Origin of the sequence: Atlanticothrix silvestris CENA357 (genome assembly GCF_016056295.1) — a bacterium.
GTDB lineage: Bacteria > Cyanobacteriota > Cyanobacteriia > Cyanobacteriales > Nostocaceae > Atlanticothrix > Atlanticothrix silvestris.
The window spans coordinates 1-57,671 of record NZ_JAECZB010000102.1 but is presented as its reverse complement, the minus strand read 5'-3'; the positions used below and the strand labels follow the sequence as shown (position 1 = coordinate 57,671).

48 protein-coding genes and 6 pseudogenes are annotated in these 57,671 nt (G+C 39.6%); 23 read left to right on the top strand and 31 right to left on the bottom strand.

Annotated elements, in window-relative coordinates:
* Positions 1 to 119 precede the first annotated feature (119 nt).
* The 23 genes and pseudogenes from I8751_RS26970 to I8751_RS26860 all read right to left on the bottom strand — a co-directional run bounded on the left by I8751_RS26970 (position 120) and on the right by I8751_RS26860 (position 28,366).
* Positions 120 to 1,553 (bottom strand): O-antigen ligase domain-containing protein, encoded by a 1,434-nt coding sequence (locus I8751_RS26970; protein ID WP_214442159.1) that lies wholly within the window; start codon positions 1,551 to 1,553, stop codon positions 120 to 122.
* 1 nt (position 1,554) lies between these two features.
* A complete protein-coding gene (locus tag I8751_RS26965; RefSeq protein WP_214442158.1) occupies positions 1,555 to 2,511 on the bottom strand; it encodes a glycosyltransferase in 957 nt (318 codons plus the stop codon).
* Complete coding sequence (locus I8751_RS26960; RefSeq protein ID WP_214442157.1) at positions 2,429 to 3,658, bottom strand: glycosyltransferase family 4 protein; 1,230 nt, start codon at positions 3,656 to 3,658, stop codon at positions 2,429 to 2,431. The genes I8751_RS26965 and I8751_RS26960 overlap by 83 nt, the downstream gene beginning before the upstream one ends.
* A 270-nt stretch (positions 3,659 to 3,928) precedes the next feature.
* Positions 3,929 to 4,927: a glycosyltransferase family 2 protein gene (locus I8751_RS26955; protein WP_214442156.1), complete on the bottom strand. Its 999-nt coding sequence runs from the start codon at positions 4,925 to 4,927 to the stop codon at positions 3,929 to 3,931.
* Positions 4,928 to 4,982: 55 nt separating this feature from the next.
* On the bottom strand, positions 4,983 to 6,137 hold the full coding sequence (locus I8751_RS26950; RefSeq protein WP_214442155.1) for a glycosyltransferase family 1 protein: 1,155 nt from the start codon (positions 6,135 to 6,137) through the stop codon (positions 4,983 to 4,985).
* 89 nt (positions 6,138 to 6,226) lie between these two features.
* Positions 6,227 to 7,390, bottom strand: coding sequence for a glycosyltransferase family 4 protein (locus tag I8751_RS26945; RefSeq protein ID WP_214442154.1), 1,164 nt, complete (start codon positions 7,388 to 7,390; stop codon positions 6,227 to 6,229).
* 30 nt (positions 7,391 to 7,420) lie between these two features.
* Positions 7,421 to 8,260, bottom strand: coding sequence for a hypothetical protein (locus I8751_RS26940; RefSeq protein ID WP_214442153.1), 840 nt, complete (start codon positions 8,258 to 8,260; stop codon positions 7,421 to 7,423).
* Between the two features lie 311 nt (positions 8,261 to 8,571).
* Entirely contained in the window at positions 8,572 to 10,422 is a 1,851-nt protein-coding gene (gene hepA / locus I8751_RS26935; RefSeq protein WP_214442152.1) for a heterocyst formation ABC transporter subunit HepA, read from the bottom strand.
* A gap of 180 nt (positions 10,423 to 10,602) precedes the next feature.
* A complete protein-coding gene (gene hepC / locus I8751_RS26930) occupies positions 10,603 to 11,367 on the bottom strand; it encodes a heterocyst development glycosyltransferase HepC (RefSeq protein ID WP_214442151.1) in 765 nt (254 codons plus the stop codon).
* Between the two features lie 817 nt (positions 11,368 to 12,184).
* Positions 12,185 to 14,416: a GumC family protein gene (locus tag I8751_RS26925; protein WP_214442150.1), complete on the bottom strand. Its 2,232-nt coding sequence runs from the start codon at positions 14,414 to 14,416 to the stop codon at positions 12,185 to 12,187.
* 20 nt (positions 14,417 to 14,436) lie between these two features.
* Positions 14,437 to 15,525: a glycosyltransferase gene (locus I8751_RS26920; protein WP_214442149.1), complete on the bottom strand. Its 1,089-nt coding sequence runs from the start codon at positions 15,523 to 15,525 to the stop codon at positions 14,437 to 14,439.
* Positions 15,526 to 15,968: 443 nt separating this feature from the next.
* Complete coding sequence (locus I8751_RS26915; RefSeq protein WP_214442148.1) at positions 15,969 to 17,282, bottom strand: NAD(P)H-dependent oxidoreductase; 1,314 nt, start codon at positions 17,280 to 17,282, stop codon at positions 15,969 to 15,971.
* A 102-nt stretch (positions 17,283 to 17,384) separates the two neighbouring features.
* Positions 17,385 to 17,954 carry a dTDP-4-dehydrorhamnose 3,5-epimerase gene (gene rfbC, locus I8751_RS26910; RefSeq protein ID WP_214442147.1) on the bottom strand — a complete coding sequence of 190 codons (570 nt, stop codon included), beginning with the start codon at positions 17,952 to 17,954 and terminating at the stop codon, positions 17,385 to 17,387.
* Positions 17,955 to 18,025: 71 nt separating this feature from the next.
* Positions 18,026 to 18,877 (bottom strand): phytanoyl-CoA dioxygenase family protein, encoded by an 852-nt coding sequence (locus I8751_RS26905; protein WP_214442146.1) that lies wholly within the window; start codon positions 18,875 to 18,877, stop codon positions 18,026 to 18,028.
* A gap of 7 nt (positions 18,878 to 18,884) precedes the next feature.
* Positions 18,885 to 19,928: a glycosyltransferase family 2 protein gene (locus I8751_RS26900; protein ID WP_214442145.1), complete on the bottom strand. Its 1,044-nt coding sequence runs from the start codon at positions 19,926 to 19,928 to the stop codon at positions 18,885 to 18,887.
* Between the two features lie 149 nt (positions 19,929 to 20,077).
* The gene (locus I8751_RS26895) at positions 20,078 to 21,106 is read right to left on the bottom strand and encodes an NAD-dependent epimerase/dehydratase family protein (protein ID WP_214442144.1); all 1,029 of its coding nucleotides are present in this window, start codon (positions 21,104 to 21,106) and stop codon (positions 20,078 to 20,080) included.
* A gap of 97 nt (positions 21,107 to 21,203) precedes the next feature.
* Positions 21,204 to 21,374 (bottom strand): annotated as a pseudogene (locus I8751_RS26890) (acyltransferase); the annotation flags it as partial.
* Positions 21,375 to 21,634: 260 nt separating this feature from the next.
* Entirely contained in the window at positions 21,635 to 21,814 is a 180-nt protein-coding gene (locus I8751_RS26885; protein WP_214442143.1) for a hypothetical protein, read from the bottom strand.
* Between the two features lie 294 nt (positions 21,815 to 22,108).
* Positions 22,109 to 23,326: an L-2-hydroxyglutarate oxidase gene (gene lhgO / locus I8751_RS26880; protein WP_214442142.1), complete on the bottom strand. Its 1,218-nt coding sequence runs from the start codon at positions 23,324 to 23,326 to the stop codon at positions 22,109 to 22,111.
* 92 nt (positions 23,327 to 23,418) lie between these two features.
* Entirely contained in the window at positions 23,419 to 24,192 is a 774-nt protein-coding gene (rfbF, locus tag I8751_RS26875) for a glucose-1-phosphate cytidylyltransferase (protein ID WP_214442141.1), read from the bottom strand.
* A gap of 393 nt (positions 24,193 to 24,585) precedes the next feature.
* On the bottom strand, positions 24,586 to 26,793 hold the full coding sequence (locus I8751_RS26870; RefSeq protein WP_214442140.1) for a tetratricopeptide repeat protein: 2,208 nt from the start codon (positions 26,791 to 26,793) through the stop codon (positions 24,586 to 24,588).
* Between the two features lie 56 nt (positions 26,794 to 26,849).
* A complete protein-coding gene (locus I8751_RS26865; RefSeq protein ID WP_214442139.1) occupies positions 26,850 to 27,632 on the bottom strand; it encodes a PP2C family serine/threonine-protein phosphatase in 783 nt (260 codons plus the stop codon).
* Positions 27,633 to 27,691: 59 nt separating this feature from the next.
* Complete coding sequence (locus I8751_RS26860) at positions 27,692 to 28,366, bottom strand: vWA domain-containing protein (protein WP_214442138.1); 675 nt, start codon at positions 28,364 to 28,366, stop codon at positions 27,692 to 27,694.
* 585 nt (positions 28,367 to 28,951) lie between these two features.
* On the opposite strand from I8751_RS26860, the gene I8751_RS26855 reads away from it, so the two are divergent.
* From I8751_RS26855 to vapC, 3 genes are all read left to right on the top strand, one after another.
* Entirely contained in the window at positions 28,952 to 30,358 is a 1,407-nt protein-coding gene (locus tag I8751_RS26855; RefSeq protein ID WP_214442137.1) for a response regulator, read from the top strand.
* Positions 30,359 to 30,683: 325 nt separating this feature from the next.
* Positions 30,684 to 30,884 carry a type II toxin-antitoxin system VapB family antitoxin gene (locus I8751_RS26850; protein WP_214442136.1) on the top strand — a complete coding sequence of 67 codons (201 nt, stop codon included), beginning with the start codon at positions 30,684 to 30,686 and terminating at the stop codon, positions 30,882 to 30,884.
* Positions 30,881 to 31,309 (top strand): type II toxin-antitoxin system VapC family toxin, encoded by a 429-nt coding sequence (gene vapC, locus I8751_RS26845; protein ID WP_214442135.1) that lies wholly within the window; start codon positions 30,881 to 30,883, stop codon positions 31,307 to 31,309. Before I8751_RS26850 ends, vapC begins: the two co-directional genes overlap by 4 nt.
* A 31-nt stretch (positions 31,310 to 31,340) precedes the next feature.
* Here the strand turns inward: vapC and I8751_RS26840 are convergent, their stop codons facing one another.
* On the bottom strand, positions 31,341 to 32,327 hold the full coding sequence (locus I8751_RS26840) for a glycerophosphodiester phosphodiesterase (protein WP_214442134.1): 987 nt from the start codon (positions 32,325 to 32,327) through the stop codon (positions 31,341 to 31,343).
* 249 nt (positions 32,328 to 32,576) lie between these two features.
* Between I8751_RS26840 and I8751_RS26835 the strand changes: the two genes are divergently transcribed.
* The 5 genes and pseudogenes from I8751_RS26835 to I8751_RS26815 all read left to right on the top strand — a co-directional run bounded on the left by I8751_RS26835 (position 32,577) and on the right by I8751_RS26815 (position 37,667).
* Positions 32,577 to 33,641: a vWA domain-containing protein gene (locus I8751_RS26835; protein WP_214442133.1), complete on the top strand. Its 1,065-nt coding sequence runs from the start codon at positions 32,577 to 32,579 to the stop codon at positions 33,639 to 33,641.
* Positions 33,642 to 33,926: 285 nt separating this feature from the next.
* Complete coding sequence (locus I8751_RS26830; RefSeq protein ID WP_214442132.1) at positions 33,927 to 34,070, top strand: DUF2281 domain-containing protein; 144 nt, start codon at positions 33,927 to 33,929, stop codon at positions 34,068 to 34,070.
* Positions 34,071 to 34,114: 44 nt separating this feature from the next.
* Positions 34,115 to 34,300 (top strand): annotated as a pseudogene (locus I8751_RS26825) (Uma2 family endonuclease); the annotation flags it as partial.
* 59 nt (positions 34,301 to 34,359) lie between these two features.
* Positions 34,360 to 36,402: an NAD-dependent DNA ligase LigA gene (gene ligA / locus I8751_RS26820; protein ID WP_214442131.1), complete on the top strand. Its 2,043-nt coding sequence runs from the start codon at positions 34,360 to 34,362 to the stop codon at positions 36,400 to 36,402.
* Between the two features lie 86 nt (positions 36,403 to 36,488).
* Entirely contained in the window at positions 36,489 to 37,667 is a 1,179-nt protein-coding gene (locus I8751_RS26815; protein ID WP_214442130.1) for a GNAT family N-acetyltransferase, read from the top strand.
* Between the two features lie 40 nt (positions 37,668 to 37,707).
* Here the strand turns inward: I8751_RS26815 and I8751_RS26810 are convergent, their stop codons facing one another.
* Both I8751_RS26810 and I8751_RS26805 read right to left on the bottom strand, forming a co-directional pair.
* Positions 37,708 to 37,998 carry a HigA family addiction module antitoxin gene (locus I8751_RS26810; protein ID WP_225894441.1) on the bottom strand — a complete coding sequence of 97 codons (291 nt, stop codon included), beginning with the start codon at positions 37,996 to 37,998 and terminating at the stop codon, positions 37,708 to 37,710.
* Positions 37,991 to 38,320, bottom strand: a complete 330-nt coding sequence (locus I8751_RS26805; RefSeq protein ID WP_214442129.1) for a type II toxin-antitoxin system RelE/ParE family toxin — start codon at positions 38,318 to 38,320, stop codon at positions 37,991 to 37,993. The genes I8751_RS26810 and I8751_RS26805 overlap by 8 nt, the downstream gene beginning before the upstream one ends.
* A gap of 223 nt (positions 38,321 to 38,543) precedes the next feature.
* Between I8751_RS26805 and I8751_RS26800 the strand changes: the two genes are divergently transcribed.
* The 8 genes and pseudogenes from I8751_RS26800 to I8751_RS26765 all read left to right on the top strand — a co-directional run bounded on the left by I8751_RS26800 (position 38,544) and on the right by I8751_RS26765 (position 48,824).
* Complete coding sequence (locus I8751_RS26800; RefSeq protein ID WP_214442128.1) at positions 38,544 to 39,467, top strand: DMT family transporter; 924 nt, start codon at positions 38,544 to 38,546, stop codon at positions 39,465 to 39,467.
* Between the two features lie 316 nt (positions 39,468 to 39,783).
* Positions 39,784 to 41,556: an alpha/beta hydrolase gene (locus tag I8751_RS26795; protein ID WP_214442127.1), complete on the top strand. Its 1,773-nt coding sequence runs from the start codon at positions 39,784 to 39,786 to the stop codon at positions 41,554 to 41,556.
* A 550-nt stretch (positions 41,557 to 42,106) separates the two neighbouring features.
* Positions 42,107 to 44,374, top strand: a complete 2,268-nt coding sequence (locus I8751_RS26790; RefSeq protein ID WP_214442126.1) for an ATP-binding protein — start codon at positions 42,107 to 42,109, stop codon at positions 44,372 to 44,374.
* 52 nt (positions 44,375 to 44,426) lie between these two features.
* Entirely contained in the window at positions 44,427 to 44,882 is a 456-nt protein-coding gene (locus tag I8751_RS26785) for a response regulator (RefSeq protein ID WP_214442125.1), read from the top strand.
* 287 nt (positions 44,883 to 45,169) lie between these two features.
* The gene (locus I8751_RS26780; RefSeq protein WP_214442124.1) at positions 45,170 to 46,867 is read left to right on the top strand and encodes a hybrid sensor histidine kinase/response regulator; all 1,698 of its coding nucleotides are present in this window, start codon (positions 45,170 to 45,172) and stop codon (positions 46,865 to 46,867) included.
* 190 nt (positions 46,868 to 47,057) lie between these two features.
* Positions 47,058 to 47,180: pseudogene (locus tag I8751_RS26775) on the top strand (IS4/Tn5 family transposase DNA-binding protein); the annotation flags it as partial.
* 378 nt (positions 47,181 to 47,558) lie between these two features.
* On the top strand, positions 47,559 to 48,317 hold the full coding sequence (locus I8751_RS26770) for a hypothetical protein (RefSeq protein ID WP_214442215.1): 759 nt from the start codon (positions 47,559 to 47,561) through the stop codon (positions 48,315 to 48,317).
* A gap of 15 nt (positions 48,318 to 48,332) precedes the next feature.
* Positions 48,333 to 48,824, top strand: coding sequence for a molybdenum cofactor biosynthesis protein MoaE (locus I8751_RS26765; RefSeq protein WP_214442123.1), 492 nt, complete (start codon positions 48,333 to 48,335; stop codon positions 48,822 to 48,824).
* Between the two features lie 177 nt (positions 48,825 to 49,001).
* Here I8751_RS26765 and I8751_RS30530 read toward each other — a convergent pair.
* The 3 genes and pseudogenes from I8751_RS30530 to I8751_RS30525 form a co-directional block, all read right to left on the bottom strand.
* Positions 49,002 to 49,475, bottom strand: a pseudogene (locus I8751_RS30530) (sensor histidine kinase); the annotation flags it as partial.
* Between the two features lie 219 nt (positions 49,476 to 49,694).
* Positions 49,695 to 50,057: a hypothetical protein gene (locus I8751_RS30615; RefSeq protein ID WP_449658082.1), complete on the bottom strand. Its 363-nt coding sequence runs from the start codon at positions 50,055 to 50,057 to the stop codon at positions 49,695 to 49,697.
* 20 nt (positions 50,058 to 50,077) lie between these two features.
* A pseudogene (locus I8751_RS30525) lies at positions 50,078 to 51,109 on the bottom strand (protein kinase domain-containing protein); the annotation flags it as partial.
* Between the two features lie 149 nt (positions 51,110 to 51,258).
* Here I8751_RS30525 and I8751_RS26750 point away from each other — a divergent pair.
* The 5 genes from I8751_RS26750 to I8751_RS26730 all read left to right on the top strand — a co-directional run bounded on the left by I8751_RS26750 (position 51,259) and on the right by I8751_RS26730 (position 54,132).
* On the top strand, positions 51,259 to 52,032 hold the full coding sequence (locus I8751_RS26750; RefSeq protein ID WP_214442121.1) for a nucleoside phosphorylase: 774 nt from the start codon (positions 51,259 to 51,261) through the stop codon (positions 52,030 to 52,032).
* Between the two features lie 103 nt (positions 52,033 to 52,135).
* Positions 52,136 to 52,510: an S-layer homology domain-containing protein gene (locus tag I8751_RS26745; RefSeq protein ID WP_214442120.1), complete on the top strand. Its 375-nt coding sequence runs from the start codon at positions 52,136 to 52,138 to the stop codon at positions 52,508 to 52,510.
* Between the two features lie 14 nt (positions 52,511 to 52,524).
* Positions 52,525 to 52,701 carry a hypothetical protein gene (locus tag I8751_RS26740; RefSeq protein ID WP_214442119.1) on the top strand — a complete coding sequence of 59 codons (177 nt, stop codon included), beginning with the start codon at positions 52,525 to 52,527 and terminating at the stop codon, positions 52,699 to 52,701.
* A 213-nt stretch (positions 52,702 to 52,914) separates the two neighbouring features.
* A complete protein-coding gene (locus I8751_RS26735) occupies positions 52,915 to 53,106 on the top strand; it encodes an RNA-binding S4 domain-containing protein (RefSeq protein WP_214442118.1) in 192 nt (63 codons plus the stop codon).
* A gap of 450 nt (positions 53,107 to 53,556) precedes the next feature.
* Positions 53,557 to 54,132 carry a retropepsin-like aspartic protease family protein gene (locus I8751_RS26730; RefSeq protein ID WP_214442117.1) on the top strand — a complete coding sequence of 192 codons (576 nt, stop codon included), beginning with the start codon at positions 53,557 to 53,559 and terminating at the stop codon, positions 54,130 to 54,132.
* 137 nt (positions 54,133 to 54,269) lie between these two features.
* Here I8751_RS26730 and I8751_RS26725 read toward each other — a convergent pair whose 3' ends face one another.
* The gene (locus I8751_RS26725) at positions 54,270 to 55,526 is read right to left on the bottom strand and encodes a bifunctional sterol desaturase/short chain dehydrogenase (RefSeq protein WP_214442116.1); all 1,257 of its coding nucleotides are present in this window, start codon (positions 55,524 to 55,526) and stop codon (positions 54,270 to 54,272) included.
* 420 nt (positions 55,527 to 55,946) lie between these two features.
* Between I8751_RS26725 and I8751_RS26720 the strand changes: the two genes are divergently transcribed.
* Positions 55,947 to 56,849, top strand: a complete 903-nt coding sequence (locus tag I8751_RS26720; protein WP_214442115.1) for a cation diffusion facilitator family transporter — start codon at positions 55,947 to 55,949, stop codon at positions 56,847 to 56,849.
* A 227-nt stretch (positions 56,850 to 57,076) separates the two neighbouring features.
* Here the strand turns inward: I8751_RS26720 and tnpA are convergent, their stop codons facing one another.
* On the bottom strand, positions 57,077 to 57,478 hold the full coding sequence (tnpA, locus tag I8751_RS26715) for an IS200/IS605 family transposase (RefSeq protein ID WP_214442114.1): 402 nt from the start codon (positions 57,476 to 57,478) through the stop codon (positions 57,077 to 57,079).
* A gap of 68 nt (positions 57,479 to 57,546) precedes the next feature.
* Between tnpA and I8751_RS29910 the strand changes: the two are divergent.
* Positions 57,547 to 57,671, top strand: a pseudogene (locus tag I8751_RS29910) (zinc ribbon domain-containing protein); the annotation flags it as partial.

Here is a 57,671-nt window from a genome sequence, read left to right as displayed (position 1 = left end):
TTGCTCAAGTTGGAGAAGCAAAGTTTAAAGCCGTTACTTCGTCTCGCTACGCTTATCCCCTGTTGCCCGTTCCCTGTTCCCTGTTCCCTACCCACACCAAAGGACTTTTTCAGCAAGCCCTATCTAGTCATTTCTTGATGTTGATAATATTTATGAGCTGCCATCGCCATCGCCAAAAATCCCCAAAGAATCATGCCAGAGATACTAAGCATTCCACTACTAATGATTAATTGGGCACAAGAACTAATACCAATAGCACGGGCAGCACTGACAAAACTATCAAAACGAGCTTCAGTATGCTTACTCACGCTGACAAGCAACAAAATTAATCCACCCATATATGGAATGGCTCCAAACCAGCCGAGGGTGAAAAACATATCTAAAATTCCACTGTCAACCACAAATACTTCGATTTGACCAGTTTTTTCGTTGACTTTCCAAGTATTTCCTAAACCGCTACCAAGACCACTAGTTAAGGCCAAACTGAGATTTCGGTCATAGTTACCCGATCTATCTTTAAAGCTAGTATCTTCTTGCAGATTAGAAAAACTTTCCAAACGTTCTGTAACAACCGTAGAAATAGGCTCGATGTTCACCAATGGCACGACACACATTGCCATGACTACAATTATGGTAATTAAACGCATTTGAATACGGGGCTTTACCGAGCCAAAAATCATAATTATTCCTAATAACCAGCCGCCCCAACTACTACGTACTTGTGCCAATAAAAATGACAGATAACCAACTGCTGAAGCCGGAAAAATTAAAGTTCCGGAACTGGTAAATAGTAACAGGAGACCCGTTTGCATGACAGAACCAAAGGGGCCAGCTGAATGCAGAGTACTCCACACGCGCATCCCAAAAGGTTCAGGATCTCCAGAACTAGTGAACATTTTTGATTCTGTCAGCCAGTACCTATCCCACTCAGGTGCCACCACAAATTGATATATTCCGTAAGCCCCCATGAGCAACACACCCCACAGGAATATGCGCTGAAGGTTTTGGCGATAGCTGGGATAATCTCGCCAATTCACAAATAAGTGAAAAGCAAAGATGATGGGACTGAGCCAGTCTAAAAAGCCGCGTGCTACGGGTATCGGTGTGTTATAAACTAAACCCACTAGAAAGCCATAGAACACTCCGAAAAACGCCAAAATGAATGGCAGCCCACCCTGATGCACAGTGCGAGGAAAGTGTTTTAAGAAAGTTACTATAGTCACAAACACCACTAAATAAGGTGTTATGAGCATCTGACGGGTAGGATCCCAACCAACTCGATAATCAACTAGGCGGGTGGCAAAAGGCGTGAGAAACCATACCCACCAAGTAAAGCCGATATAGAGAATGGGATGGCGCAAGTATAAAAACACAGCTACAACCAAAGCTGTTACTGGATAAACTAATCGCAGTATGGCAGCCGCCCCTGCAAAATAGAAAACCATAGTCAGCAGCAGAAAGCCTAGAATAGCTATCCAACCCTGTAGCGATCGCTCTTTAGGAGAAAAATGTGTTTGCGAAAAACTATTAAAAAGTATCTGATTAGAAATCATACTAATTTTGAATTTTTAATTGTTTATATGTCTGCCATCCTTGCCAACGCCCACGCCAAGATGCTAGACATTTTTTAGTTGCTAGTTGGCCTTGGCTGGGTAAAAGTCTCAGCCATTGTACTAAGCCAAAACTATCTCTTGTTCCTACTAATATGGCCCAGAGCAAAAATACAAACCGACGTAAAGGTGGCAGATACTCTAGTAAAGCTAGAGTTTCATTATGAACTAAATTAATAAAGGCAATTTCATTAAAATTATGACGCTGATCTTCATCGAAACGTTGTGCTGGATAGTGATCGACAGCAACGCTGGGATCATAAATCATCTTCCAGCCAGATCGTTTCAAAAGCAAAGTAAATGCCATTTCAAAGTGTACTTGCGCTCCTGTACCCCGCATTCGCTCATCAAAGCGTAATTGTCCGATGTTTTGGGCAGGTTTTGCCAACGCCTGGGTACGAAAACTCATGTTCACGCCTTTAAGAACATCGACTTCGCGAGGTTCTCCTATTCCTAGGTGATGGTTGCCAATCACGCGGCCAAACCACTGCAACTTACCTACTACCTGACAGGAGCCGTTTTCTAATTTATTGCTTTGGTATATCCAATCGCGTCCACCCACTCCACCAATGCAACTATCAGAATGAAAGTGAGCAGTAATTTTTTCTAACCAATCAGGATGGGGTGCAGCATCATCATCGGTAATCGAAACGATATCTCCTTTTACTGCTGATAGTCCAGCGTTAAGGGCGGCGACAACTCCCGGTTGTGTCACCTTGACAGTATGCAGTGGCAGATTGTGTGATTTGAATTGGTCAAGGAATTGCCAAGTTTCAATATCTGTATCGCGGACAACCACTATCACCTGATCAACAGGTTTAGTTTGTACCTGTAGCGCCAAAAGGCAGCGTGATAGATCTAGAGGACGGCGATAAGTTGGTATTAGCACAGTGTTTCTCATGCTTGATTAACTCCTCAAATAGATCCATATAAGTTTGTGCCATAGTTTTCCAGCTATACTGTTCTGCAACTAAGCGCGCTGCTTTACCCATTTGTTGCATTAGTGAGCGATCGCTGTTTAATAATTTGAGCGCCTGTGCCAAAGTATCAACATTGTTACAGTCAGGTAAAACAATGCCACACGCTGGAGTCACAATATCAGCAGCACCCGTCGTTGTAGCAGTAATAACTGGTAAACCTGAAGCCATCGCTTCTATCACCACTAGTCCAAAAGGTTCATAACGCGATGGAAAGACAAATAAATCGCTTGCTCGCATAATCTCGGCAATATCACGACGATATCCTAAAAAATGCACGCGATCGCTTAACCCCAGAGAGGCTGCTAATTGGGGAAAGGTGCTGTCTTCAGTACTCCCGACTACTGCTAAATGTAAATGGGGAACTTTCGCCAAGGCGTGTAACACCGTATCTAAGTTCTTCCTCGGTGTACGGATATCTCCGGCAAATAAAGCTAAAGTTACATCTTCCGGTAGACCTAACTTTTGGCGATCGGCTAAACCAGGGGTAAATTCTTGTAAATCAACACCATTGACAATCACGCGAATGCCAGAACGAGGCACACCAATGTTGACTAATTCTTCGGCAACTTTTTCAGATACCGCCACAACGATTTTTGCTTTTTGGAAAGCTCGTTTTTCCCAATGAGCATTTAAAACTGTATATATCCACTGGTAAAAACCGTAAACCTCGCGGTGGAGGTGGGAAATATGAGCAGGCGTAGACGTAAAGCGGCTTGTCGTCAGACATCGCAGCCAAGAACTATGAACAAAATGTACAGCGTTGACATCGGCAGCCACTGTAGTAATTGCTCCGTTGACTTTTACTAAATCAAACTCAGAGCAATGTTGATGTAACCAATTGGTACTTTTTTGAGCAAATACAAAGTTACGAATAAATTCAGTAGGATAACCTTGAACTGGAATTTTAATCCAGTTCATCTGACTATTTTGTTCTAACTCTGGTGCTACATTACTTGCTATTAATGTGAGATGATGACCGCGACGAATTGCTTCTTGAGCAACTTCATAGTTAACTCTACCTTGACCATCGCCTTTTTGAACTTTATGGGTAACAATACAAAGTTTCACACATCACCTACCTTAAATATCTTAGGGTTGAACGCTACGCGGGTTAGTTGTCAGTTGTTAGTTGTCAGTTGTTAGTTGTCAGTTGTTTTAAGAGACTTCCAAATTAAAAACCTTCAAAAATTTCATAATTTTTTATGTGTAATCTTAAAAAATTTTTGCTACTGACCACTAACCACTAACCACTGACCACTAACCACTAACCACTAACCACTAACCACTAACCACTAACCACTGACCACTAACCACTAACCACTAACCACTGACAAAACTCTATATATTTTTTGATACTCCCAGAAATTGATTGGCTAATAGTTGCGGTGTAAAACTAATAGTCAGAGCCACTAAAGTTCGTAAATTAAATTTTTGTTGACTTAATGCTTGCCAAAGATAAGGGCGTGCTGCTGCTATTTGTTTATTGCGTAGTAAACCAATTCCTAAAGTTGTATGAGCTTCCAAATACTTTTGCTGAAAATATGGTCTAAATTTTCTTAAACGTAGATCCTCAGCAAATATTTGGTAGCAAAACATTTCACTTTTAGCTTTGCGAATTTTTGCTTGAACATTACGGCTACCACTGAGCATGGTATCAGTTTGTTCATGATTGCGATAACGCGTTAATCTTTCGGGATAATAGTAAGCGCCGCGGCCAGATACACAACATAGGTAGGTTAAATATAAATCCCACATGCCACCAACTTCTGAAGGAATACTATCCCAATCAATAAAATCATTACGAATCACACAAGCTGCTGCGGCTGGTATGCTTTTATCAACTAAACCTATTTGGCAAAAATTTTGATAAATTCCTTGTGCAAGTGTATCTCGCTTGTAAGATCGTGTATTTTCTTCAGTTGCGGCATAATTAATTTTGCTCTTTGCATCAATGATGTACTGGTCACAAAAAGCTAAAATTAATCTAGAATCTGCTTCTAAATGTGGTACAAGCTTAGCTAAAAAATCCTCGTTCCACATATCATCATCATGGAGACTGGCAAGGTATTTACCCTGTGCCATATTAAAAGCGGACATTTGATTAGCAAGCATCCCAATATTTTGCTGTTGTCGCCAAAATTTGATGCGTGGATCTTGGAAAGATTCGACAATTGCTTGAGGATTTTCCAGACTACAGTTATCAGAAACAATAATTTCAATATTTTGATAAGTTTGTTTAACAGCGCTAGCGATCGCCTGCTTGAGATACTCTGGTCGATTATAAGTAGGTATAACAACACTGACTAGTGGCTCTGATAATTGTACGTTGTTTGACATAGATACCATTAATTATATTTTGAGATTGATTGGTAGAGAATTTGGCAGATGTTTTTTACACTTTACTCACAGTTTCTACTTTGGAAGCATCAGTAATTTTCGCTTGAGAAATCGTCTCTAAAAAGCGTAATGCTGTAGGTACAGGACTGTAGTGTTCTAGTGCCCAAAGTCTACCTTGAATAGCAACTCTTTCTAAAATTTCTGGGTCATCAGCTATTTTATCTATGGCTGCTTGGACATTATCTAAATCTATGCCGATATAATGCTGCCAATTCTGTGGCATTACAGGTAGAGAGATACCATATTTCTCAAAATCTACATGAAAGGTAGCGCATCCAGCTGCTAATGACTCCCAAAATCGCCAACTATCCCATTGCACAATTGTTTTGGTCTTTAATCTCAGACGACTCAAAAGATGTTTGCCACTCCGATTAATTAAATTACCTGGGTTATTAGGCCAAGAAGGAACAAAAAATCCTCCAAAGCAAGCACATGCCATTGAATCTTGGAGACGTTTATAATAGGTCGGGTAGTGGCGACCGCCTGTTTGCAACCATTGTAGATAATGATAAGAATCTGTTGAAAGGTTATGAGGATTATCTACACTATTATCGATTTGTAGTATTTTACTAATGTGAGGCATAAATGAGCTACAACTAATATTTCTGACTGGATGACCAGATTTCCAATGTCGGAAATTAATCAATATTTGTCTTTTTCTCTGTTGAAAATTTGGTGCAGCATTAACTTCTTGCAATATACGATTGCTCAGACCAAAAGACCAAGGGTAGAAGTTATTACCATAATTTAATTTTTTATTAAAATGATTTCTAAAAATGAAATCAAATTGTCTAAATTCTGGTTTTTCAATGTATGTTTTATCACTGTCATCTCCATCTAGGTATACAGTTTTATATTGACGTTGGGGATGAAATAAGGTAGGTGGTAAAGGGTATTTTATATTAAACCAATTATTAGTTAATACTACGATAGAACAATCATCAGCAGTGATATCAGGATGGTGATTAAAAAGATATTCTGTTTTTTCAGGTGACTCCTGCCAGTAATTGACATTTGAAAAAAATGGTATTCCAAGTTCCCGGAAACCTTCTACTAAACAAATTAATAAATGTTGAAATTTATCTCCTTGGGGTATTCCTATTCTGGGGTCACAATAAAAATATATTGTGTCATTCCAATCAGTAATCATATTTTTGAATTTAGTATTTTTCTGGAATATACGAACTATTAATTAAACCAATAAAATCAGGTATGAATTTCATGGATGCATTGAAATTGCTATCTAAAGCAAGAATTTAAATAACTAGCATCAGAAGTTTTACCATGAAAATCTGCGATAGTTTTAGCGTAAATTTTTTCCAGCCGTTGGACGTGAACATCAATAGTAAACTCTTGCTGGAACCAAGCTTGAGCTTGTTCACCCATCAGTCGGCTTTTTTGATAATTTTTTGCTAATTCGTTGATGGCAGCAGCTAGCTTTTGAATACTATTAAGGGGGACTAAAATGCCTGTTTCACCATCTCGCACATGTTCAGGAATACCGCCGACTGCGCTAGCAATTATTGGTCGATAGTGAGCATAGGCTTCTAGAGTTACAAGACCTGCGGGTTCAGGCCAAAGGCTAGGAAACACTACCGCCAAGCACTGTTGATAAAGTGCAGCTAATTTGTCACCATCGCACCAACCATGCCAAGTAATGCGATCGCTTAACCCCATCTGATGTGCTAATTTTTCCATGTTGGGTTTACCCCAACCATCGCCAGCAATATCGAGATGGATTCGTGGGTCGGTTTTTGCTAAGGCTTTGATTAGCCATTCAATGCCTTTGTAAGGAACAATGCGACCAGCAAACAAAATTCGCTGATTTTGATGAATTTCCCGATTTAAAGGTGCAGTAGCGCTTTTTGGTGGTTGAACGCCACAGCGGAGTGTTACCACCCGTTCAGGTGATAGACCACTACTAATAATTTGCTGACGCACATAATCACTATTAGCAATCACCGGAATTTGCAGTTTTTTGAGTGTCTCTAGAGGATGGGAAGCATTCTCCCAATTTTGAAGAATATTTTGTGGACGGCGACTACCACAGCCGTCTATTAAATGTCCCCAAGCACATCCTAGAAGATTCATTGAGCGATCGCAAAGTTTACCGCGATCTGCTAAATATTTTGTGCCACTAGGGCAGTAAATAGAGTGATTGTGCAGAGTAAATATTGCCGGACACTCTGAACGCAAATCCATTAACATTTCTAAATCGTGGAGGTGAAGCAACTGAAACTGACTTTGATCGACACTTTTCAAATCAGTAATGATGCGATTGCTCACGCCAGGAATATGCGAAAGCACTAAAGAAGCTACATAAGTTTCAATGCCGCCACCTCCTGTAATGTCAGCTTGAGAACAGTGATAGATCATTTTTGTATCAACTACTGAATTATTCATATTTAACTTAATTTTTTGCTTCTTTATGATTTATTTACCTACACTCAACCAAAATTTATGCCTAACGTCACTGACATAATGTCTTAAACTGATTTCTTTTTTGGCAAGTTTATCTAGATAAATAAACTGATCTTCTACACTAAGAACATATTTATGAGAACACAGAGGTACACCATGATTGTGGTGAATTGTTAAATGTACAATTGTTTGCTCTGTAAAATAAATCGGAGGTTCTTGAAGATTAGCCAAACGTTCTATCGCAAAACTCCAATCTAGTTCTTGCTTAAATAAAATAAATCCTCCGTTGACTGGATTCAACTTTTCAGAGTCGTTGTAAATCAGACGTTGATCAAGGGAAATAGAACAATCAGGTAGATAACGAGAGTATTTATCATCTGAACTACTTACACCAACTAAGTCAAGTCCTCCGGGAAAAAATAAAATATCTGAGTCTGTGTAGATAGTTGCACCATTCACAGGAATTGACATTAATGCAGATAATTTTTTACCCATTGGATGTAGCTGGGCATAATCCCAAACGCATTGAGGCAAATCCGCCCTCAGCATTTTTGTTAAAGGTATCACTTCAACACAAGGATGAATACGGCGCAATAAATTACAGCTGGATTCGGTGTAGCTACCATCAGAGATGACAGTAAATGTTTTGGGAATGCCAACGTGACGAATAAATGAACGAATACTTGCTACTTGTTCTGGTAAGTCACGCTCACAAGATAAAGCATAGACGCTTATTGGAATTTTTTGAGTTGCTTTGATAGGAAAACTAACTATTTGGTTCAGCGCTGCTTTGTATATATGACGATTAGCTTTTCCTTGGATTTTGGCGGTATGGTAGCCTACATTTACCATTGATTTTTCCTCAAAAATTATAAATTTGTTAGTTGTTAGTTGTTAGTTGTCAGTTGTCAGTTGTCAGTTGTCAGTTGTTAGTTGTCAGTTGTCAGTTGTTAGTATCAGCGATGCACTGAGCTTGTCGTTCGCGGAGCGTCTCGTAAAGCCTGCGGCATAGCTACGCTTAGGGCGTAGCCTCTCGTAGAGAAGAGAAGTGTTCTTTTTGATCTGGTTTAATACCCCAATGCCATAAGCACCGCGCTTTCTCACTACTAACCACTAACTACTGACCACTAACCACTAACAAAACTCACTTGTGGATAGAGTTTTTATCCTGCTTGACCCATTTCGTATTGCATTTGGTGATATTTCCAAAGCTTCCCTTGCAATTCCAATAGTTCTTGATAGTTACCTTGTTCTACTATCCGTCCCTGTTCTAGAACTACAACTTTATCTGCTTTGGCAATGGTAGAAAGACGGTGAGCGATCGCAATTACTGTCCGACCTACAGCTAGTTTTTCTAAAGACTCTTGAATTAAACGCTCAGTTACAGAATCTAAGGCGCTGGTGGCTTCATCCAAAATCAGAATTTCTGGATCACGTAGCAAAGCACGAGCGATCGCAATCCGCTGGCGTTGTCCTCCAGATAACCGCATACCCCGATCTCCGAGTTGTGTATTAAAGCCTTCGGGCATTTCTTGAATAAATTCTAGGGCATTTGCTAATCGAGCAGCTTCTCGAATTGCCGATCCATGTGCCCCTGGTGTACCGTAAGCAATATTATTCCAAACGGAAGTGTTGAAAATAAATGTATCTTGACTAACAACAGCAATTTTGCTTCGTAGTGAGCTGATTTCAAATTCCCGCACATCAAATCCATCAATTAAAACATTACCTTCTATAGGATCGTAAAAGCGGGGAATTAAATCTATGAGTGTACTTTTACCTGCACCAGTTGCTCCGACTAGCGCTGTTGTCTTACCATTTTCAATGCTCAGGGTAATGTTATTTAAGACTAAATTACTGGCATTGTAACCAAAATCTACAGATACTATATCAATTGAATGTTTGAATCCTGTAAATTGAAGTCTACCGTTTGGTAAATAATATTTGTTATCAGTTCTCACCAATTCCTTAATATTATCGGCTGCTCCTTGTAGTGTACTCAAGTGCGCCCTAGTACCATTAATATCTTGGACGATTGGGACGACCCGAAATAGTACAAAGAAGAATGTCAATAAAGAAGCTACTTGTAATGTTCCATTGACTACAAAAACAGTAAACGCAAAAACAATCATACCAATCAAAATCGTACTAGCTATAGCTTCAGCTAGAGGTCTGACCAGTGCCCATGTTAATACAACCTTAGTAGAAGTGCTAACTACTTTATCACTAGCATTATAAAAACGCTGCCGTTCAAAGTCTTGAGTACCGAATGCTTGTACTGTTCTGATGCTATTAATAAATTCTATTGCTGTTGAGGTAAAGTGACCATTAGCAATGGAAGTACTAAAACTTGTTTCTCTAGCTCTAGAATTTAGTGTTGATAATCCTACTCCTACAAGGGTAAATAGTAATAAAGAAGCAATTGAAAGCTGCCATGATAGCAAGAACATTGAGATAAAATAGACAGTAGCTGTCATGGCTCTAGTCATTAAAAAGGCTGTGCCGCTAAACCACTGCTTAATTCTTTCAATTTCTGTAGTAATCGTATTAATCAGTTCGCCAGAACGAGTTTGAATAAAGTAGCTGAGTGGTAGTGATTGCAACTGTTCAAAAATTTGTTTACGCAGGCGATCGGCTAAATGTAATTGAGTTATTTCTGTGTATACCTGGGCTAAATAGTTGAAACCAGCACGCATCCAGGTACTCAATAAAATTAAAAAAGATATACGGTATAATCGATTAATTGCTGAAGTATTAGCGGCTAAAATCAAAACATCAAACCACTCTAATCCTGTCCGAACGGGTGCAGCATCAGGATTAGTTAAGCTTTGTAAAAATGACAGTAAAAAACCGATACTAAAACCTTCAAAAGTTGCTGCTAAAAATGAAAATATTAATGCTAAAATAGTAACTTTTCGGAAATGCTTAAATTCTCGCAATATCAAATAGTTTTTTTGCCAAAAATTAGTAGCTCTAAATTGATTACGGAGTGGTTGAGAAATTTGAAAATTCATGGGTATTCTTTAACAAGCTTAGGTAATTCAGGTAAGTGGCTACAGATAATTAGCTGACTACAAATAAAGTTAGCTAGTTAGGATGATCATTTGTATTTATGAAATACAAATGATTTTATCCTTTATCCTTCGAAATTTAGATGACATCCCTCACAAAAAATGCAATATCTCGGCGGTAGATTATAGTGTTTGGCTATCCAAATGCAACAGATTAGCATCTGTTTGTACATCCCATGAACTTGTAATTACTGGTAGTTTATTGAGTTGTCTTTGTCCGACTAAGCCAAGATGTATTGCATCTTCTAAAGTCCAACAACAAGAACTGATCAAACTCATTTCACCCCGTAGCACATTGAATAGCTGTGGTAAATTGTCCAAGCCATATTTACGCATCCAACGCCCTAGGGGTGTGATATTGTGCTTCGCTTTTGTATTAAACTTGATTGCTCGAAAGAGTCTACCTCGTTCGCCTACATGCCAGTCACGGGAGAACATTGATCCTGATGATTTAATTTGCATCAGCATCATTAATCCCAGGATTATTGGACTCATTAACAGCAACAACACGAAAGCTAAAATCAAATCAATTAATCTTTGCAACCACCTCAAAGATTGGCTACCTTGTTTGGGCAATTTTTTACCTGAAGGTATGCGGAGGAACATTGGTTTATGAGCTTGTTCACATGCGTCAGCCCAAAACCGCAACCAAGCCTCACCAAGTTTTGGATCTATACTTACTAAAGTTACAGGTGAATGTTTCAAACATTCTATTAACAATTGCTCGTTATCTACAGAAGGTAAATATGGCTGTTTTGCTTGAGTTGTAGACTTCACCAACAACTGACCCCGCCGCCACTGGAGTGTGCAATATGGAGAACGATGATCTTGGGGTTGTTGGGGCGCTGTATAGTAATTCTGTAGAGTGCGAATTATTGAAATTGTCATATTCCTTGAGATTTACACAATAGGAAATTGCTGGTTGATATCAAAGCCTATTAATGCCAAAGACTCCGTTTTGAATCCTGTTTGGTTTCCAAAAACTGTAGATAATTGCGTGCCCAAATATACCTTTTTAACCTGCCTAAATGGCAAGTACACATCTTTGGAGTTTCTGTTGTTTCAAGATGTAGCAACGACAAAAATAATGAGTAGATGGGTAGCAATTAACATTTATGGAAAACTTGTGGGGAAACAGGGGGTTTCTCTGAAGGAGTCAGTAATAGTGGGGAGATGCAGAGTCAAGTCGCCCCATTACTCTATTACTTGGTAACTCCATGTCTATGTTTAATTGCGCCTGCCTACTTCTTGTTTAGATAAAACTAATAGAACCAGTCCACTCTTGTTGTTTAACTGTTTGGGAGGAGTTTCAATATCTAGGATATAAGACTCTGTAGAAGTGACTATATGCTGAAATAGATTCTTTATTTACTCTTTAAAGAGCCGTGGCTTTTACTAGCTAATTATAAAGGTCTCGTGAACATACTTAATTATAAAGGGTGATTGCACAATTAATTTTAACCATAAAAAAGTTTAATTATTACAAACATTTTTGCCAACTCAATTAACTAATTTTTTTCTCAAAAGCACATGATTTAAATCAAACGCAACTATGTATTTTATCTAACTAAAATTCATAATTTTTGAGGCAATTCTATCTCTATAGATTGTTACTGGAAAATTCCTCTATAAAATATATGTGCGATCGCACTCGTTAAAATGCGATCGCACAATCCAAATTGAGAGTCTGATGGTAAAAATCTACTTACTTTTCCACTGCTTGTTGTAGAGCTAATTGGTATTGCTTCTTAGGGTATGGTACATAAGTACTACTAGAGTTTGAAACTCCGTTAGCCACAACCCCAATTAAATTTAACTTGCTGAGCATGGCTGTAGCTTGGGAAAGCTGGGTGCGAGTCACTATACCAATGCTGGCGACCATAACCACACTCCGGCAAGAGGAGGCAGTGAGCATCGCATCTACCAAACCGAGAACTGGAGAAGCATCGATGAGTACCAAATCATAGTTCTCTTCAAATGCTGCCATCAATTGCATCATGCGTGGGGAACTCAAAAGATTTGCTGGGTCAGCAGGCTTAGGCCCAGCGGTCAAAATATCGATGTAGGCTGAGCCGGAAGATTGAACCCCGATTTGATTGGGGAGGGTAATATCACTTGCCAAAAGAGTTGAAAGCCCCTGCTCATTAGGCAAATTGAGCTGTTCATGGAGACTGGGATCGCGTAAATTGGCATCAATCAATAGTACCTTTTTGTGTAAACGCGCCGCACTCATGGCTAAACCCAATGCCAAAGCTGACTTACCATCATCGGTTAAAGCCGAGGTAATCATCAAAGATTTTAAGCTAGCAACAGAATTTAGCAACTCAATATTTTTGTAAATCAGATCCAGTGATTCCCAACGCGGTGGAGATTGCAATACTTCAATTGTCCAGGGAGCCAGCACTTCTGGCTTACCAAAAGGCAACTGGATAACTGATTCTCTGGTTTTAGCAGGTGGCAGTTTAGGAGTTGTTCCCAACAAAGGTAAAGCAAACTGCTTCTCTAATTCAGCAGTGGTATGAACAGAATCATCAGACGCTTCTCGAATGAAGGCAGCAACGCCTCCCAACATTAACCCGACTACTGCGCCTAATAAGAGGTTCTGTTGAAGATTAGGCCCCAACTGTTCGCCTTTTTGAGGTTCTTCTACAACTTCCCAATTAAATCCACCTTTGGCTAGTTCTTGGCGCAATTGCTGTTCTGCTCTCAACAATTGCTCTAACCGTTCACGGCTAAATTGTAACTGTGGCATGATGCGGTTGTAGTAAGCCAACAGGGGTGGAAAGCGTTTGATTTCAAAACGTAGCTGATTTTCTTTCTGAGCTAAAGTTTGATCACGTGCACCTAAAGCAACTATGGTTGTCTGGGTTTCTACTAACTGACCAGCAAGGTTAAGGTCGATTTCACCGAACTGTCCTTGTTCTAAAAGAGGTATTTTAGAAGCGAATACACCAGCAGATTGGATACCTAAAGTCCTACCTACCTCTTGTTGCAATAATTCTTTTTGACTTTGGAGTTGTTCTCCGAGCTTTTGTACGCTCGGAGTTGCATCTGTGAAGCGTAGACGTTCTTGAGCTAGTAACAACTCTGTTTTTTGAATTTCGTTTAGTAAGCCTTGATAGCGAGTCGATTGACTCAAACGAGAAGCAACCAGAGCATTTTTTGGAGAACGGTTAAGTTGTTCTTGCAAAGACTTCTGACGCGCTAAAGCTTCTTCATATAGAGAACGAGTTGTACGGCGCTCCTGCTCAATATTGTTCAAAGCATCCTCAAGCGCTTTTGCTTGTGACACCGGATCGATTAAATTTTGGTTTCTGCGGAACCGTTGTAAGTTAGTCTCAGAAGCGTTAACTTCTTCACTAGCCTTACTTAATTGTTCTCTAATTACTTGCAGACCTTTTTGTAAACGCGAATCTTGCTGCTGCTTGTTGTAGTCTACATAAACTTGGCGAATGGCAGTCAGAACTTTTTGCGTCTTTTCTGGATCTCTATCGGTATAGTCTACTTGGAAAATTTTTGTGGCTACATCATCTTGTTTTGTTCTTAATTGATTTAAGACCAAAGTATTTTTAATATCAGCCACAGTCATGTCGGGATAGTCAGACTTAAGTAAATCAACAGCTTTTTGAATGAGTCCCGAACTCTGCATCAGATTAAGTTGAGTTGCAGTGTCTATTTGAATATCAGGCTCTGTAAACTGATTTTCTAAAGCAGCTCCTTCTTGTTTGCCTTGATAGTTAGGTTCTACTAACAACTGCATTGAGCTTCTGTAAGTAGGTTTGGTTCTAGCAGTGACAAAAGCTGCGATCGCAATTGAAAAAATAAATGCTGCTACAAACCAAGGAAATCTCCGAACCAACACCGAAAGCATTTGCCCATAGCTCGGCTCTGAATCAGAAACGGAATTTATATGAGGATTTAGACTAGTTTGAACCACGTTTATTATCCTTTAGCCGATTAATTGACATTACAAGGTTGATTAATAACTCGCTCAACCTTATTAAAAAAAACTGGTTCCGAAAAATTGTTTACTGCATGATTACGAATATTTTCATAATTCCAATCGATTTGTCCGGACTGTAGTAATGCAGCTTGCAAAGATTCGGGTGTTTGTCTCTTAAAAAAGACACCTGTTTTTCCGTGTATTTGAGTATCTAATACTCCACCTGCTCCGTAGGCGATGACTGGTGTACCACTAGCATTTGCTTCAACTGGTACTAATCCATAGTCTTCTAAAGCTGCGACTATGATAGATTTTGCTTTAGAAAACAAGTCTTTGCGTTGGCGATCGCTCACATGTCCTAAAAATTCAACATTCTTTAGTGCTTTGGATTTTAACCGTTCTTTTTCTGGCCCATCGCCTGAGATTAATAATCGCCAACCCAACCAATTAAAAGCCTCAACTATAATATCAAGACGTTTATAGCTAATCATTCTGGCTGAGGCCAGATAATATTCGTCTTTTTGATCGGAAAAAACAAAGTTACTGGTATCAATTGGATAATTAACTACAATTGCTTGTTTACCATAAACACTTTGAATACGACGGGCAACAACACTGGAATTGGCAATATAAAGGTCAGGTTCCTGAGCATATTTCAGATCTACATTTCTCATCAACTGGAAAATGTGTTCGATTAAAGGAGCAAAATATCTATAGTCTCCATATTCCCTTAAATAAGTTTCTGTATCCCACAAGAAACGAGTCACATTATGGCAAAAGCAAATATGCCGTGCATCTGGGCGTTTTCGTACTGCTTTGGCGAAGCTAGTGCTACTACTAATAATCAAATCGTAGTCTTGCAAATCTAGCGCCCGAAAAGCAGGAAAATAAAAGGGAGCCATCAATCGAAAATACTTGACTGCACCAGGAATTTTTTGCAAATAAGTTGTTTTGACTATGCGCTCACCCATCTCAATAGTTTTTTGCGGATTATATAAAGAAGTGAAAACATCCGCTTGGGGGTAACGCTTACAAAGCAATTCAAATACGCGCTCAGCTCCACCGCGCTGGGTTAAGTAATCATGGACTAGAGCAATTTTCATAAGCTTGAACCACAGTTTATCTGAATTTTGTGTGAACACTTCCCAGCAAGCTGCTATCAACAACTTTAGTGTTCATTTAAGAACCACTTATATTAATTCGTAATTCGTAATTAATAAATAAAAAGATTCTTGTTTCTGGTATTTAAACTTGAGAGTTTTTCTAATTTATATGCTATTTACTATCAGTATTTGTATTTATTATGTTCATGCCGCAATGATGAAATGTCATACCAATTTCTCTAAAATTCGGCAACAGATTCAAACCAGTAAAGCTAAATTAAGTCTGGCTTTTTCAATTACGAATTACGTTAGCGCAGCGTTAGCGAGTCCGCGGTAGCGAAGCGGTAGCGACGCAGGAGCGTCGCGTCATAGCGAATTACGAATTAGTATCAGATTTGTGGTGCGTTAGGACTAATGTCCATAACGCACCCTATTATTTGCTACTAACCAACTGTTGCTAAAATTTTGGCTGGGACAAAATAAGCGTTTTGCTCAGCTCGTAGTTGGTCGCAAAGTCTACCTTCAGGCAACTCTACATCATCGTAAGTTAAGACTTGATCTTGAGAAATATCTCGTTTCAAGCGACATCCTTCAGCTAAACCCATTGGTAAAAGTTGTTGCTCTTGAGCGATGGGGGAATTTTCACATTGACCATAAGTCATGTAATAGCCGATTCCATCAAGGGTTTCTCCGGCTTTAAGGTCAATTTTGGCTGTGGTGACTACATCTACTAGCGGGCCAGCTAGGGGAGATAGAACAGCATCACTAAATAAGACAGCACGAGCAACAGAGAGTGGGACTTCAAAATGACAAAGATGATAAGGAGTATAGAAGCTGTAAAGAGGGCCTTCACCTAATTTGTACAAGTTGAGATAATGGCGTTGCTTGGGGTCATCGTGAGTAGCATATACAAATACACCGGGGCCTGGTTTTGCTCCTACTACATAATCGACGATGCCACCTAGTTGCTGGAGTTGTTCTACATCATACATTTGGGTCATCTCATCGACATGACCGTTAAAGTCGTATCCCAACATTCCTCGCTTGGCAACTTGCATTCCTGTGGCATTAGCAACGATCGCCTGCTCGAAGGAAATTTTTGTCCCGTCGGCAAAGCTTGTCACCATGTGGGCTTTTTGACCCCAACGCTTGGCAAATCCTTCTTGGGTTGTAGGATTACGATAAGGGTCTTGGAGTCCTTTAATGTTACCGCACAACAGCGGAGTCAGACCAATGCTTTTCACAAATCGGTAAAGATTCATTTCTACCCCTGGCTGGTCGCCATCACAGGCGCTGAGAATCACGCCGGCTTTATCGGCATAGACTTTGAGGATGGGGCCAATTGTGCCATCAAGTTCGGCGTTCATCATAATTACATGTTTGCGATGGGCGATCGCTTCCATGACAACATGAGCGCCAAATTCTATTGCGCCTGTAACTTCAATGATTGCTTCGATGCCTGCGGCTTGGCACAATAACATTGCATCTTCGGTGACTGCATATTTGTCATTGGCGATCGCGTCTTCTAATTCGCTGCGAGTGGATACGATTTGTATATCTTCGATTCCCGCCTCTGCATAAGCTCGTTTAGCTGCATCTATCTGACGGTTGAAGATTGCCACTAATTCCATCCCCGGAACGGAATTGATAATTTGATTGGCAATACCTCTACCCATAAAACCAGCACCAATCATTCCCACTTTGATGGGATTACCTGCTGCGGCGCGTGCTTGTAAGGCGCGATCAATAATAATCATTGTTTAAATTCCTTTATTTACGCTATGTGGGTTAGTTGTCAGTTGTCAGTTGTTAGTTGCTACTGACTATTAACTACTGGCCACTGACCACTGACCATTTTATTAAACAGTTACTTCTAAGGGGTCAGAACTACCAACAGGCATCATTTCTAACAGTGGCCAATTCAAATCTTTCTCGGAAATAACCGTTACTTCTAAAGGCCATTCAATATTAAAAAATGGGTCGTCATAACGTAGACCCCGTTCATATCCTGGGGTGTAAAATTCACCCACTTGATAGACAACTTCAGTTTCATCTGTGAGTGCTTGATACCCATGAGCGAACATTTCTGGAACATACAAAGCGCGGCGGTTGTCTGCGGTTAGTTCTACGCCAATATGTGATAAAAAGGTAGGCGACTCTGGACGCATATCAATAATTACGTCATAGATAGCGCCTTTAGTACAGCGAATCAATTTTGTTTCTGCGGCTGGGGTAAGTTGATAGTGCATTCCTCGCAGTGTGCCTTTTTTGTAGTTAAAAGACAAATTACATTGGGCAACTATTGGTTTTAGCCCGTGTGCTTCAAATTCTTGAGCGCAGAACGCACGGGCAAAAAAACCACGGTGGTCTGGTTTTTCTTCTAAGTCAATGATGAATGCGTCTTGGAGTTCTGTTGCGGTGAAAATCATGGATTTCCTAGATTATAAATGGGCAAAAAGTCTGATTATAGATTAGGAGAAAGAGGTTTTATGAACTGATATTAAACCGAAACTTTCTCTATATCAGATGAAGAAATTAATTCTGCTCTGGGATAAGTATCATCCCAATATTGGGTGCAAAGTTCTGGTCTTTCGGGAGGGTTAGCAGTATAACAAAAGAATAGTGATGGCCGTTCTTCGGTGCGTACTGTACCGTGATGCAAAGTATTTTTTGTATCTACAAAAATGACTGTACCTGCTGGGCCTGGACAGGATTTCCAAGCTGATTTGGGAATAACTCTTTTTACCTCTTCATCGTTGATACCCAGATACCTCGATTGCCAAAGTTTGTAGTAAAGCTGATAATAATTCCAACTCAATAAGGGAGTTAAAGAACGTGGAATATATTCAAAAGGGCCAGTTTGCTCGGTTACATCATTCAAGTAAACAAAGATTTTAATAATGCGGCGGTCTTCTGCATCGCTATGCCATAGCAGTGTACCGAACTGATTGTTACTAGGAAAATCTTTGCGTAAATGTACACCATGAAAAGTAATAGGAAGACCAATATAATTTTCGATGATGTTAAATAGTCTTTGCTCTTTTCCCCAGGTAGAAAATTCTGGTAAGCCCATAACCGTGTGAATTTGCGGCCACTTTTCCTCTAGATGTTGGTTATTAGCCTTTTCCATCCGGGACAATTGATAGTAAGAAGCCTTGAGCAGTTCTGAAGTAGAGCTTAATCCCAAATCTGTAAGTGTTGTCACATAAACGCCATCTTTTTTAAGAGTATCAAGAATTAGGCGATCGCGTTCTTCCAGCACAGGTAAATTTTTTCTATGTTTTAAGCGTGCTAGCTCAGAATTAAAATCAGAAGATAGGGCAGATATTTTATTCTTAATAGTATTCAGCATGGCATAACTACCTTGTTTTGATGATCGATTTAGTATGAGGCGATCGCCTATGATTAATTTGCATTTCTTGGGGTGATGGCTCAGTATTTTCAGAAATTTGAAATTCTTTAAAAGCCACAATTTCAAAAACCGAAAGACTGACTAAAGCTAAAAAAGGAACTAATGTCTTGATCGCAGAAACAGGCCATCTTCTCAAAGCGCCTAAAAATACCTTTAGACTAACTTCTCTAGAATTATGTAAAAGCATCCGCCTACAAAATTGCTTAGAATATCCAGCCTCTTCGAGTTTCAAAATAACTTCAGGGATGTGTTGGTATTGCATTAACAGTGCAGATTTTGGCTCTTTTTGCCAATAACTCACACCAACAATACATTCTAAATAAGTCTCTTTTGTGACAATTACTTTACCATTAGCAGCACAATAACCAGCTAAATATGCTAAAGATATCCAATTATTTGCAGCGTCTGGCCAAAATTGTAGAGCGCGTTTTACTAAGTCAGTACGATAGATAGTAGCAGTTAGAAAAATGACAGCACCGACACTTTTAGCAAAACAGTGTTCAAATATAGTTTTACCATCACTAGAAGCATTTTCAATATCAGCATCAAACCAGCGATTACCGATTATTTTTGGTGGATGTACTGCTTCACCAGTAATTTTATTTCTACCAGAAAAATTGAGGAACAATAATGATAAATCCTCATTTTCTTGGAGTTTATTGATCACATAAGCAACGGCTCTATCCTGAATAGGGTCATCATCACCAATTGTCCAAACGTATTTTGTAGTTGCGGAATTTAGGCAGTACATAATATTTCTCATTACACCTAAATTTTCCGGATTTTTATTGACTTTAAAGGTGATTTTGTTAAGATGTTGTTCCCACTTGTTAATAATGTCTTGAGTGTGATCAGTAGAACAATTATCAGAAACTAAAATTTCACAATTAGATTCAAAGCCTTTGATAGCTTGAGCTAGCCATGCCAACTGTTTATCAAGTAAGTCGGCACGATTATAAGTAGGTATAGCAATAGTCAGTAATTTGTTCATTTTTAAACTAATATCTTATTAAGTAACTAAACAGAATTAATTACACACCTTGTCTTATCTGTCCTCTATTACCTGCTATATAACGGTTTTCAATTGTATAAAATACAGACCCTTCGTAGGGGCACAGCACTGCTGTGCCCTATTGTGTATTACTTTTTATTCCAGAAAAAATCTTGGTCAATTTGCTGAGTCCGAATCAGATACTCTAGCTGCTTTAATCGTGTGAAACCTCTAAATAAGAAAGTATCCTCAGTCATATCAATTTGATTGAACAACTCAAATAGTTGTTGGGCACCAAGCTGAGCATTCCAATCACACTTGAATCCAGGTAGGATAGTGTTGATTTTCTCGAAGGATACCCGATAACTGCGATTGTCTGCACCGTTATCTCCAAAAGACAATTTACAACCAGGGAAACTATTGGCAATAATTTCGGCAATTTCTTTCACGCGATAGTTGTTCGCCGTATCTCCCACATTGAAGATTTGGTTGTGTACGATGTCACGAGGAGCTTCAACCGCACAGACGATTGCCTTGCAAATATCTAGTGCATGGACTAAAGGCCGCCAAGGTGTACCATCACTGGTCATTGCGATTTCTTTAGTAGTCCATGCCAACCCTGCCAAGTTGTTTAAAACAATATCAAACCGCATCCTGGGGGAAGCACCAAAGGCAGTTGCATTCCGCATAAAGGTAGGAGAGAAGTCATCATCAGCTAAAAGTTTGACATCTCGTTCTACTAGAGTTTTACAGTCTGCGTAAGCTGTTTGAGGGTTAATCGGGGATGCTTCTGTGACATCACCTGCGGTAGCAACACCGTAGACACTGCACGAAGACATATATATGAAGCGACGCACACCCATTGTTTTAGCTAGGTTTGCCAGACGCACTGAACCTAGATGATTAATTTCGTATGTGATATTAGGTGCTAATTGTCCGGTGGGGTCGTTGGAAAGTTCGGCCATGTGTACTACTGCTTCTACACCTGCCAACTCTTCAGGAGCAATGTGGCGGATATCTTTGTTGAGAGTTTTAGCTGTCACTTCAGTGCCGTTGTACAGCCAACCAACTTTGTAGAAACCAGTATCCACACCAATAACTTCATGTCCTCGTGCGATTAACAGAGGAGGTAATAAGGAACCTAAATAGCCTTCTGTGCCAGTGACTAAAATTTTCATGCTTGTGACTTTTTGTATGGTGATAAGTATCAGTCATCAGTTATCAGTCATCAATCAAAAAACACTTGATAACTGTTGACTGTTGACTGTTTACTGTTTACTGATTTCGTTGACCAATTACTTTAGCAGGCACACCAACTGCTATGGAGTAAGGAGGAATATTTTTATTGACAACTGCTCCGACACCAATGACACTACCGCGACCAATAGTGACACCATCTATGACTGTGACTTCATGACCCAGCCAACAAACATCCTCGATAACAATTCTTTATGTGGTAGATATCCTAATAGTTTAGTTACAAAGACTTCTTTTAGGAGTGCCAATTTGGCAGGAATCATCAATAAATCACGATTCTATTTTCCTGCTACGCTATTCATAATATGTACCCCTAGCAGTGATGCTATCTATGTAGTTAACGTGATTTCGATGAACCTCACCCCAACCCCTCTCCGACGCGGAGAGGGGCTTAAATAGCTTAAACCACGAAGGAAAAATTAAGGTTTTAAAGCTTCTGATGCCACATGCTACCCTACGGGTTCCGCTTTAGCGGTACAAGTCGGGCATTGCTCGCCCAACGTAGTGATTCCTCCTTGCAGGCTACGGTGTACACACAAGTCTTCATATTTTCCTCTCTGTGCCTTCTGCGTCGCGCCAGTTGCTCCTAAGGAGCCACTGCGTTGGGCGGCTATGCCGACTTGTAGCAAGTGGCGTGGAAACCCCCTTGGCGCTAGCCTCTCCCTTTGGAAGAAGACCGCGCTGCCTTACCGTACTGGCTCCTCCGTAGGAAACTTTTCAAGACAGAGAACGCAGAGTAAAGAGTTTCCAGAGTTATACCATTTCACGCAAAATCTGATACAGATGTAAAGCCTGAAAGCTTTGCTATATCTAAGTTATTTAATTGCGAATTGGTATTATTCCTTCTCATTTTTAGAGATGTGTGTACACCGTAGTCCTTGCAGGGGAGAGGAATGGAAGCGGGGTTTTTTCAACCATCAGACTCACATTGTAGTTACTACAGTCTCAAGATGTGACTGTTGAGGAATTTGAGCAACAATTGCTGTGCCAATTTCTAGAGAAGAGGTAGCAGCTGGAGAAGGAGCATTGCAAACATGGATAGAATTGTGGCCGGGAACGATCAAAAAGTCGTCTACCAAAGAGCCATCATTCATTAAAGCTTGAGCGCGAACTCCCGCATGAGTGGGTACTAAATCTTGCGCTTGGACTTCGGGAATTAGTTTTTGCAAGCTTCTGGTGAAGGCTGCTTTACTAAAAGAACGAATGATTTCTTGAATACCTTCGTCAGCGTGCTTTGCAGCTAGTTTCCAAAAACCTGGGTAAGTGATAACTTCGGCAAAATCTCCTAAATTAAAGTCGGTTTTTTTATAACCTTCGCGTTTGAGGCTGAGAACCGCGTTTGGCCCTGCATGAACGCTGTTGTCAATCATCCGGGTAAAGTGGACACCCAAAAAAGGAAAATCTGGGTTAGGAACCGGATAAATTAGAGTTTTGACCAAATAGCGTTTTTCTGGGGTGAGTTCGTAGTATTCTCCGCGGAAGGGAACGATTTTTGCCTGTGGTTCTACCCTACCTAATTTAGCAATGCGATCGCTATGCAATCCGGCACAATTGATCACAAAGCGGGTTTCAAAGCTGCCGTTGTTGGTTTCTAATACCTGATTTTGACCACTAGGAGAAATTTTTAGCACCTTTGTATTTAGGCGTAATTCTCCTCCTTGTTGTTGAATTAATTCAGCGTATTTGAGACAAACTTGCTTGTAATTAACAATGCCAGTTGAAAAAACCCGAATCCCACCTACACACTTGACATGAGGCTCAATTTCTTTAACTGCTTCTGGGCTAATTTTTTGAACTTTAATACCATTCTCTAAACCGCGTTTATAAAGGTTTTCTAAACGTGGTAATTCTTGTTCTTCAGTTGCCACAATTACTTTGCCGCAAACTTCATGGTCAATACCATGTTCTTGGCAAAACTCTACCATTGAGCGACTACCGTCACGGCAGAATTTAGCTTTAAAACTCCCTGGTTTGTAGTAAATACCAGAGTGAATTACTCCGCTATTGTTGCCGGTTTGGTGAAATGCCCATTGGCTTTCTTTTTCAAGTACTAAAATGCGTGCATGAGGATAGCGTTTACCCAAAGCTAGTCCTGTAGATAGTCCAACAATTCCCCCACCGACAATAGCAAAATCAAACATTGGTATTATTGAACTTATAAATTACAAAAAAGTTAGGAGTTAGAAAAGAGAAGTTATAAATTAAATATAATATTTAATTCATAACTTTCTTTCTACCATACTTTCCAAGGAGCCTGTTCGTTTTTCCAGAGATCTTCTAAATAATTTTTATCTCTTAAAGTATCCATTGGTTGCCAGAAACCTTGATGTTTGAATGCGGCTAGCTGCTCCATATCAGCGAGCTTTTCTAATGGTTCTTTTTCCCAAATTGTGGAGTCATCAGCAATTAAATTAATGACTTCCGGTTCTAGGACAAAATAACCACCATTAATCCAAGCTCCATCACCTTCAGGTTTTTCTCGAAAGCTGTGGATTTTTGTTTGTTCTTCTCCTAAAGAAATCGCACCAAATCTGCCTGCTGGTTGAACTGCTGTGAGTGTTGCTAAAGACTTTTGTTCTTTATGGAAGTTGATTAGCTCTGTAATGTTGACATCACTCACACCATCACCGTAGGTAAAGCAAAAGGTGTCGTTGCCAACATGCTCCAAGACACGCTTTAAACGCCCACCTGTCATAGTATTATCACCTGTATTTACTAAGGTGACACGCCAGGGTTCGGCATATCCAGAATGCACATTCATTTGGTTAAACCGCATATCAAATGTGACATCTGACATGTGTAAAAAATAATTAGCAAAGTACTCTTTAATAATGTAACCTTTGTAACCGCAACAGATAATGAAGTCATTAATGCCGTGGGCAGAATAAATTTTCATTATGTGCCATAAAACTGGCTTACCGCCAATTTCCACCATCGGCTTTGGTCTGATACTAGTTTCTTCACTGAGGCGTGTACCAAGACCTCCAGCCAAAATCACCGCTTTCATGCAAGTACCTCGGAGATTTGCAGGTAAATTATTACTTTGAATTAATCGGGATGAAGAGGATGCACATGGATTAGCGAAAACTAGATATTTAATTTAGTTTTCTTCGTACATAAATCTAACGGAAATTATTAGTAGTTTTATGAAGCACGGATAAATATAAGTCTTTTATGTGTAAAAGATTTATGAATATCTATCAATCTAAAATTTTCTAAATTAAATCAATCTAAATATTACCTAAAAAAATAAAAACTCTATCCCCTTATGGATAGAGTTTGGTCAGTGGTCAGTTGTTAGTAGTAAAGTCAAGCCAGTTTTGAAGATGTTTTAAGATCAGCAAGAAGAATATGGGGTATTAAACCAAATCAAAAACAACTGACAACTGACAACTGAACATTAATTAGTTCCTGTATTGTTCCAGATACTAGAGTTGGGGAATAAAGCACTACATCTAGTTTCTACCATTACACACATACTACTAAGTGCTTGTTGGTAATTGTCTGTATCTTCTTGTTCTAGAGAAAGCTTGGCAGCTAACTGTAAATCTTCGATGGCTTTGCGACTATTTTGGTCTGATTCATTACCACCATATTGTGCAAGTTCATAGCGAAGCATTCCACGTTTGAGATAAACTTTGGCCAGTTTATTATTGAGCATTAATGCTTGGTCAAAGTCAGCGATCGCTCTTTGGTATTCTTGAGTGTATTCGCTACTATATTGAGCCATTTGATGGCGTACAGAACCGCGTTGAAAATAAGCTTCGGTTTTAGCTGAATTGAGTTGAATCGCCTTCGTAAAATCAGCAACTGCTAATTTGTAATCTTCCAGAGATTCGCTGCTGTATTTAGCCATTTGCGAACGCACAACACCCCTTCTGATATAGGCTTCTGCTTCTTGATTGTTCAGGCGCAGAGCATTATTAAAATCAGCGATCGCTTGTTTGTATTCTCGATCAGGATCGTTGCTATATTCAGCAAGCATGTAGCGAGAATTACCTCGATTCACAAAAGCTTTGATCTCTTGAGGATTGATTTGCAGGGCTTGGTTATAATCTGCAAGTGCGCCTTCATAGTCTTTGAGGTTGTAACGGGAATTACCTCGATTTACAAAAGCTTTGGAATTGGTCGGCTGCTGTTTGATGGCTTGGCTAAAACTTTCTACTGCTTGCTCATAGTCGCGTATTTGATAAGCAGCATGACCCTGCTTATAATAATCTGCGAAGGTGAGAGTAGGAGTCTTAATTTTAGGACGAGCCATCAAGGTCTGCTGCGTGTATGCATTTTGGGAAACAAATGGACGAGTAAATTTAACCATTACGTCTAAATAGCCCAACATCCCAAAACCTAGCAAGCAAAAAATAGCCGGATAAAACTTTGCTCTGCGAGAACGCTTAGAAGGAGCATAGTTAGCATTATTTGCTGTTTGCCAATAATTCCAGTGTTGCAATGGCATGACTGGCTGTGGTAAACGCGCAGGCTGGTTAGCATAGCGCCTTTTTGGTATTCTTCGCGGCCGCAGGTGTTCTCTATTGGCGATCGCTTGAGGCGATGGGAATGGATCACGTCCACCCAATCGTAAAGTACGCTCACACCAAGGGCAATCGTGCAGGTGGTTGTTATAACGATGCTGAGGATTGGTGGTACAAGTGATTAGACTATCTTCTGCTTCTGCTAATACCGACAACCAATTTTGGGCACTGGGACGCAGCTGTGTGTCGCTGTGGCCATCTTCAAAACAACGCAAAAACAGTTCTTGCAACTTAGGATGCAGAATTTCCCAAGCTGGGGCAATGGGGGTAGGCAGGTAAGGAACTTGCCGCTTACGACTGTAAGTAAAATGTCCCGCTGCAATCCTGGCTTCGTAAGGGGGTGGTTCAGGAATACCTTGAAATATTCCCGAAAATGGGTGCGTACCTTCCATTAAAAGTTGAAAGATTAGCACCCCTAAGCCAAATAAGTCGTGGGCAATTTCGCGATCGTGTTGAGCGAAGATTTTGTTCTGAAGTTCCGGCGGGGTAAATTCTGGTTTCCCCACTGGGCAACGGTAAACAACATTATTGTCTAAATCGCGCACTTGGAAGGAGTCTGTATCTACCAAGGTAACAAGTGCTGTGTCACTGACCAAGATATTAGACTCATTCACATCACCTACACAATATCCACTACTGTGCAAAGCTGCAAAAGCGGCTGCTAGATTACGAGCAGTGCGGAGTAGGTATTGATAGTTAAATAAAGGACAATGTTGACGGCGAGTTCTGGGGTTATAAAAGTCGATTACAGGACGCATCCCGCGAATCCGCGGCATGAGAAAGCCAATAATGCGATCGCCACTACCACTGGCAAAGTCATCACTGACATCTGCCGCCCGGAGTAAATCAAGAGGCCAAGCAATAGAAATATGCCCTAAGCTAGCCGTAGGATTTTCTGGCGGGTTAGTCAACATCGCCTGGAGTTTGTAGGCGTGAGCGACGGTGGGCTTGTGATATATCTTTGCTACTAACTCACTATCAGATGGCAGAGCATAGATACAAGCTTCACCACCACGGCCTAAACTGACGCTGAGGTTGATGATTTCTGGGTTGGGAAGACAACGTAGTACCTGCATGATGGAATCACGGTTAACGGGGGTTATTCAAAATACCAAACTTGCAAAATCCTGGCTTATATGTTGTTGAAGGCAGCGATAATTAGCGTTAAATCATCATCAGTACGTTGCGTAATTCGCTCAGAACCTAGAAATCTGACTAATTGTTCTTTGGCAGCTGTCTTATCCTCAGCATTCTTTACAAAGTCGAATAAAGGAAAAAAGAACGGTTTGTGAGGTTCCCCAACAACCATATTCAAAGCCAACATTTGTAGCCCATCGGTGAGGAGTGCAACATTAACTATTGTTTCACGCCACAATCTCATCTGGGCTGTATCTAAAGCACCGGGTGAAGTCAAAAAAGTTGTTTCGTTGATGTATTCACCGTTGTCAGGCAAGGTTAGTGCTAGTAAGTTGCCTTGATGATCTTTTGCCACTGCCAAACCATCACCTACCTGAACTGCTGCCGCCATTTCTGGTGTGGCGATCGTTAAAATTAAGGTAGTTGCTAAATCTTGGGGCTGTTTTTTAGTGGCTGCGGCTTCATCTTCCACAGCCTTTTTAGCAGCTAATAAAGCCTCATTTAACAGCCCTTGGACAATTTCATCATCGGCAAGGGAGTCTCTGGTGATTTCTTTGATTGAGAGGCTTTCTACCGCTGCTTCTACAGCCACCATCGCTCCCACTTTTCCCTGACTGGCAGAACCCGCACCATCCGCAGCCGCCGCCACTAACACATTGCCAGGCAATAGCTGCCAGTGGTGGGCATCCTGACACAGCTGCTTATTTTTGATGTGGCTAGTACCACATATAGATGCGGCGACTACCCGCCAATGAGTGATCAGTTTTGATGTTTTCATAGAATAGGTGTTTTCTATCAGCTAGCTGTGTGCATATTAAGCTGCGATTGGAAGCGCAATTAGATCGTCCCCCAGCCAATCGGCGGTAGTGCTACTTGTTCGTCTACTTGCGAATGCGAAACAGCTGACATACTAGCTGAGAGCCAAACAAACATCTCAATAAAGTTAAGTCCTTTGAGTTTTAGCGGAGTACGCACAGCTATTTGATTTAAGCGCACCATATTAGCGTTTTCTACACCCACTGAGAAGAAAGCTACACGTTTATTTGTTTCATCTCCTTGTAGGCGCTGCGCTGCTTGCTCTACTACTTGGTCTAGTTCACCTTGTGGCTCTCCATCAGTAATCATGAATACCCAAGGTCGATAATAAGCAATACCATTAGCACGATACAGAGATTTGCGCTCTTGAACCATGTCCAACGCTTTATGAATTCCCGAACCCATAGTCGTTAATCCCTGCGCTGTCAAGATTGGCGGATTGAATTGATCCGCAGTCACGAAGTCTTGCACCACGTTGACATGACTATCAAACGTCACGATCGCCACTTCTACCCGCCTGGCTGCTAAGGAATTTCTTACCAGTTCATCCTTCAAACTCAGCAAGCCTTGATTTAAAGCTTCTATCGCCTCTCCTTGCATGGAACCAGATGTATCTAGTAACAACACACAAGGACAACGTGGTTCTGGGTTTTCAGCAAACTCCACTACTTCATCAAGACTTAAGGTATCGTGCATAACTTTTTGTGTTATGTTATAGTCCAAAGCTTTATTTTCCTTTGTTCAAAGTATATAGTTTAATTTCCGGAGTCTACGAGACTAAAGGTAGATGTTTAATGGTATTTAGTTCAATCTTTATTAAATAGAAGATTGTTCTTACCAAATTCTTTACAAGATTTAAGAGAATCTTCATCATGGTCTAGTTAAGTAAAAGGTAATTCACCAGGGATCAACATTGCTTGCATTAGTAAATCTACTAATATTTATTATAGACAAAACACGAATTATAATAAATAATACGCAGATTTACTGACCGAAAACTTTAAAGATTCTGTGTAGGAAGTTTATTTTTTCTATAAAAAACTAATTATAATTAACTTTGTCAGCATGAAAACTCTACCTGTGTAACTGAAACTTAAAGTTGCAGGAAAAATGTTAGTCATAAGGAGATTGTGCAAAAAAACGTAACGAACTAGTCAGACTTTTAATATATGTACATATTCTCCAAATAATAATATTTTTTTTAAAAAGAAATATTAAAACTAATAAAATGTCCCATGGACATACTTATCTTTCGGATAATTTTTCCAGAAACTCCTAAATATGAAGAATTTCGGTACATTTACAGTACTACGTCCCCAGAGTTTGTTACGACAGCTATCTAATTGTTCTGAAACTGCTTGTTTGCAAGTCTTTAGCAACTCAGTCACCTGGACGATTTATTTAGAGCAGGGGACAATAACTTATGCTACTCATTCAGTAGAACCTTTTGATCGATTAGAACGTCATCTGCGTCGCTTCAGTCAACAAATTCCACAGTTGGATAGTGAAACTCGTGTGCAATTGCGCTTGATATTTGAAACTGATTCCCAAAGCCAGTTCATAGAAGATCACAGTGATCATGAAAACCAACCTCCTGATTATCAAGCTATTCACTGGTTGATCAATCAAGGATATCTGGATGCTGCACAAGCCACAATGCTCATTCAAGAATTGATTAAAGAAGTGATGGAATCATTTTTATTAATCAAAACAGGTACTTATAAGTTAAGCGATTCCCAACAGAAAGTACTAAAAATTTGTAGGCTGGATGTAGAAAAAATTATCGAACGCTGCCAAATGCAATTACAGCGCTGGCAGTCTTTATTTCCCCAAATTTCTTCTCCCTATCAGCGTCCATATCTGTTACTTAATAGTGAACTCCACAGCAAAATTTCTCTAGACATTCAGCCAAATTTAACTACTTGGATGAAGGGTTTTAGTCTGCGTCATCTTGCTGTAATTATGAATCAAGATGAAATTCAACTGGCTAAAAATTTATATCCTTACATCCTTCAAGGAGGGATTATCTTGCATGAACCAGACCCACCATTTGATAAATTGCCTAAGACTGTGGCAGAATTGTCATCATCATCTAGATATATAACAGCATTAATTAACAGAGAATTTGTTGATACAGCAGTAGTAGAGGTAAGTAGCGAGATCACCCAAATTCACGCTGAGCTTCCTGTAGAAAACATAGCCTCTGTAGAGGAATTATCACAAGTATCTGCCCCTCTCAAAGAACATTTTCAGGAATTACCAATACCAAATAACATAAATTCTCCAGTTGAAAGAGTAACGGCTGCTACTGTAACCGCCAAAAAGACTTATAAAATCGTTTCTGTAGATGATAGTCCTACAATTCTTCAAGAAATTAGCCGTTTTTTAGAAAGCGAAAATTTTACTGTAGTCGCCATTGACGATCCACTAAAAGCTGTGATGTCAATAATTAGGCACAAACCTGACTTAATTTTATTGGATCTCAATATGGCAGGAATTGATGGATATGAATTGTGTCGGGTGATACGTAATAACTCAATGTTCAAACATACTCCGATTATTTTTGTCACAGGATATAAAGGAATAGTTGATAAAGTAAAGGCTAGATTAGTTGGTGCATCTGGATATTTAACTAAACCTTTTACTCGTGCAGAATTGCTTAAAATTGTCTTTATGCATTTGACATAATTACGTATAATTCAAATTAAAATGGTAATTTTAATACCTCTCAATAATTTTGCTTATCTAAAAGTTATGAAGCTTTATTTTAGGGGCGTAGAAGTCTTGTATTTTGTAGCTTGCAGACCTTATTGAAAGAAAGAGTAACCTAAATTGACAAAGGTCAGCTAATGAGTATTTAATTTGCATAGAGTTAGTGCTGGAGCCGCTTACTACAAGCGAATTATCCTGTAAAAATCCATAACGATTAGTTTATTTGCTGGGTTTCGCTGTTGTTCTACCCAGCCTATAATTATTCTTTTATCTGCACATGGTTTTGTGCAACAATATCCACATGGATACTAATATAGAGTTGGTCAACAATTTAATTCAAGAAGCCCTCGAACTTGGCGGTCATATCAGTAAGCGTGCCGTTATTGAAGAGGCTTTAAGAGAGTATGTACAGCGTAGAAAGCAACTAAAAGTTTTAGACCTATTCGGTACAATTGAATACGAAGATAATTATGACTATCAACAACAGCGCCAGAAAGAATGAAAGTTATTGTTGATACCTCCGTCTGGTCTTTGGCTCTGAGACGCGATGAAAAGATGAATAACTCACACCATGTTGCATTGTTTCGAGAACTAATTACAGATGGTCGAGTTGTTTTGCTAGGTGCTGTTCGCCAAGAGATACTTTCGGGAATTCGTCAGCCTAACCAATACAATCAACTAAAAAATTATCTCAGCGGGTTTCCTAATCTGGAGTTAGATATTAAAGACTACGAGCTTGCTGCTGAGTTTTATAATACTTGCTTACATCAGGGTATTAAAGGTACAAACACGGATTTTCTTATTTGTGCCGTAGCTGTTCGGAGAAATTATAGTATCCTGACTACAAACAAAGATTTTGATAATTTTAATCAACATATTCCCATAAAGTTGGTTAAATGCATAGAAGATTTCACCCAGAGTGACTGAGACGCAGAGAGAAAAATGAATTGTCATGGTTTTAACGGAGTTTGGTTTTAGCGGTATCTGGATAATCACTAAATACGCCATCAATGCCTAAACTGAAAAACAGTTCATATTCACCTTGAGGATTTCCCTGAAAGTCTAGTGGTAAAAAGCAGTCTTCATTACGAAAAGTCCACACATGAAATAGCAAAGCAGCTGCATGAGCATTTTTAACTATAGATGTAGGCGATCGCAACTTCCCTGTACTATCTTTAGGAATAAGCAAATTTTTATGAATGCCAACTGCTTGTGCATATTTGGCAATTTCTCTTAAACCTAATGCTGTGGCTAAATCTGCATAGGTGCGAACATCACCACTGGCTACAAAATCGTAAGGTTTGCCAGTGGCGTTGAGCAACTGCACCAAAGGTAAATCGGTTTTGGTAGACAAATATTGTAAATTACTCACTTCAAAAGACTGGATAAAAACAGGTGCATTGGCATCTTGATAATTATTGGCTGCTAAATTTGCTAGCAGAGGATCTTCTAGTGATAAACCTATAGATTGAAAGTAAGTCGGGTGTTTAGTTTCAGGATAAATACCGATCGCACGATTAATTTCGGCGCTTTTAGCTTTGGCTAAATCAACGATTTCTTGCAGTGTGGGAATTGTAAATAATTCATCATAGATAGTATTTTGGGGTCGGATTTGGGGGATTCGCTCTTTAGCTCGTAGAGTTTTTATTTCTGCAAGGGTAAAGTCTTCAGTAAACCAGCCAACTTTGAGTTCTCCGTCAATGAGTTTAGTAGTTTTACGATTAGCAAATTCTATGTGGTTAGCAACGTTGGTGGTTTCCGAAATTTCGTTTTCGTGACGAGCAATTAAAACACCATCTTTGGTTGAAACTAAATCTGGTTCAATATAGTCAGCGCCGAGAGCGATCGCTAATTCATAAGCAGCCAAAGTATGCTCTGGACGGTAGCCACTAGCGCCTCGATGAGCAATTATAATTGGGAGTTTATCTGTGAAAGTTTTAGTCATGAGCGCGTGCCATTTTTGATTTTATAAGTTAAAAATTCAATGAACATTTGTTTTTAGTTGGATGTATGGCTTACATCCATATTTATGGTTTTTTAGCAATCATATAACTCTTCGTGATGTTCATTAAAAATGGATTTTTTTATGTTTCATCACTAAAATTTAAAGCTATATAAGCAATTATTAAATAATGTATATTTGCTTACTTTCATTTCAGGAGTTAAAATAAAGACATCGTATTTAAATAAGCCCATGACAAGTAATAACATTGAGATTGCTTTTAGTTTTGATACGACCGGAAGTATGTACCCATGCCTTACCCAGGTACGGCGGAAAATTAAAAATACTGTTACTAGACTAATAGATGAGATTCCTTTAATTCGTATTGGTATTATCGCGCACGGAGACTATTGTGATGCAGGCTCAACTTATGTCACCAAAATCTTCAACCTATCCGGTGATGTTGATGCTATTTGTGATTTTGTACAAAATGTAGAACCTACTGGTGGCGGAGATGCACCAGAATGTTACGAATTAGTGTTACATGAATCCCAATCATTATCTTGGTCAAAGTCAGCATCAAAATCACTGGTTTTGATTGGTGATGATATTCCCCATCCCCCGGCACACAACCCTCAAAAACTGAATTGGCGCAAAGAGTTAGATAAATTAACCGAGGCAGAAATTACAGTTTATGGAGTTCAAGCACTCAATCGCTCCCATGCGATTCCTTTTTATCAAGAACTAGCTGAAAAATCTGGCGGTTTTCATATTAATTTAGACCAATTTTCGTATATTACTGATTTATTTTTAGCAGTTTGTTATCAACAATCTTCTAATGAACAGTTACAAGCTTATGAACAAGAAGTAATTGATCAAGGACGGATGAGCCGTGGGCTAAATAAAATATTTAACACCATGATGAACCGAGCAGAAACATCTTATTACGAATCGGCTGATTTACGGGCAGTTTCTCCGGGACGTTTTCAGGTTTTAGAGGTTGAGCAAGACATTTCTATTAAAGCTCTGGTTTTGGAAAATGGTTTAAGTTTCAAAGTTGGGCGAGGTTTTTACGAATTTACGAAAACGGAAACCATCCAAGCTCATAAAGAAATTATTTTAATGGATCGGGTAACTGGTGATTTATTTGCCGGAGGTGCAGCACGGGAAATGTTAGGTCTACCGATGGATGCCACGATTCGGATTAAACCGAGTAACCTAGAAAAGTATGTTGTGTTTGTCCAAAGTACCTCTGCTAATCGTAAACTGATTGGTAAAACCCGATTTTTATATGAAGTTGAAGATTGGGATCGTTAAGCAACTGCTTTTAATATTAGCAATGCTGCTGTCTAGAGATTTGCTTTTTTAGTAGTTGCATTGCTTGTTTTGGAAAATTACGTTGCCACTTTTGCTCAAAACCATGGCTAGTTTCGACATCACATAATTTGTGAGGTGCGATGGAGAAACACCGCCTTCAGGCGGATCGCAAACTTATACTTTGCGCTAGGCTTATGGATAACTTCATAAATTGATATTTCTCAAGCAACAAATCAACCAGAAAGCTTATTCCAAGCGGCGCTAGAAGAAGATGAAATAATCATCATGCAGAATAATCAACCTATTTTCAAAATACTGCGTATTAATCAACCTAAAAAACGTCGCCAGAGTGGGAGCGCTCAAGGTTTAATTTTTATGTCACCTGATTTTGATGAGCCTCTAGAAGGTTTTCGTGAGTACATGGAATGAAATTTATAATCGATACCCATACATTTCTTTGGTTCATCAATAATGAAACCCAAACCAAAATGCAAGAATATGTGAATGCAGGCGTAAAATTGGGTTGGCTAATTGATAAAAAAGCTCGCCGTGTGGAAATTTATCGACAAGGGCAACCAAAAGAAATATTAGATTCCCCCACAAGCTTGTCTAGAGAGGATATATTACCAGAGTTTGTTTTGGACTTACAGATAATATAGAATTAATTGCCTAGTTTTTATAAAAGTATCAATCACTACCAAGTATTTTTATAAGTCTCATGACACAGATTAAGTCCGAAGTAAAACAAATAGAAGAACTACGCCAGTTGTTACAACAAGCCAGCTATGCATATTACGTTCTAGATACGCCAATCATGGAAGATACAGTCTACGATCGCCTGTATCGGGAATTGCAACAGATGGAAATTGAGCATCCAGAATTAGTTAGACTCGATAGTCCTACTCAGCGCGTGGGTGAGAAACCAGCAATACATTTTACTTCGGTACGGCATAACATCCCACTCTACAGCCTGGAGAATGCCTTTAATATTGATGAACTGCAAAGTTGGGAGCAACGCTGGCGGCGACAGCTACCCACAACAGACGCTGTAGAATATGTGTCTGAATTGAAAATTGATGGTTCTGCGATCGCTCTTACCTACGAAAATGGCATTCTAGTTAGAGGCGCAACTAGGGGTGATGGAGTTATGGGTGAAGACATTACCCAAAATGTGCGGACAATTCGCTCAATTCCTTTGCGCTTGAATTTAACAGATTTAGAAAACTTGGAAAAGGTAGAAGTGCGGGGCGAGGCGTTTTTACCGTTGGATGTATTTAAACAAATCAACGAGGAAAGGCAAAAAGCAGGTGAACAGTTGTTTGCTAATCCTCGCAATGCCGCAGCCGGTACACTCAGACAATTAGATTCACGCATTGTAGCCAAGCGGCGATTAGATTTTTTTGCCTACACGCTACACATTTCCGGTAGAGATGATGCCAGTATTGCTAATACCCAGTGGGAAGCGTTGGAGTTGTTAGAAAAAATGGGTTTTCGAGTCAACCCAAACCATAAACTGTGTGCTTCACTAGCTGAAGTCGCAGAATATTATCAATACTGGGATACGGAACGGCTGAATCTACCCTACATGACCGATGGGGTAGTAGTGAAGCTAAATTCTTTTAAATTACAAGAACAGTTAGGATTTACCCAAAAATTCCCTCGCTGGGCGGTGGCCTTAAAATACCCAGCCGAAGAAGCGCCTACCCGCGTCGAAAATATTGCTGTCAATGTTGGTAGAACAGGGGCGTTGACACCTTTAGCCCAAATGCGTCCAGTGCAACTAGCAGGAACAACAGTTTCCCGCGCTACTTTACATAATAGCGATCGCGTCGCCCAGTTAGATATCCGCATTGGTGATACTGTAATCGTCCGCAAAGCTGGGGAAATTATCCCAGAAGTAACCAGGGTATTAATAGAACTGCGTCCCCCTGATACTCAACCCTTTGTGATGCCTACCCATTGCCCAGTCTGTAGTCAACCAGTGGTGCGGGAGTTAGATGAAGCAGTAACTCGCTGTGTTAATGCTTCTTGTCCAGCTATTCTCAAAGGAGAAATTGAACATTGGGTAAGCCGTGATGCTTTGGATATTAAAGGCGTAGGCGAAAAGCTGGTACATCAACTTGTTGAGAAAAGCTTAGTGCATTCTGTCGCTGATTTGTATGACTTGACAGTAGAGAAATTATGTAATTTGGAAAGGATGGGGAAAAAGTCAGCAGAGAAATTAATAGATGCGATCGCTCAATCGAAAAACCAGCCCTGGTCAAGAGTGTTGTATGGTTTAGGCATCCGTCATGTTGGTAGTGTAAATGCCCAACTATTGACCCAGAAGTATCCCACAGTAGACCAATTGGCGACAGCAAAACAATCAGATATTGCAGGTATTTATGGTATTGGTGCAGAAATTGCTCAGTCTGTATACCAATGGTTTCGCATTAATGCGAATCAAACTTTAGTTCAGCGCTTGCAAGTAACAGGGTTACAATTTGTTGCTACTGAAGAAACAACAGTTAATAATGGTAATCAAAAGTTTGCGGGTAAGACTTTTGTAATTACAGGTACATTGCCAACCTTAAAACGAGATGAGGCTAAGGCATTAATTCAGAAAGCTGGTGGTAAAGTAACTGATTCAGTCAGCAAAAAAACCGATTATGTAGTGGTAGGAGAAGATGCAGGTTCTAAGTTGGAAAAAGCGCAGACTTTAGGAATTAATCAGTTAAATGAAACCCAGTTATTGGAAATATTAGAAGACTCACAAAATTGAAATTTTATCTCAGCCTCAGCATGAAAGGCAAAAGACCAGTGAAGTAAGACTTCATCTCATGCCCCATGCCCCATGCCCCATGCCCCATGCTCCCTCAATTTAAATACACGACTCTTACCCATACAGAAGATGTTCAGCAACTAGGGTATATCCTAGAGCAGTGTTATGTGATGTCATCTGGTGACAGCGAAATTTTCTTGAACCGCATTGGCTTAGAAAACTTTCGCATTATTCATCAAAATCAACAAATTGTAGGTGGACTGGCAACTTTACCGATGGGTCAGTGGTGGGGTGGACAGCGTGTACCAATGATTGGAATTGCGGGAGTAGGCATTGCTCCAGAATATCGTGGAGATGGAGTTGCGATCGCACTGATGCAGCATACCCTGAAGGAACTTCATACCCAGGAAGTACCTATTTCTGTACTCTATCCAGCAACTCAGCGCTTATATCGCAAAGCCGGGTATGAACAAGGTGGTAACTTTTGTATTTGGGAAGTTCCCACTGAGAGTATTCAGATACGAGAACAACTGCTACCAATACAACCTGTAATTCCACTCAATCATGAAGTCTTTCATGACCTATATCAACAGCAGGCCAAAATTACTCATGGATATTTAGATCGCAATCAAGCAATTTGGAAAGGATTAATCCGACCGAATGGTCAAGAAACTGTTTATGGCTACTTTATAGGTTCCCCAGAACAACCCCAAGGCTACATCATCTTTAGCCAACATTCCACAGAAGATAACACAATTCTACGAGTGAAAGATTGGGTAATTCTTACAAATGCTGCTGCACAAACTTTTTGGTCTTTTCTAGCCAATCATCGCTCCCAAATCAAACAAGTGCAATGGAAGAGTTCGGTAACTGATCATTTAACGTTGCTGCTACCAGAACAAACTGCTAAAATCCGCAGTCACGAGCGCTGGATGTTGCGCGTGATTAATGTCTGCAAAGCCCTAGAGATGCGCGGTTATCCACCAAGAGTGCAATCTGAACTACATTTGTCAGTTCAAGATGACTTATTGACTGGCAACAATGGTAAATTTGTTTTGTCTGTCGCTAATGGACAAGGTGAAGTTACAAGAGGTGGCAAAGGTGAGTTGCAGTTAAACATTAGACACTTAGCACCTTTGTACACAAGTTTGTTTACCCCCTACCATTTACAGTTAACAGGCAAACTGGAAGCTACGGAAACAGCGCTAGTAGCAGCTACACAAATATTTGCAGGTGACTCCCCTTGGATGGCTAATTTCTTTTAAGGCATGATAAACCATATTTCTGGTCTTTTGCATTTATGGCTTACTTTTTTAAGCGGTTTTCTTCTTCTATCCGTGCTAAACCAGCACGATATTTGGCTTCACGATTTAACCAAAATGCTGTTGTACTGCCTAAAACTTGTTCTAACTTCAGAGCTGTTTCTTCATTGATAGGTGCTTTGCCGTTGATGAGTAGGCTGATATGTTTGGTAGTGTAGCCTAATCGCTCTGCTAACTGTACTTGTGTCCAATCACGCTCTTCTAAGATATCAGCGATGGTATCACCGGGAGGAGATACCCAATCTGGAGTGAATGTTCGGGTTGTCTCAATCATGGTAATCTCCAATGAAAACAATACAAACAGCAGTAACTTTTGACCAATCAATGCTTCCATCCTCGGCAAGGGGGATGGGGTCGTTGTCTGGCTTAAATACAAGTCGTTTACCACCTTCTAGGTCTACTGCAAATTCACCTGCCCGATCTCCTTTTAAGGGATGGGGACGACCTGCAAATAATTCCTTAACACAGCTAACAGCTGCAAGGTCAGCCAATCGGGTTATCAATTTCTTTGCACATTTTGCACCCAATTTTCTTTGCCCTAGGTTTTTTTGCTCGCACAGGTTTTGCAGTTTGTCGTTAGCAAAGGTGATTTCCATGTGTTATTTGGACTAATAATAAGTTTACCATTTTGGTAAATAGATGTGTTATTTATTTAGGCTAGACAAGTGGCAAAATAAATAAAGCCCTGCATTTCTACAGGAGTTGCACAAGTATATTGCTAAAACTCAGTACTGAAGTAGTAGTCTGTTAAACCTAACTATTTTGGCTTCAAATAAAGTAGAGAGGTCTTACTAGTCAAACTTTTGGTACGATCGCTAAATGTCACTACATCAAAGCTCTGGTCGCTGGCGTTTAGGTCTAGCATTATCGCTATTAACGGTCTTCTTGTGGGGAATTTTACCTGTTGCGCTCAAGGTAACGCTGCAAGCACTTGATGTCTATACCGTCATTTGGTTTCGCTTTTTGGCATCATTTGTGTTGCTGGCGGTGTATTTAGGGGTACGCGGTCAATTACCAAAGTTAGAACAATTACGTTCTGTCTCTGGGAAATTGTTGGCGATCGCTACTTTATTTTTGGCAGCTAACTACTTCCTTTTCATGCAAGGTTTAGCTTTAACATCTCCTGCTAATGCGGAAGTACTCATTCAATTAGCTGTGCTTTTATTAGGTTTAGGTGGCTTAGTTATTTTTCAAGAACGTTATACACTCTATCAATGGCTGGGTGTCAGTGTTCTTACTTGTGGTTATTTGGTATTTTTTCATGACCAACTTACTAACTTAATTACAGCACAAAATACATATCTTTTAGGTAGTGGTTTTGTTGTGTTAGGAGCAGTTGCATGGGCTGTTTATGCTTTGGCCCAAAAGCAATTGCTACAATCTTTATCTTCCGCTAATATTATGCTAATTATTTACGGAGGATGTGCTTTATTATTCACCCCATTAGCCAAAACAGAAGCTATTTTTACACTGAATAGGTTACATTTAGGTACGTTAGTTTTTTGTGCTTTTAATACTTTAATTGCTTATGGTGCTTTTGCAGAATCATTAGAGCATTGGGAAGCATCAAAAGTGAGCGCAGTATTAGCTTTGGCTCCTATTTTTACTTTAATTTCCGTTGAATTAATATCAGTGGTTATACCTTCTTTAATCCCCACTGAAGATATAACATTAATTGGCATAACAGGAGCATTATTAGTTGTCTGTGGTTCAGTAGCGATCGCCTTAGGAAAGTCTAATTAATTAAATTTAGCCAGCGGTTTCAATCGATACAAAAACGAGGCTATTGATTGTACATTTAAAGCTACATAAAAAATACTGAGGCAGGGTAATTTTTCATTTGTTATGATTTCACAGTGAGTGCAAGCTAATCTCTTGCTAGGTGAATACTTTGCTTATTTATGTGTCTCTACCTGATTGAAATTTTCACCTGGTAATCAAGAGAAAAAACTCAAACCATCTACAAGTATTGAGGCGAACAATATTAAGTTAACTAGGGTGTCTGAATAACTACCAAAGCCAACGCCTCGTGAAACAACATCACCGAAACAGTTGAGCGATGAATAGTTTGTTTAGTAATTGGACTAGCACCCTGAGAAAAAATTCGCTCTTGCTGGTTCTTTCAATGCTGCTGCCAACATTTGGAATTAGTAACTCTGTAATGGCAGCAGAACGAATTTATGCATCTTATTCAGCCTTAGATTTGTCAATTTCAGTCACTGCTTTAGAAAACTACGCTAACAATGGTGTAATTGATGACGAATTGGCAATTTATCAGCAATATTTGCCACCGAAACAGTTTCAAGAATTACAACAAATTTTACTTACTCCTGTAAAAGTTAGTCCGGTAGTCGCTGCTCAATTTCTCTATACACCCCAAGGAGAATCGCTGCTGAATCGTTTGGCAACAGCGATTAAAACTAAATCTCATCAACCACAATCAGGATTTCATGCTTTACGGTCAGCGCTGATTGCTGCTGCTGCTGAACCAGGAGGTTTAACACTATTAAATCTGTTGCGTAAATATCCTAATAAAAGTATTCACATTGATTTAGCACGTAGCTTTGCTATTGCTGGGGAACTAGAGAAAGTAGTCAACCAAACCCAACAAGCGATCGCCACAGTTACTCAAAAGTCTAATATAGAAGCTGCTACCCTTCCAAAATCTCTCGCTCAGTTACCAGATTTACGGGGTCAGGGAAAGTTTAAGCCGCAAAAATATACATTAAAATTTTTCGATTCCACACGCCAGCGGCTATTGTTAACTGATATTTATATTCCCAATGTTCAGAGTCCTGCACCCGTAATTGTGGTTTCTCATGGTTTAGGTTCAGATAGCAGTAACTTTCAATATTTAGCCACCCATCTAGCATCATACGGGTTAGTTGTGGTTGTTCCCAATCACCCTGGTAGTGATGCGAAACAACTACGATTGTCACTGAATGGACAAGCTAATGAAGTATTAGAACCAGGCGAATTCAAAGACCGACCTTTAGATATCAAATATGTATTAAATCAACTCCAAGAGAGTAACCAGTCTGATTCAAGATTTCAAAGTCGATTAAATCTCCAACAAGTCGGAGTTTTTGGTCAATCATTAGGTGGCTACACTGCTTTAGCTTTAGCTGGTGCGAAGATTAACTTTGAGCAACTAGAAAAAGACTGTAAACCAAAGACACTGGATACAACTTGGAATATGTCTTTACTATTTCAATGTAGTGCTTTGGCATTAAAGAGTAAGTCTGGTCAACAGTATAACTTGCAGGATGAGAGAGTAAAAGCTGCGATCGCAGTTAACCCTGTTACTAGTTCAATTTTTGGCAAAACTGGTTTAAGTCAAATTAAAACTCCTGTGATGATTGTTGGCAGTAGTGATGATACCGTTGCACCAGCTTTATACGAGCAAATTCGACCTTTCTCTTGGTTTGCGAATTCCCCAAAATATCTCGTCATGCTTTTAGGTGGAACTCACTTCTCCACGATTGGTAATAGTAACCCTGGAAGCCAGCAAGTCTCATTACCTGCGGATGTTGTTGGCGATGCTTCCCAAGCGCGTTACTACATGAACGTTTTGAGTTTACCTTTCTTTCAAACTTACACAGCAGGAAACTCACAATATACTCCTTATCTCAACGCCGCTTATGCCAAAACCATTTCTAGTCAATCTCTTGGTTTGAGTCTGATTCAGTCGTTGAGTAAAACCGAATTGGCACAAACCGACCTCAATCAAGTTCAAACTTTAGTGAAAAAGACTCCAAATTCCATAGTCAATTTTGGTTTTTGGATGTTGGATGTTAGTGTTGCACTACTAAATGTGATGATTTTTATCTGACTCACATTTTACCTATCTGTAAAAAATTCTCGCTAATTTCTCAAATCTTATATGGCAAAGCTTTCAGGCGATAGTTCAGACTTTTTGCAAGAAGTCCAAAGTCATGAATAATTAACCGCCGATAAACGCTGATAAACGCCGATTAGAGGATGTTTGAAAAGTTTTAGGCAAATATATAATTCGCCACTACACAAACGACTACCGCCAGCAAATTCGTCTAACCATTTTCTGAAAGTTACAATACCCACATCATACCATTTCACGAAAAATCTGATACAGATGTAAACTCTGAAAACTTTGCTGCATCTAAGTTCTTTATTTGCGAATTGCGATCTTCGCAGCGAAGCGCGAGTCTTGTCTACAACACGCTACGCGAACGAGCGTCATTGCGAATTGGTATCAGGGGATGAATTACCTGCAAACAGTACTTATTGTCATAAAGGAACAGGTTGCACATTAGTCTTAACTGAAGGCACTGATGATTTATACTTTAAAGAAATGTGACGTTTAATTGCGTCATTGTAAAAATCAGCTTTCCATCAGTTGATTTATGAGCCAGTCTGAAGATACTATAGCCCCAACTAATTCTCTGACTAACCACGATCGCAAAGCTATTCATTTACCTGGCTCTATTCAACCTCACGGTGTCCTACTAGTACTTAGTAACGAGTTGGAGATCCTGCAAGTTAGCCACAATACCCAAGAATACTTGGGTAGAGAGCCAGAGGATTTGCTGGGTCAACCTTTAAGCTACTTGTTTGATGCTCGGCAAACAGAAACAATTAAGCATTCTTTCACCAAAAAAATTGGTACTACTACTGGTGTTAAAGTAACAATTATGACTTTGATTGGTGAGCGATACTTTGAAAGTATTGCTCATCGCACAGCAGATGCTCTAATTTTGGAACTAGAATTGATTGACTCTAGGTCTGAGTTGAGTTTTTTGAGTTTCCAGGCTTGGGCGAGTGAAGCGATCGCTACTATGCAAAACACATCAAACCTAAGAGAATTTTTGCATCTCGTAGCTGAAGAAGTTCAAAAAATCACAGGTTTTGACCGGGTAATGGTCTACCAATTTGATCAGCAGCAAGCGGGTTCTGTAATTGCCGAAGTCAAACGAGATAATTTATCACCTTATTTAGGACTCCACTATCCAGCAACAGATATTCCAGAACCAGCGAGAGAATTATACAAGCGCTGCTGGCTGCGATTCATTCCTGATTTAACTGCTCAATCTGTCAAACTAATTCCAACTGAAAATCCCATAACACATCAGCCTCTTGATTTAAGCTACTCTGTACTACGCAGTTTTGGTTCATGTTGTGCTGAATATCATCAAAATATGGGCGTGGCGGCTGTGCTAGTGATTTCGTTAATTCAAGAGCAGCAGCTTTGGGGGTTAATATCCTGTCATCATCAAACTCCCAAGTATATTTCTTATGAAGTTCGGAAGATGTGTGAATTGTTGGGACAGATTGTGTCATCAGAGTTAGCAAACAAAATTAGTCATTCGGAATGGGACTATAAAGTAAAACTCAAATCGCTACAGTCTGAGTTATTAGCATCCATTTCGCAGGCAGACAATTTTATAGATGCTCTTATCAAACCAGAAATCCGCTTGCTAGATCTTGTCAGTGCTTCTGGTGCAGCGGTTTGTTTAGATCATGAAATTACCCTTGTCGGAGAAACACCAAATATTGCTCAGGTGCGGGCATTAGTAGAATGGGCAAACAATCAAGTTAGCGATAATCTATTTTCTACCGATTCTCTACCGCAGCTTAACCCTAGGGCTGTCGCATTTAAAGATGCAGCCAGCGGCTTGCTGTTACTGCGAATTTCTCAAGTCCGGCGCTATTACATTCTCTGGTTTCGCCCTGAAGTTATTCAAATAGTCAATTGGGCGGGTAATCCCAACGACTCCATACAATTTGAGGCAGATGGCAGCATTACCCTTTGTCCGCGAAAATCCTTTGAACAATGGCAAGAGACAGTGCGATTAACTTCTCTACCTTGGCAACCATCTGAACTAGAAAGTGCCCTTGCTCTCAAAAATGCGATCGTGGGTATTGTCCTCTCAAAAGCCGATGAATTAGCCAAAATTAATTTAGAGTTAGAGCGCAGCAACCGAGAACTAGCTTCTTTTGCTTATGCAGCTTCTCACGATCTTAAGGAGCCTTTGCGGGGTATTTATAACTTCTCGACAGTTCTGTTAGAAGACTATGCCGAAATCCTAGATGATGAGGGAGTCGAGTGTTTGCAGACAGTGGTATCTTTGTCTGTGCGAATGGAAACTCTAATTAATGCTTTACTAAGGCTTTCGCAGTTAGGACAAGCACAACTGCGCCTAGAAATAACCGACCTCAACGAATTGCTCAATCAGGTGATTGAAGTTTTTCGCGCCAGTCGCCAAAACTCCCAGCTGATTAATATTCGCGTTCCCCGCCCTTTACCGACAATGCAGTGTTACCAAGTTCTTGTTAACGAAGTTTTCAGTAACCTCATTGGCAATGCGTTCAAATACAACGATAAAGTAGAGCGATGGGTTGAAATTGGTTACTTGGATGCAGACCAACACCTTTTAGACCAAACTTCTGTAACTCCTGTTTTTTATATCCGCGATAACGGTATTGGTATTCCAGAACATCACCTAGAAACTATTTTTCGACTCTTTAAACGGCTCCACTCCCAAGAAAAATACGGTGGAGGCGCAGGTGCAGGACTCGCAATTGTTAAGAAGATTATAGAACTGCATGAAGGTCAAATCTGGGTCGAATCTAGCTTAACTGTTGGCTCGACGTTCTACTTTACGCTGGAATAGTTTAAGATAATTACAAAATATTATTTTTTGTTAAGCTCATTTAAGACCACGAATGACAACAAAACTTCATGAACCGCTGCTCGTTGTTGAGGACAGCAATGAAGACTTTCGGATGCTACAACGCCTGATGCGGCGCATGGCAGTCCAGAACCCCATACACCGTTGTACTAATGGAGATGAGGTTTTAGAGTTCCTCTATCAACAAAAAAGCGATGCCTTACGCAACTCTAAAGTAGCGCTAAGACCTTCTGTTATTTTGCTCGACCTCAACTTACCTGGTATTGATGGTCGTGACATTCTAGAGCGTCTCAAACAAGACAAAAGTTTCAGAGAAATTCCCATTGTGGTGTTTACCACATCATCTAACCCCAAAGACATTGAATTATGCTACCAAAAGGGGGCAAATGGTTATCTGGTAAAACCGATGGATGCTCAGGAACTAAAAAAAACAATTCAGGCATTCGTAGACTACTGGCTAGAGGTAAATACTCCGCCTGGGTTGGATTAATTTTTTGATTTTCTGTCGATGAGGTAGTAGGCAAATCAGGACAACAAAGGGTAAGACTTACAGGACACAGAGACATTTTTCTGTGGGAGTCGCTGCGTCTATTTGTCTGTCCCCGATTTATTTTCCCCATTTTCTTAACTTTTGCTACTACCTACTGAGTATCGCTTTAGGATTAGTAAAGAAATTAGATTTTATTTATATTTATTTTATATTATTTTTAGAATTATGCAATAAAAACACAATCAGGATAAAAGGGATCTACATAGCTCCCCGATCCTCATACTCTTATGTTGGACATACGGACGCTACTCATCATCGATGATTGTGCAGCAGATCGAAAAATCTATCGTCGACATCTTTTACGAGATCCGCACCAGTCGTACCATATTTTGGAGGCTGACTGTGCAGAAGATGCGCTGGTCTTGTGCCAAAAAATCCACTGCGATGCCATTTTGCTGGATTTTTGCCTACCTGATCTGAGTGGATTAGAACTCTTCGATAAACTTAAGCAGGAGATATTTAAGACAGCTGTGCCCGTGATTATGTTAACTGGGCGTGGTGATGAAGAAGTGGCAGTACAAGCCATGAAACGAGGTGCTTTAGATTATTTAGTCAAGCAAAACCTTAAACCAGATGTACTGCAATTAGCAGTCCGCAACGCCATCAAACAATCTTATTTACAAGCCCAACTCAACAAAACTCAAGAGCGACAGCGCCTTATAGCGACGACTGCGCTGCGGATTCGCCAATCTTTGAACCTAGAGCAAATTTTGAATACTGCTGTAGCGGAGGTACAACAACTTCTCAAATGTGAGCGCGTCATAGTGTATAAATTTGCCTCAGATATGAGTGGTAAAATAGTCGCCTCCTCAGTAGAATCACGTCGCACTTTAGCTCTGGAAAATCGCGTCGGGAGTGGAAACTGGGGATTGGGAACGAGGGGAAAAACAGAAATTTCTACTAACTTGTCCGCTTTGTCTTTACCCAATATTCAGATTCCAATTTCTTACGTTTATGAAGTTGGTTTAAGTAATTGTGTCACCCTCAAAGAGCAATTTAACACTGAAGCAAATATAGTAGTTCCCATTAATATCAGTAACAACGGCAACCCAACTCCCAAGCTTTGGGGTTTGTTAGTGGCTCACCACAGTTCAGAAGAGCGGCAGTGGCAACATGATGATGTGGAAATGCTCTATGAAGTATCGGTACAATTAGCGATCGCTATCCAACAAGCTGAATTATTAGCCCAAACTCAAGCAGCTTTAGTAAAAGAACAGCAACTCAACCTTTTTAGATCCCAAATCATTGGCACAGTTTCCCATGAATGTCGAACACCTTTAACTTCAATTCTTGCGGCTGCATCAACTCTGGTAAAACATAGCCAGCAACTAGATGAGTCTAGACAACAGAGATTTTTGGGAATTATTGAGCATAAAGCAAGATATATGTCCAAGCTTGTGGATAATATGCTTTTAGTTAACCAATTTGAACTGGATAACACTAAATTTAAACCAGTTCCACTCGATTTGTTGCAATTTTTCTCTGAGTTAATTGAACAAGAACGAGAGACAGTCGGGGAACATCACGAATTGATTTTTAAAATCACTGGTAATACTAAAGGCTTTTGGGGCGATCGCGGACTCTTACAGCAAATCTTTGTCAACTTAATGTCTAATGCAATTAAGTACTCTCCAGAGGGCGGTGCGATCGAGTTTCACCTCATCGGTAAAGAATCACAAGTGATGTTTTCTATCAAAGATCAGGGAATTGGTATACCAATCGCAGATCAAGAAAACTTGTTTCAATCTTTCAGCCGTGGAAGTAACGTCGATACAATTCCTGGAACAGGCTTAGGACTGGCAATTTCTAAAGCTTGTGTAGATTTACATGGCGGTAACATTACCTTATCCAGTCAGGTGGGTCAAGGAACTAAATTTATAGTTAGCTTACCGAAGAACGGGAAAGGGGAAATGGGGAAAGGGTAAAGGGGAAGGGTTTGGTTTTATTATTTTACGCCGTGTGCAACTTTATCTCAAACCTAACCCCCAACCCCTTCCCTACAAGGGCTATCCATTACCCGGATCTTTCTCAACAAAAATACAAGTTACTTAAAAGAAGCTAAAAGGATTGACAGGTATAGTTTTGGAGCGTGAGAGTAATTGCAGGGAACGGATGATGTTGAACTGGGCAGAAGAAGAATTGAAACAAGCTGATTTAGGAGATACAAGGCGAAACAAACGGCTGATACGTATAGTAGAAGACTTGGCAGCACAGCCAGCAAGTAGTGTACCGCAAGCCTAGTGTTAAAACTATTTGGCGTGGTTTGAGAAGGTTATATGATATTGCTGCAACCTGGGAACTCAAAACTAATCACAGTTCATCCTAAAGCTTCTCTAAAAGCAATAGCTTTTCGAGAAGCTTTACCACATATTTCCATATCTTTGTCAATACTAAAAATGTTTCTTCTACTTATAACCTCCTCCATGACTTGCTTTTAGCTATGTTAAGAAAGATCCGGGTAATGGATAGCCGAAATGGAGAGAGGTTTGGAGAGGGGTTCCAAGAATAAGTCGCACATCGCATTATTTTTTCTTTTCCATTCCTTTCCCCTTTCCCCTTTTCCCTTATCTTAGTAATGGTATGTCTGCAAACTCTGGCTTTGGATTTTCAAGAAAAATGTTGCGCGTTTATCATCTTTTGCTTGGTGCTATTTTACTGGTTGTGATGCCACTGGGAGCAAAATTTGTTCTTCCCCAGTTTTCTACAAAAGTAGAAAAACTTAATCCTGTAGTCAAGCCGGCTGTAGGCAATTCTTCTCAAACAACTCCTGCGATTACTCCTACTCCCGTAGAAGAAAATATTTGGAAAAAAATATTAGGGACAACTTCAGCCCCAAATGGCTGGCAAGTTTTTCCTTGTCAGGGAAATGCTCCTCTATTATGTGTGTCTTCCCAAGGAGAAATTCTCGGTACTGTGGAGATTGGAGTTTATCCAGTAAACAATAATCCTGATTTCCAAAAGAATCTAATAGCAAGTGGGATTCCACTTGGTTCTAAAATAGATTACCAAAGTCCCAAGCACCAAAACCAAGTATTAGCAGCACTTAAAATTTGGGTTGCAGACTTAGATACAACTTTGGCAAAAGATCGTCAAAGTACATATAGCAACAAAATCGTTTTCTCAGCCTACCCACCACAACAGGTGCCAGTCGGTAAGCTTCAGGGATTACGCTATGGGTTTGTAGGACTCAAACAAGAAGGTGGAGTTCAAGAACAACATATCGGTCATGTAGCTTTTGATGGCACAGCACTTTACGTAATTAATACAGCTTTTGACCCAGGTTCTGTAACCGGGAAGTTTGAGAAGCTAGAAAATTTGGCGATTTTTCAACCTTATTTAGATGCGATCGCTGCTGATTTAAACTTGCCTATGTAGCTTAATAATCTTTGTATGACAACTACACTAAATTCTGCAATTAAACCAAGAACTGAAGATAGTTTTGCCATTACCTTTGCGCCATTATCTATTGAAGAAATCTATGCTAAAGCTAATGACCCAGCCAATGGTGCAGTAGTGGTAATGAGTGGCATGGTTCGCAATCAAACCGATGGACAACCTGTAGTTGCTTTAGAATATCAAGCATACGAACCAATGGCATTGCGAGTATTTTATCAAATCGCTGCTGATATTCGCTCCTCTTGGCCTGATGTGCAGCGGGTAGTAATTTATCATCGTACTGGGCGTTTACAGGTTGGAGAAATTAGTGTTTTAGTAGCAGTTGGTTGTCCTCATCGCGGTGAGGCATTTGCAGCTTGCCAATATGCCATTGATACCCTCAAACACAATGCCCCTATTTGGAAAAAGGAATGGTATGACGGACTAGATGGTCAGTTGTCTAGTAGTTGGGTAAGTATTAATGCTTGTGAACAGTCAGCCCCTTAGGGGAATTAAAAATTAAAAATGTAAAATTAAAAATTAAGAAGAATAATTATGGCGTTGCTGAATTAAGATATGAAATTCAAAAATCAAGGATTCTCAACTCTTACTCTCTGCGACTCTGCGCCTCTGCGTGAGGTAAATTCATATTCTCACTCAGCAACGCCATAATTTTTAATGATTTCAATCAGCTAGGACAGGTATAGAAATCACAAATTCTGTACCATGTCCTAAAGCTGATTCACAAATCAAACTTCCGCCGTGATTTTCTACTACAATTTTTTGACTGATAGATAATCCTAAACCCGTACCTTGTCCTACAGATTTAGTCGTAAATAGGTGATCAAAAATACAGGTTTTGATTTCTTCTGTCATTCCTTTACCGTTGTCTTTAATTTTAATCATTACATTTTGCTGGTCTTCAGCCATCTTTGTAGTGATGGTAATAATGTTAGGATGATTTGATTTAATTTCTGCAAAACTCAGCTTATTATTTGCATCTTCTAAAGCATCAATGGCATTTGCTAAAATATTCATGAATACTTGATTTAATTGCCCCAGATAGCATTTTACCGCCGGAATAACTCCATATTCTTTAATTATTTGAATGGCTTGACGGTGATGATTCGCTTTCAAGCGATGTTGTAAAATCATTAACGGTAGTAGTTTTAGTAGCAATGTGAGTGACATCTAATTGGAAAGCAGAAGTTTCTGTAGTACTAGTTTGTTCTCTTAAAAAAGTATATTTTGATTCTAAGTGTTTAATTTTTGCGATCGCTCCCCAGCGAAGATAGGCATAATAGGCTTTAGTTATATAAGTCTGATGAATCAAATCTTTACCTAAAGACCAATAAAATTCCCCTGCTAATTCATAAGCTAAGGCTTCTTCTTGGAGATAACCGTTGGCTTTAGATGTGTTAATGGCATCTTCAGTTCAGTTTTCTCAGATTGCTCAAGGAGAAAATCAACACCTACATTTAATTGATTGACAATATCAAAAATATTAGCTTCTATTTCTTGTTGAGGTGTATTTTTTAGAAGTAATTGACCTATTTTTAGATGAGTCGATTTTTTATCGGCTTCTGGGATTAATGAATAAGCAGCCTGTTGTACTCTGTCATGTAAGAATTTATAACTTACCCGTGATGTGTCTAAATTTAAATCAACAGCTTCTTCTTGATTAAAAACTAAAGGAATTCGGTAAGCTTCGTTTAAAGGCAGAACTAATCCTGCTTGCAAAGCTGCGTATAAATCATTTTGGGTTTATTAACTTCATTAACTAAAGCTGATTTACCGATACCCGAATACCCAGAGACTAGCATCATTTCACTAGTTCCACAATTAACACGCTCAAAAGCAGCTAATAATTCGTTAACTTGTTGTTCCCGGCCATATAATTTTTGAGGAATGAGTAACTGACTTAAAATGTCTAACCGACCTGGTACAAAGTCAGTAATCTCACCTTTAGTTTTTAGCTGACTGAGGCATAATTCTAAGTCTGCTAATAATCCTGTTGCACTTTGATATCTGTCTTCAGCATTTTTTGCCATCAACTTCATGACAATTTCTGAAACTGCACTAGGAATTTCAGAATTTATCAAGTGTGGCTTTTTAGGTTGAACAGCAATGTGGTTGTAAACTATCTCTAGAGGATCTTGGCTAAAAAATGGCATTTGCTCAGTGAGCATTTCATATAAAGATACACCTAGAGAATAAAAGTCACTACGGTAATCAAGAATGCGATTCATTCTCCCGGTTTGTTCGGGAGACATATAGGCAAGTGTACCTTCAACAGAGTTGGGGTTAGTAAATTGTGGGTTTTCTTTATTGAGACAGGAGGCTATACCAAAATCTGTGAGTTTTACAATACCTGTTTCAGGATTAATAATGATATTACTAGGTTTGATATCTTTATGAATAATTTGGTTTTTATGTAAATAATCTAAAGCTTTAGTTAATTGAATAGCAATATTTAAGTAGTTAATTAAGTTTAGGCTTTCGTTTTGTAGTATCTGTGCTAAAGATTTGCCCCCAAAATCTTCTAATAATAGCCCTACACGATTTTCAAAAGTTTCTAGACTGATTGCTTTAACTATATTGGGATGGTCTAAGTTTTGCTGAATTTGATACTCATTTTTTAGCCGAGTAAAAGCTTCCAAGGTGGGATATTCATTTTTCAAGACTTTTAGAATAAATCGTTGTGGCGTTTTTGGAGTTTGAGTTTGATAAATAATCGTTTGGATTCCTTCATGGAGAATAGAGTTTATGTGGTATCCAGTATGATTTGGCATCGTTTTTGAATATAATTTACAAAAATTAGTATCATTTCCCTCTTCTGTGATGAAAGAGGTTCTGGTTTAATTATTCCCAGTGGGTAGAAGATTTTGAACATTGCGATCGCATACTGCATACTCAAGAATTAAGTAGTGCATTTACTTATATGACCAATAAACGCTTCTATCACATTGGTTTTGGGCTAGATGATTTGGGTTCATCGCCTCCCAAGATGGCGTTATTATCGGGAGATCCTCAACGTGCGCGTTCGATTGCTCAAACCCACTTACAGGATGTGCGTTTGTTATCGGAGAATCGCGGACTCAATAGCTATATGGGATACTTACCCAACGATCGCCCCATTTTATCTGTTACTAGTGGTATGGGTGCGCCTTCGTTGAGTATTGTCGTTAATGAATTGCTACAACTAGGAATCCAACAAATTATTCGCATTGGGACTTGCGGTTCGATTCAACCTCATATACCAGTTGGGAGTATTGTGATTAGTAGTGCGGCATTGTGCCGCCAAGGCGCAGCAAACGACATTGCGCCTGTGGAGTATCCTGCTGCTGCTGATCCTTTTTTGACAGTCGCCTTAGTTAAAGCAGCACGAGAATTAGAATTTGAACATTACATAGGGATAACAGCATCAGTTGATACTTTTTATGAAGGACAAGAACGCAGTGACTCAGCCAATCCTCATTTAATGCGATCGCTACAGGGTATTACAGAAGAATATCAGCGGCTGAATATTTTGAACTACGAAATGGAATGTGGCACATTATTTAAAATGGGCGGTGTGTATAAATTTGCGGCCGCTGCTGTTTGCGGTGTAGTTGCTCAGCGCACCGTTGCGGAAAATATTATGTTAGCCCAGAAAGATATTGCGATTAAAAATGCGATCATAACTGCTGTACATGTAGCAACAAACTTTGAGTAAATTAACTCTACCTTAAGAGCGATCACACCTAGACTATTTCCCGATTCTTCTACCCTAACTAATTTGATAAGGTAAAGGAGTAAATAGATGATAGTTACGACCAATGTTGAAGATATCATCAATTGCTAATTTGTTCAGTTCAGCTACACTTACCACTACCTTGGTACTAACAACAATTGTTTCCTATCCATCAAAAACACTATCACAAACACCAACTAACGGGCAAAATGCAACTTCCCAACCAGGTTGCTTATCTGGGTATCCTGATAACACATATCAAGGTTCACAACCAGTTACGCGCTACGAATTTGCGGCTGGGTTAAATGCGTGCCTCAATCAGTTAAATCAACTGACTCCTGCTAATAAAGCAAATTTGGCAACGAAAGAAGATTTAGAAATTTTGCTGCAACGGCAGAGGAAATTAAACGAACAAGTTCAAGAACTTAATCAGCGAGTTGACAGCCTACGTAAAAATTAAAAATGGTGAAAAATATGAATCAAACATTATTAACAATTTTGATATTTGCATTCTTAGTCTTGTTTATCGTCTCTCCCTTTGCTGGTCTTGCAGGTTTAATGATCATGTTGTTAATTGCAGCATTTTTCTTTTTAGTAGCAAATGTGTTTCAAGCAATTATTGGTAGTGACCCTAATCCTAGAGAGCCATAAAAGCAACAAAGAGTTGATAGCATCATAAAATTAAGTTGTGATGTAGCGCCGTGTGCAACTTTATTTCAAACCTAACCCCCAGCCCTTCCCTACAAGGTAAGGGAAGCCAGAATCAAAACTTCTCTCCGTTTTGGGGAAAGGTTTAAAGAGGGGTTCCAAGAATAAGTTACACATTGCGTTATGTAGCGTGAATTAATTGCGACAAGTGACAACATGATTAAACTCGACCAGTTTTTAAAGTTAGTGGGTATAGCCTCAACTGGAGGGCAAGCTAAACTGATGATTCTTGATGGTGGTGTCAAAGTCAATGATACAGTTGAAATCCGGCGAGGACGGAAATTAGTATCAGGCGATCAAGTAACAGTAGAAGGGCAAACCTTCGAGGTTGGAGAGGTAATACAGTAAAGCGATCAGATCGCCTCTTATGGCTTTAGCTACCAGCCATTTAAGAAGTTCAACACGCTGCATATTAAATCAGTTGGCGTAACGCATTTCCAAAACTGAAAAACCAGATTTGGCAACACAAGCATTTATTAAGCTGATACCTTTAAAATTAGATTAGGTAGTTTTATCATGTCTTTACCTAATCTTCAATTCTTCCCTTAGTAATTACAGGTAGTATGTATTCAGTAAGGTGGCATTTCATCTTATAAAAATACATGAAAAAATAAAAAACCTCTATAGATATTCTGATAAAACCAAAACAAGAAAATCTACATAATATTAATTATCCTCTAGTTATTGAATCAGAGGATTAATTAGTATTATATTTTTATATTGTTTAAAATTATTAATGTCTAGTTTTAGTAATATTAGTGACCAACAAAGATAGGAAATATTGGAGAGCAAAATAAGATGAAGAATGCTTGGAAACGTTGGATTAAAATTAGTAATCTAGCTGTGATAACAGCAATACCAACGTTGATATCTTTAGCAGATCTCCATCGCGCCACGGCTGAAGATCCAGGAGCATGTTTTATGATTAACTCTGCTGGAAGAACTGTGAGATTGACACAACTTTGTAGCAGGACAAAAACACCTTTAGATTCAGTATCTTCAGACAAAAGAATTTTTCGAGTTCCAATCAAACGCCGCCTGGGTGGAACTCCCATCATTGATGTCACCTTCAATGACAAACAAACTTTTGAGATGATTGTAGATACAGGCGCTAGTGGTACTTTGATTACTCTAGGTATGGCGAGTACACTCAAACTCGAACCCACAGGTATGATGAAAGCCCAAATAGCAGATGGTAGCCAAGTACAATTTTCCACTAGTAAAGTCAACTCTATTGCTGTAGGTGGCGTTGTAGCTAATAATATTGAAGTGGCGATCGCTCCAAAAGCAGGTATTGGGTTACTAGGTCATGATTTCTTTGGTAACTACAATTTGACAGTTTTAGAACAAGAGGTAGAATTTCATCCCCGCTAAGGGGCAGGGCAGCAGGGGAGCAGAGGAGCAGGGGATGAACAATAATCTTGGGAAAAGGTTAAAGGGTAAAGGGAAAAGGATGAAGAAACAAACCCTTTTCCCCTTTCCCTTTACCCTTCTTCCCCATGCCCTATTGCCTATTGCCTTATCTTTTGAGCTGTCTTGCTAAAAATTCGGTAATATAACCAGCTACTAGTTTCCTTCAAGGGAAATAGCAGATATGTTAGAGGATTGATCGTCACAATAATATTGCGGTAATCTCTTCGCGCTAAAAACAAAATGGCACGAGCCACCTGCTGTGCTGACATCACTCCATAGGGATTCAGTTGACTCTTGAACGGGCCGAGAATTAACTTGCGAATTATACAATCTCCATCCAATCGCTTCAGAGTCACAATATTTCCTAATGTCCGTTTGCTAAGTTCATAAAGTGGACTCAGCGCCGGGGACACCTCAGCCTCAGAAGTATTCACCCAGATTTCTTTAGTTGCCTTTGCTTGTGACCCGGTTACAGTAGTCAAAAATATATCTATTAATCGTAATGCCGAAAAAGCATTTACCTCATAAGAAGAATTAATTGCCTGGGGTGTGCGGTTATCGTAAACATTAACTCCGTGGTTAATAATCAAAATATCAACTTTCTCTAAACTATCCCTTAGTTCTGCTTCGTGACCTAATTGCCAAGGAACCACTTTCAACTGAGTGTGTGTTGCTAATTTTTCTGGATTAGTCGTCAAAGCAACCACTTTAACATTGTGCTTTAGAAGTTCAGCCGTTAGCGCTTGTCCTAGAGCGCCTGATGCTCCAGTTAAAGCCACGGTTTTGCCCTTAAGGGAAAGTCCTGTACCAAGTATTTTATCCACGAGAGGAAAGACACCACTGTAATAAGCATTGACATCATCAAAATGATGCCGCCAATGGTAAGACCGATTCACCCACCAAACGGATGGAATTGTTTGTAAAGGCCCTGGTAGATGGTTGTAGTCTGTATCAATTTTCCCTTGAAAATACCGCAGAGATGCACCCAATAAGAAAGTGCAAGCATAGGCTACTCCCAGCCATAAACCTATTTGGGGGACAACTAAGGCAATTATTGTTAAGACTACTACTAAAAGAATCGACTCTAAAATATCGTGGTATAGCTGAGACTCTTGGTAAGCTTTGAGGGAAACTACCGATAAATCTCGGCGATATGCGGCATGATGCTTATTATGCCATGTAGCCAGCCAACTGACTTGGTGACACAAAGCATGGTAGCTATCTCTTAAGACTTCAGCCAACAACAGAGAGATGAACGCCCAAATCGCAAACTGCAAGCAAGTATTGACCAGCACCCAATCGATCTGTAACCTAGCCTCAATACCAGCCAAACTTTGAGTTAACGTTTTTATCATATTTTTTTACACATCACTTTTCTTAATCAATCTTTATATTCCACCAAGAATGGATTAAGGTCGAGCTACAGAGCAAAATATTATTTCGAGTTGAGGCGATCGCGTAGACACGTAGATATGATAGGTACAGATCAATCTAAATATATATACGCCTAATTTTTTAACACTAAAAAATTTCGATACAAAAAATTAATGAAAATTTTCTTACTATATAATGCTAAAAATATGCTGTTGTATCCAAGGCGATCGCTAACATCAATCAGCCTTGTAGCTACTGGTAGTTAAAAATAATCGCAATAAACAGGCTAAAATTTTGAGCCTACAGCAATATATAATCCTTACTGCGTAAGACTTTTATACATTTAATTGATGTCAGGGGTTTTACATTAGAAGTCATAGAACTCAAAACAAAAATTATCTATGGCTTACGATAACCGCGCCGAAGTGCGAAAGGTTTTAGTTATCACTCTAATTCTCAACCTGTTTGTCATGGGATTGAAAGCAGTTGTGGGGTATTGGACAGGTTCTTTAAGTTTGCTAGCTGATGCCTTGCATAGTGTGACAGATAGTGCCAACAATGTTTTAGGATTAGTTGCGATTAAATTTTCTTCACCACAACCCGATCGCGAACATCCCTACGGACACCAAAAATTTGAAGCTGTGGGAGCTTTAGGTATTGCAGCCTTTTTGGGAATCGCTTGTTTTGAAATTCTCCAAGGTGCGATCGAACGGATTCTTAAAGGTGGTGCAATTGTCAGAATATCACCACCTGAGTTGTGGTTATTACTAATTGTGTTGGGTATAAATATTTTTGTGGCGTTTTACGAACGTTATGTAGGTAAGCGGGTAGGCAGTTCAATTTTAATAGCTGATGCTACCCATACTATGAGCGATGTTTGGGTGACAATCTCAGTCATTGTCGGCTTAATAGGAGTCTGGCTAGGTTATCAATGGATGGATGTAGTGTTAGCTTTTCCTGTTGCTTTGTTGGTATTTTGGAGTGGCTGGTCAGTTTTGAAAAAAAATTTACCTTGGCTTGTAGATCAAATGGCGATCGCACCGGAAGCAATACACGCGATCGCTGTTTCTGTACCTGGGGTAATTAACTGTCATGACATCGCCTCTCGTGGTCTTCTTGGTCGCCAAGTCTTCATTGAAATGCATTTAATAGTAGATGCACCAGACGTAGAAACCGCGCACCACATTACTGAAGAAGTAGAAATCCGACTAGAAGAACGCTTTAGTCCTGTAAGAATTGTTATTCACGTCGAGCCACCAACATACGAGTCTGAGCAAATTAGCTTTGAACCTACAACGAAGTAGTACCAATTTTCTCAAATCTGGCGACAGATTAAAATTCGTAAACCCAGATAAAATCTGAATTTCTTAATTACGAATTACGTAGCTTGCTTCTCGCCTTTGGCGAGTATTACGAATTACGGGTTGTGATGCGTAAAGCCCACGCATTTTTAATCGGGGGATATAAGCGAACAGGCTGAACGCCACTTACTACAACGGGGGGAACCCCCGCAACGCAGTGGCTCATTTATTCAGCCGTGATGTGGGTCATTAATATACTCTAGAACCTTCTGTGTGCTGATTTTTTCTGTTGTGTCAAACATATATGAATGTGTCCACAAGCTAGGTAGTTTCATTAATTCTGGAAATTCTTGCTGTAAATATCTTGATGACCTGCCTTTAAATGCTTTCACTATTTGAGATATTGAGTGATGCGGGTCATACTCAACTAATAAATGAATATGGTCGGAGGCAATCTCTACTGCCTTGATAATCCATTTTTTCTCATTAGCAACAGACTGAAATATCTCAATACATCGCAATTTTAACTTTTCATTGTTAGCAAAAACCCTCCTACGTCTACATGGTATCCAGACTAAATTAACAGTAGCTAATCCGACTGCGTGATTGTAGTGATTATATACAGTTTTCATGTAGATCCACATAGATTGAAGGAAAAGTGAAAACCTTAACTATAAAACGCACTCCATTGGGTGAATAGCGTCTTTGGGGTAGAAAAATATCAGACTTGGCTTTTGGTGAGTTTATACAAATCTTAGAATGGGTTGCCAAAAAGAAGAATAAACTGGTTATTTTCATTGACCAGTGGTATTCCAGTAGTAAGAC

Excerpts from the sequence above, each read along its gene's own strand:
- I8751_RS26970 (WP_214442159.1), bottom strand. The coding sequence starts at position 1,553 with ATGATTTCTAATCAGATACTTTTTAATAGTTTTTCGCAAACACATTTT.
- I8751_RS26965 (WP_214442158.1), bottom strand. The coding sequence starts at position 2,511 with ATGAGAAACACTGTGCTAATACCAACTTATCGCCGTCCTCTAGATCTA.
- I8751_RS26955 (WP_214442156.1), bottom strand. The coding sequence starts at position 4,927 with ATGTCAAACAACGTACAATTATCAGAGCCACTAGTCAGTGTTGTTATA.
- I8751_RS26950 (WP_214442155.1), bottom strand. The coding sequence starts at position 6,137 with ATGATTACTGATTGGAATGACACAATATATTTTTATTGTGACCCCAGA.
- I8751_RS26945 (WP_214442154.1), bottom strand. The coding sequence starts at position 7,390 with ATGAATAATTCAGTAGTTGATACAAAAATGATCTATCACTGTTCTCAA.
- I8751_RS26940 (WP_214442153.1), bottom strand. The coding sequence starts at position 8,260 with ATGGTAAATGTAGGCTACCATACCGCCAAAATCCAAGGAAAAGCTAAT.
- hepA (WP_214442152.1), bottom strand. The coding sequence starts at position 10,422 with ATGAATTTTCAAATTTCTCAACCACTCCGTAATCAATTTAGAGCTACT.
- hepC (WP_214442151.1), bottom strand. The coding sequence starts at position 11,367 with ATGACAATTTCAATAATTCGCACTCTACAGAATTACTATACAGCGCCC.
- I8751_RS26920 (WP_214442149.1), bottom strand. The coding sequence starts at position 15,525 with ATGAAAATTGCTCTAGTCCATGATTACTTAACCCAGCGCGGTGGAGCT.
- I8751_RS26915 (WP_214442148.1), bottom strand. The coding sequence starts at position 17,282 with ATGATTATTATTGATCGCGCCTTACAAGCACGCGCCGCAGCAGGTAAT.
- rfbC (WP_214442147.1), bottom strand. The coding sequence starts at position 17,954 with ATGATTTTCACCGCAACAGAACTCCAAGACGCATTCATCATTGACTTA.
- I8751_RS26905 (WP_214442146.1), bottom strand. The coding sequence starts at position 18,877 with ATGCTGAATACTATTAAGAATAAAATATCTGCCCTATCTTCTGATTTT.
- I8751_RS26900 (WP_214442145.1), bottom strand. The coding sequence starts at position 19,928 with ATGAACAAATTACTGACTATTGCTATACCTACTTATAATCGTGCCGAC.
- I8751_RS26895 (WP_214442144.1), bottom strand. The coding sequence starts at position 21,106 with ATGAAAATTTTAGTCACTGGCACAGAAGGCTATTTAGGTTCCTTATTA.
- lhgO (WP_214442142.1), bottom strand. The coding sequence starts at position 23,326 with ATGTTTGATTTTGCTATTGTCGGTGGGGGAATTGTTGGACTATCTACA.
- rfbF (WP_214442141.1), bottom strand. The coding sequence starts at position 24,192 with ATGAAAGCGGTGATTTTGGCTGGAGGTCTTGGTACACGCCTCAGTGAA.
- I8751_RS26870 (WP_214442140.1), bottom strand. The coding sequence starts at position 26,793 with ATGCAGGTACTACGTTGTCTTCCCAACCCAGAAATCATCAACCTCAGC.
- I8751_RS26865 (WP_214442139.1), bottom strand. The coding sequence starts at position 27,632 with ATGAAAACATCAAAACTGATCACTCATTGGCGGGTAGTCGCCGCATCT.
- I8751_RS26860 (WP_214442138.1), bottom strand. The coding sequence starts at position 28,366 with ATGCACGATACCTTAAGTCTTGATGAAGTAGTGGAGTTTGCTGAAAAC.
- I8751_RS26855 (WP_214442137.1), top strand. The coding sequence starts at position 28,952 with ATGAAGAATTTCGGTACATTTACAGTACTACGTCCCCAGAGTTTGTTA.
- I8751_RS26850 (WP_214442136.1), top strand. The coding sequence starts at position 30,684 with ATGGATACTAATATAGAGTTGGTCAACAATTTAATTCAAGAAGCCCTC.
- vapC (WP_214442135.1), top strand. The coding sequence starts at position 30,881 with ATGAAAGTTATTGTTGATACCTCCGTCTGGTCTTTGGCTCTGAGACGC.
- I8751_RS26840 (WP_214442134.1), bottom strand. The coding sequence starts at position 32,327 with ATGACTAAAACTTTCACAGATAAACTCCCAATTATAATTGCTCATCGA.
- I8751_RS26835 (WP_214442133.1), top strand. The coding sequence starts at position 32,577 with ATGACAAGTAATAACATTGAGATTGCTTTTAGTTTTGATACGACCGGA.
- I8751_RS26830 (WP_214442132.1), top strand. The coding sequence starts at position 33,927 with ATGCAGAATAATCAACCTATTTTCAAAATACTGCGTATTAATCAACCT.
- ligA (WP_214442131.1), top strand. The coding sequence starts at position 34,360 with ATGACACAGATTAAGTCCGAAGTAAAACAAATAGAAGAACTACGCCAG.
- I8751_RS26815 (WP_214442130.1), top strand. The coding sequence starts at position 36,489 with ATGCTCCCTCAATTTAAATACACGACTCTTACCCATACAGAAGATGTT.
- I8751_RS26810 (WP_225894441.1), bottom strand. The coding sequence starts at position 37,998 with ATGATTGAGACAACCCGAACATTCACTCCAGATTGGGTATCTCCTCCC.
- I8751_RS26805 (WP_214442129.1), bottom strand. The coding sequence starts at position 38,320 with ATGGAAATCACCTTTGCTAACGACAAACTGCAAAACCTGTGCGAGCAA.
- I8751_RS26800 (WP_214442128.1), top strand. The coding sequence starts at position 38,544 with ATGTCACTACATCAAAGCTCTGGTCGCTGGCGTTTAGGTCTAGCATTA.
- I8751_RS26795 (WP_214442127.1), top strand. The coding sequence starts at position 39,784 with ATGAATAGTTTGTTTAGTAATTGGACTAGCACCCTGAGAAAAAATTCG.
- I8751_RS26790 (WP_214442126.1), top strand. The coding sequence starts at position 42,107 with ATGAGCCAGTCTGAAGATACTATAGCCCCAACTAATTCTCTGACTAAC.
- I8751_RS26785 (WP_214442125.1), top strand. The coding sequence starts at position 44,427 with ATGACAACAAAACTTCATGAACCGCTGCTCGTTGTTGAGGACAGCAAT.
- I8751_RS26780 (WP_214442124.1), top strand. The coding sequence starts at position 45,170 with ATGTTGGACATACGGACGCTACTCATCATCGATGATTGTGCAGCAGAT.
- I8751_RS26770 (WP_214442215.1), top strand. The coding sequence starts at position 47,559 with ATGTTGCGCGTTTATCATCTTTTGCTTGGTGCTATTTTACTGGTTGTG.
- I8751_RS26765 (WP_214442123.1), top strand. The coding sequence starts at position 48,333 with ATGACAACTACACTAAATTCTGCAATTAAACCAAGAACTGAAGATAGT.
- I8751_RS26750 (WP_214442121.1), top strand. The coding sequence starts at position 51,259 with ATGACCAATAAACGCTTCTATCACATTGGTTTTGGGCTAGATGATTTG.
- I8751_RS26745 (WP_214442120.1), top strand. The coding sequence starts at position 52,136 with ATGTTGAAGATATCATCAATTGCTAATTTGTTCAGTTCAGCTACACTT.
- I8751_RS26740 (WP_214442119.1), top strand. The coding sequence starts at position 52,525 with ATGAATCAAACATTATTAACAATTTTGATATTTGCATTCTTAGTCTTG.
- I8751_RS26735 (WP_214442118.1), top strand. The coding sequence starts at position 52,915 with ATGATTAAACTCGACCAGTTTTTAAAGTTAGTGGGTATAGCCTCAACT.
- I8751_RS26730 (WP_214442117.1), top strand. The coding sequence starts at position 53,557 with ATGAAGAATGCTTGGAAACGTTGGATTAAAATTAGTAATCTAGCTGTG.
- I8751_RS26725 (WP_214442116.1), bottom strand. The coding sequence starts at position 55,526 with ATGATAAAAACGTTAACTCAAAGTTTGGCTGGTATTGAGGCTAGGTTA.
- I8751_RS26720 (WP_214442115.1), top strand. The coding sequence starts at position 55,947 with ATGGCTTACGATAACCGCGCCGAAGTGCGAAAGGTTTTAGTTATCACT.
- tnpA (WP_214442114.1), bottom strand. The coding sequence starts at position 57,478 with ATGAAAACTGTATATAATCACTACAATCACGCAGTCGGATTAGCTACT.